A 57,671-nucleotide genomic window follows, 5' to 3' on the forward strand; every position below is an offset into this window, starting at 1 on the left:
GGGTTCAGCGGAGACGGCGGGTCGCCCTGCAGGCGGATGCGCTGGCGGTTGCGCGCCGGCTTCGGATCCGGGATCGGAGCCGCCGAAACAATGCTTGCGTACGGCTCGTCTACAGCCATAACGCGGATCGGCACATGTGTGTGAAGTTGCGCATGCTAACCCGCGCTCAGGCATGAGAGTGCGGGTTAGTTGGTGTTTTAAGAATTCACGAAGAGCTCAGCCGTGAAATACTTTTCCGGTGCCAGCGGATCCTTAACGGTCCCGAAATCCTGGAACATCTTGTTGAAGTCGGTCAGCCATTTATTGACCGTTCCGTCCTTCGTGAACGTGTTCAGTTCCTGACTGGTCAGCATCTTCCGGCTTCTGGCGACCTTCTCCGTCACCTCCTTCGGTGCATTCAAGAACGCGGTGGTCAGCTCGATCGAGTGGTCGAGATTGGCAACCCGGTAGTCCATCGCCTTCTTCATGACGCGGAGGAATTTCTTGACGACATCGGGGTTTTGCTCGACAATTTCATTTCTCGCCACGAACGTATTGATGAACGACGTTTGCGGGTAGAAGTCCTCGTTGGAGGCGAGTTCCTTCATGTCGGGAACGCGGGGCTTGATCGTGTCGATCAACGGGTACCAGATCCCGGCGGCTTCGATCTGCTTTGACGTGAATGCCGCAACGATCGTCGACGGATCCATCGGCACCATCTGAATATCGGAAATCGTCATGCCGTTCTTGGCAAGAGCCATGCGCAGGATCATGTCGCCGGACGTTCCCTGGGGTACGCCGACCTTCTTGCCTTTGAGTTCTGCGATCGAACTGATGGTGGACTGGACGATGACCCGGTCGGAGAAGCCGATGTCGTTGACGCCGACGACCTTTGCCTTGCCGCTTGCCGGAAGCCAAAGGGCACCAGGACCAATGGTACCGAAATTCAGGCTACCGGCGCCCATTGCCTGGATCTGGATCGGACCATTGGTGAAGACTTTGACAGAAGGTTCAAGTCCCTCCGCTTCCCAGAGTTTCTGATCCTTGGCGATGGCCAGGACACTGGCATTCGGGAAGTCGGCAATGTAGCCAATGCTCATATCAGAAGATTGGGCGCTTGCCCGTCCGCCGATTGAGAAGACGCTCGCAGCGGCGATACCGGCCGCCGATTTCAACAAGGTTCGTTTCGTCAGCATGTTCATTCCTCCTTTGACAGCTGATGATGCTTCATTCGATCTACGCGGCGACCGGATGATAGACGGCACGCCAGACCTCGTTTCGCAGTTCCGAAAACTCGGGCGACAATCGCATCTCCTCGGTGCGGGGATAGGGCAGATCGACGTTGACAATCTTGTGCAGGCGACCTGGCCGTGCAGCCATCACCACTACGCGACTTGCCAGGTAGACAGCCTCATCGACGTCATGAGTGATGAACATCACCGTACGCCGTTCCTTGCTCCACATGGTCAACAGCTGATCCTGAAGCTGGACGCGCGTAAGCGCATCCAGGGCACCGAAGGGCTCGTCCATCAGCAGGATCTTCGGATTGACGGCGTAGGCGCGGGCGATTGCGCATCGTTGCTTCATGCCGCCGGACAGCATCTTCGGCAACGCCTCAGCAAAATCCGACAGGCCTACCAGGTCGATGAAGTGATCGGCGATCTGCCGACGCTCGGCCTTCGGATGACCAGCGATTTGAAGTCCGAACTCCACGTTCTTCCGGACGGTGAGCCATGGGAACAAAGCGTACTGCTGGAAGATGACCCCGCGTTCCGGACCAGGGCCTTTGACGGGAATGCCGTCGACCGTCACTTGTCCGCTTGAAGGCATCGTCAGACCGGCGGCGATGTTCATGGCTGTCGATTTGCCACAGCCCGAAGGTCCAACGACTGTGATGAACTCCCCATCCTGGATGTCCAGGGAAAGGCCTTCCAGTGCGGTAAAAGCGGCCTGGCCAGCAATGTCGAAGGTTTTCCTGACATTCTGAAACGAGATTTTCGTTGTCATAACTTCTCCTGCCAGGATGTCAGGACGCTATCGATCGCCATGACGATACGGTCCATGACGAGACCAAGAACGCCGATCGAAATCAGGCTCACGAAGATCGTCGGCAGGTCGTAGTAGAGCTGCGCCTGCTGCATGCGGAAACCGAGCCCGGACTGGGCGGCGATAAGTTCTGCCGCCACAACGGTTGCCCAGGACGAGCCCAGGCCGATGCGCACACCGACCATGATATAGGGTAGGGATGCGGGCACGATGACCCGCCGGAAGATCGTAAAGTCGTTCGCGCCGAGAACCCTGGCAGCATTGATCAGCGTCTTGTCCACGCTGATGACGCCCTGATAGGTGGCAACCACGCTCGACAGGAACGAAGCCAGGAAGATGACGAATATCTTCGGCGTCTCCTCAATGCCAAGCGTCACGATAGCCAGTGGAATGATGGCAAGCGGCGGAATTGTCCGAAAGAACTGGACGTAGGGTTCGATGATGGCACGAGCGATACGATACCAGCCCATCAGGAAGCCGACGGGAATGGCAAGCGCGATGCCAAGGGCAAACCCGGTGAAGACGCGGGCAAGGCTTGCCAGGGCGTCCGACCATAGCAGACCCTGCCGAGCAAGGTTGACGGCCGTAACCGCCACTTGAGCCGGAGTTGGCAATCCGACGACGCCAAAAGCGGTAAATATCCACCAGGCCGCAATGCCGCATACGATACTAATCGCGTTGATCGCGACCATTCCCAGTCGGGATCGGAAAAAAGTCGGTCTTGCCGTCGAGACCGACGGGCTAATAGCCACACTCATTGCGACCTCCTGTCGGTATGCGCAACACAGCGAAAACCCAGATGCGTGGTGGCGCTATCGATCATCTCTGGCTGCCGGGCCGCCGGGCGATAGCGACGGCAATAGGTTGGGGCACAAAGATGAGAGCCGCCCTTCAAGACTTTGCGTGCAATCCTTATCTTCGGCTGCATCGGATCGAAGCTCGCCTCGGCTGGCGAAAAATCTGGGTTTTGCGCCTTGCAGCATGATGGAGTTGATGAATGGCGTTCCGTCCAGTAGTCGGCGGTCCACTCCCAGACGTTTCCGATCATATCGAAAAGGCCATACCCGTTCGCTGGATATGATCTGACCGGTGAGGTTCCCACTTTCTTGCCCGTGGTGTCGGCCATCGGGAAGTTGCCGTTCCAAACGTTGGCCATGGCATGGCCACCCGGCTCGAACTCGTCGCCCCAGCTATAGGGTGCTCCGGACAGGCCACCACGAGCCGCAAACTCCCATTGAGCCTCTGTTGGCAACGTTTTTCCGGCCCAAGCGGCGTAGGCATCGGCGTCAGAGAAAGAGACATGCACAACCGGATGGTCAAGTTGATGTTCCGCAAGCGCGTCAACGCCGTCCGGTCTTCTCCAGCAGGCACCAGAAACATAATGCCACCAGTCACCCCAAAACCGCATGTCTTCCGCCTCGCGCGGTGCTCGAAAGACCAGCGAGCCCGGCACCAGCATTGCCGGATCGGCCCCCGGGTAAGCGGCAGGATCGGGAGCAACCTCGGCGGAAGTTTTGTATCCGGTCTCATCGATAAAGCGCGAGAACTCGCGATTGGTAACAGGCGCGGCGTCAATCCAGAAGTCGCCCACCGTCACCTCGCGGACCGGACCCTCTTCCGGATAAAAGCGAGTGTCGCCCATGGCGAATGTGCCGCCCTGAATATGGATCATGTCTTGAGGCGGCGACGTCCTCGGAGAGGCCGATAGAGTTGACGAAGACGGGTTCATCGGCTCGCCACCGTCAGGTCTCTGGTCTTGAAGTTCGACTCGATCAGCCAATCGCGCATCACGTCCAACAGATCGCGCTTCCGATCTGCATAGGCCGAATTGCTCCACAGGTTGTTGACCTCCTTCGGATCGCTCTGAAGGTCGAACAGCTGGCCGTCATTCGATCCCTTGAAGTGCACCAGTTTCCATCGCTCGTCGCGAACTGCCGTCATGAATTCGACGCCGCCTGCCATAGCGACGTCGCCAATTTGTTCGCAGAAGACGTGTGTACGAGGTTTCCAGTCGTCACCTTCCAGTGCGGATTTCAGGCTTCTGGCTTCGAATGTGGACGGAGGGGTCAGCCCCGCATATTCCAGGATCGTCGGCCCCAGATCGAATAGCTGACACAGTCCCTCGACTGAGCGGCCGCCTTCGAAGCGGCCGGCCGTCGACCAGATGATCGTTGGCACCCTCGTGACGATGTCATACATCGACCATTTCTGGATCAGCCCATGCTCCCCCAAGCACTCTCCATGATCGGAGGTGAAGATGACGATGGCATCTTCCAGATAGCCCCGCTCCTCGAGAGCTTCGAGCAACTCACCGATCTTCTCGTCGATCAGTGTCACGTTTCCAAGGTAGTGGGCCCACAGGCGGTGCATCTGGTCCGGCGTCGGATCGAGGCTCCAGACGACGGAGTCGTGGTCGACCTCCACATCATGTTGTCGCTTGTCCTTCAGTTCCTGATGCAACGTTTCCAGCTCTTCCTTCGTTGGTTTGGGAAGAGGCAGGTCATTTCGCTTGAGGAACGGTTCGGAGTATCGCGCCGGTGGATCGAATGGCGGGTGGGGGCCCGGAAAGCCGACCTGCAGGAATAGCGGTTCGGTCGCAGGATACGTGTTGACCCACCATTTCGCCATGTTGCCGACGAACGCATCCGAATGAAGTTGCTCCGGCAACTCCCAATCGAAACAGCCCAGGCGATCACCGTAATCGTCTCGCTCGCGATAGGTTTCTCGCTGCTGTTTTACCAGGCCGTTCGCGGCCAGCGCCTTGTCCCATTCATCGAAGTACCAACGGCCTTCCATGTATCGGTCCTTGTTTTCCACGACGTAACGCTCGTGAAAGCCGGAATCCGAGTCGTAGGGGATGGTGTGCATCTTTCCGACATTGACGCAGCGATAGCCTGCGTCTCGGAGCTGCTCGACCCAGGTATGCTGCCAGCGCTGGCCGTTCGCCAAGACCCCGGTGGTGTGAGGGTAATATCCCGTGAAAAGGCTGGCTCGGGACGGAACGCAGCTTGGTGCCGTTATATGGCAATTGGTAAAGGCCACCCCCTTTTCGACCAACCGATCGAGGTTGGGGGTGATGGCATATGGAAAACCGAGCGCTGCGATGGAATCGTACCGCTGCTGATCGGTCATGATCAAAATGATGTTGGGCTTGTTCGCCAACGGCGGCCTCCCGTTTTCTCCTGCCAAGTCGACAGACTTTGCCGCCGCCAACTTGTCTCCTGAGCAAAACGATGGCATAAAGTTATCGATAACGCAACGGTATCATTTTGGCGGAGCAAAGTGAAAAAGATGTCAGATCAGCTGGGAAGGACATCTCCGCCAACGCTCGCATCCGTGGCAGCCATGGTCGGTGTGTCGGTAAATACGGTATCGAGAGCTCTTCGAGCACCCAATACCGTCCGCGCCGAACTGCGGCGACAGATCACCAAGGCCATGGATGAGTTGAACTACGTTCCCAATAGATTGGCGGGTGGTCTTTCCGGCACTCGATCCGACATCGTGGGTGTCGTCGTCACCTCGCTCTATCACTCCGAGTTCGCATCGATCCTGGACGCGTTGCAGTCTGCTTTGCTGAAAAGCAACCTTCAGGTGATGTTGGCAAATACCCGGTATGATCCGGATCAGGAGGTGACGCTTGTCCGCTCCATTCTCAGCTGGAGGCCGGCCGCGGTGGCGATCATCGGCGTCGATCATCCGCCAAAAGTGACCGAGCTTCTTCGCGCCTCCGGCGTGCCGATCATCGAGATGTGGGATGTCGGCGGGGATGTCATCGATACCGCGGTTGGCATGGACCACACCGCAATCGGTGCCGCGCAAGCGCGTCATTTGATCGAGCGTGGCTGCAAGAGGTTGGCGTTTCTGGGCAGCATGCGTGACAACGATACGAGAGCGCAGAAACGCGCGAAGGGAGCTGCGGACACAATCGCTGCAGGCAGGTTGGGAGAATTGGTATTCGCCACGAGGCAGGAAGCTGGCAAGCCAGACTTGGGTGATCTTCTCGTCAGGGAACTGCTTAGCAAGCATCCTGATATCGACGGAGTCATTTGCAACAGTGACGTCATCGCATTCGGCGTTCTGCGCGCGCTAAAAGATATGGACAGGCGCGTGCCTGAAGACGTCGCCGTCATTGGCTTCGGCGATAGCGAAGCATCAAGCTGCATGACGCCATCGCTTTCCACCGTCAGGCCCGATCGCCAACGGATTGGCGAGAAAACCGCCGAGGCGATTCTCGCCCGTATCGAGGATGAGCCTCCAAAGACGCTGACCCTTGATTGGGAGCTTGTCGGACGCGACAGCACTCGTTCGATCTGACGACCAACTGATCCATGGGAGGGACGGGTGTGGCCGATACTAGGAAGACCCCAAACATCGTTTTCATTCTGACTGACCAGCAGCGGTTCGATACGATCGCGGCGATGGGATTTGACCATATGGTCACGCCGAACCTCGATAGGATGGTGCGCGAGGGCGTGTGCTTCAGCAACATGTACGTCACCTCGCCTTCCTGTGCGCCGTCGCGAGCAAGCCTGTTCACGGGGCTCTATCCCCACACGAACGGTGTGTTTCGAAACGATGAGCGTTGGACCCATAGCTGGGTGCGTCAGTTGGCTGACGCCGGATACCGATGCATCAATGTCGGCAAGATGCACACGTCCCCTTTCGAAGATTCCTTCGGGTTTCACGAGCGTCATGTTGTCGAAAACAAGGACCGTGCGACGGATCGCCTGCCTTTCTACCTCGACAACTGGGACAAGGCATTCTGGTCCCATGGCGTGGAAAAGCCGAGCCGCGTCACCTACCGCAGGCGCAAAGATTACCGTGAGCGCCTAGGCGCTTTCGTCTGGAATCTGCCAGATCATCTCCATTCGGACAACTTCGTCCCTGAACTCGCAGCCATGTGGTTGGACCGCTATCAGGGAAAGGAACCGTTCTTTCTTCAAGTCGGAATCCCTGGTCCCCATCCGCCTTATGATCCTACGCAGGAGTATCTGGACATCTACGACGGTCGATCCCTTCCCATGCCGATCATCGACCGGGATGCGATCGACCGTCAGCCTTCGGCTCTCAAGAAGCTTCGCGAACAACATCTGTCTGTCGACCATGATGCCGTCGTCCACCTCGAAAACCCGAGTGACGAGCAATTGCGGCGGCAACGCCAGCATTATTTCGCCAACGTCTCGATGATCGACAACCAGGTCGGCAAGCTGGTGGAGGCGCTTGAGAGGCGAGGGGTTCTGGATGACACGATCATCATCTTCACGTCGGATCATGGAGATTGCCTGAACGACCATGGTCACAGCCAGAAATGGACCATGTACGAGCAGAGCGTCAGAGTGCCGGCGGTCGTTTGGTCGCCGACAGGTGTTGCGCGGGGGCGTCGGGTCGATGACCTGGTTTCACTCTTTGATTTCGGGCCAACGATGCTGGAGCTTGCAGGCCTCGCTGCACCGAATTGGATGGAGGCGCGGTCGCTGTTGCCTTATCTGCAGGGGGAAGAGGTCATCCCGCGGCAGTTTGTTTACTCGGAACATGCGGGAGACCGCATTTTGAGCGGCACTGAGTTCATGACCATGATTCGTGACAGCCGCTATAAGCTGGTTCACTTCGTCGAAAGCGACGAGGGGCAGCTGTTTGACCTCCAGGACGACCCGCTGGAGATCAACGATCTATGGGCAGATCAAGGACATCAACGGGTCAAGCAAGGACTGATCACTGAAATCCTCAAATGGCGGATCAGGAGTGACCTGAAAACACAGGGATGGACGCAGGCCATCACCTCCGAGGTCGGAGGCCATACGCCAGCAGGAGCATCACGCAATGCCTGATAGCCCCTTTACACGTGATCGAAGCCTTGAAGGGCGGGTGGTGCTGATCACCGGCGGGAGCCTGTAAGATCTTCTTTGGCGAACATCAGATGCTCTCGCTGAAATCATGAATGCTCAATCCTTCAAGATAAGGTTGGTCGCCCGAGACGTTGCCGCGATGGCACTGTTCCTGGCTTCCGACGATGCACGGGGATGTACGGGCGCTCAGTTTTTAGTAGACGCGGGTATCACTTAGCCTGCAGCAATCCGTTTCGAGACGGCAAAACGGAAGAGGCAGGGAAAAACCTTGGTTTTGGTCGAAAAGCTGACTGAAAGCCGGTATCTAAAGTAGCTATGAAAAGATGGGCGGGCCGAAACGAGCGATGAGGTCGAAGACGAGCAAGGCGTGGCTGGCGAAGCTGCTCGCCGGCGCTGGCGGGCTCCTGGCAGCAACAATTTCACTTGGGTACTCGCTGTATGAGCGCAGGCAGGCCGATGTGGTTCCTCAGGTCGAGGCCGGGACACCGGTGGAGGCCGGACGATGGAAGGTGGCCGTCACCGGAAGCACTGTAGGCAAAGCGATGCCGAATGGAGCAAGAATATCTTCGGGCAAGAAGGCCATCGTCGTCAGCATGATGCTGGAGAATATCTCGGCACAGAGCTCTAATCTCTATGGCGGACTGATCAAACCGGCCAATCTACACGATGTCCAGAAACCGCAATATTATCTGACGCGTGACCAGGCAATCCTGTGGGATTTGCAGCCGCGAATGCCCGAGGCAGTGACTGCTGTATGGGAGGTTCCGGAGAATGTCGCCTTGCCAGATGTTCTGACGCTGCAGGTCGAGAGCGAGTTCTTCAAGCCTAGGGACAATCTCTACAGCGCGCCCGGCTGGTTTCCGGCGGGAACCATTGTAGAAATAGCACTGCCGCTGGATGACGAGACGTCGGAGGGAAAACCATGATGCGCCCGGCCTTTGTGATTCCAGCCGTTCTTGCGGCGGCGGTTCTGCTTGCGGCACTCCAGGCGACGACGCCACCCTATGCGACATTGACCGGGCCGATTAACACCGAGGGTCGCCAGAGCGAGACGGTTTCGAGTGATACCTTCAGCGTGAAGGTCAATCGCATCCTGAAAGCGAAAGCCATTGCCTATGAACAGTTCGGACGGGCAATCGATCTGCGGAGCTCGGGGGTCTGGGTGGTGGTCTCTGCCGAGTTGATGGCGTTCCAGAAAACCATGCCGGTTCGTGCTGCAACGCTGATCGGTGCCTCCGGCCGAATGTACCGCCAGTCGCGGCGGGCAGGGGAGGCACCGAACATTCTCTCGGCGAAAATAGTCCAGCCCGGCCTGCCGACGACGGGTCTGTTCGTCTTCGAGCTGCCGGAGGATGAGATACGGAGCATGAAGCTGCTGCTTTCCGAACAGTATGATCCGCAGCTCAAGGACGAGATCAGCGTGTCGCTAGAACCGGATGACACCGCGCCGCAAACCAGATTGGAGATCCGCAAAGATGGTGTTTGACCGCGCGCGAAGGACATGGTGGCTCTCGCTCGCAAGCCTACCGTTTCTGGTCGCGACAGCCGTTGCGATCAATGCATGGCGGAACATCGAGGATTACAGGCATCGGATAGAAAACGATGTGGTACAGGGATCCGGCCAGCTCGACTACGCTGGCGCCACGTGGCGCCTCGAGAAGGTGAGACTGATTGGCGACGGACGGGACACGCAGTTGCGTCTTCCCGGCGAGATGCGACTTGTCATCGTTCGCATGGTTGCAACTGCCGCCCGCGATATCGGTGACGGCTGGGGCCAATGCGAGGTCAGTCTGGTGGACGGGACGGAGCGCCGTTGGCTGCCGCTCGACGTGAGCCTTTCGAATGACATCAGCCGCGATCTGGAACCTGCCAACGAACCCTTGAAAGGCTGCGGTATCACGTCGCTCGATCCCCCTCGTCAAGATCATGCCGCGTTGATCGAAGAGAAGTTCGTGGTTCCCGCTGCGGCGGTCCCCGCATTGTCAGTCAGGTTGAGCGTCGCGGCCTTGCGGCCGCAGGCGATCAGCTTTCCGCTCGCGCTGAACTGAGAATCACGCCTCGCCGGGACGCAACTCTCGCCCTCTCCATTCCCGACCCTGGGCGAAGCCGATTTCGAGGGTCGCCGCCAGCAGGCAAATCTTTATCGGTGTGATCAGCAGGCCCTCTCCCGGATCGCTGGGCGTGCCAATGAAGGGCGAAATCGTCTGGGCGATGACCTGCCACAGCGGCAGGTCATGCGGACCAATAAACTGTGTTAGCCCGTACCAGGTCCAGGCGGATCCCCAATCCAGCAGCCGGTAGGCGACAATGGCGACGAGAACCGGACCAATACCGGAATTCAGCGCCAGGCCGATCCCCTCGGCAAGTGCGCGATAGCGTTTCAACGTGCCCGAAATGAAGTGCGAAATGAAATCACGCACCGACTTCGGCAGCGCCTTCCAGCGGGACACCGCGCCGGCAAGGCGCCCCTCGCCAGGCGTGCGCTCGTTATCGATGTCATAGCCGTAGACGAGGGCTGCTAGTGTGAGCCAGACGACAGGGTAGAGCGCATAGAAGAACAAACTGAAGAGCTGCGTTGCGATCGGCGGTGAAGCGAATTCGGGTGGAAGTGGCACGTCCTGTTGCGCGGTAGCGTCCGTTACTGGCGCAAGCAGGCTGAGCACAGTGCCGATCGTTTCCGGGATATGGCTGAACCAGGCCGTGATCTCATCCTGCCACTCCGACAGGACGAAAAGACCGATGAACGCCCAGTTGGCTTCGCAGACCACAATGAGGATCGGCCAGATCGGCGCGTGCGAACGCTTGTGCCTAGCCTTTGCGAACTGCCTCACGGCCCAGGCGATGACGACGGGTACGATCAGCCATTTGCCTCCGGAGACGTCGAGCAGGCCGCCGGCAGTCTCGCCTGCCATGAACAGGCTGAGCGACAAGCGGGAATAGTCCCTCACCGTATCGCCGAGAAAACCCCACGCGGTGTAGAAGGCGAAGAAGGGGACAAGGCTGAGCGCCAGAGCGCTGAGAAAATCGCCGGGAGGCGCCTTCGCCTCGATCGGCCTATCCGGATGATCCGTCAAGCGATGTGACGCGGCATTCAGCGCCGGAAGGCCGTGCCGAACCGTCTCGAACAGGGCCACGATGACGACAAGCTTCAACAACACTACCAAGGCGAGGATCGACAGACCCGCAAGCGAATTCCAGCGCCCGATCATTGCAGCAACTTCATTGAGGAGAAGATTGCCGATGAAACCGAGCAGCCAGAGGGCCGCCAATTGCGGCCAGAACCGCCAGAGGAGAGATCCTGTCAATCGCAGCTGATGCATCGCGGTCTGGAAGCCGCCGTCGGAAGTGGTCGGCTGAGCGGAATAGGACATTGTTCCTGATACCATTCCGACGATGAATGGCCAAGAACGTCGTTGAGCGGGCCGGCTCCGCAGCCCTTAGACGACCCACATCCGCTTCGATCTTGACGGTCCGTCGATTGAGGAATTCGAGCTTTTCTCGTCCATCGCGATGGAATGATCGTACTGCGTTCGACGGCCCCGGTCGCCAGACAACGTTGCTCCGCGCCTGAAAAATTGTGCTGCGTCCTGGGCAAGTTCTCCGAACGCGGCGGAAATATTCCATCGCCAGGGATCAATGGCCGCGGACATTCGTTTCGTTCCTGTGGTCAATCATCGCCAATGCTTTTCGGTCAAAGGAGATGTCTTATGCATTTTATCATCAACGGAGAGGCTATCGAGGTCGAGGCGGATATCCGTGTCTCCTTGCTCGATCTCATGCGTAACTATTTGGGTTACACAGGAACCAAGAAGGGATGCGATCAAGGAGCGTGCGGCGCCTGCACCGTGTTGGTGGATGGCGAGCGCATCAATTCCTGCCTGGCGCTGGCGGTTCAGTATCAGGGCCGCAGCATCACCACGGTGGAAGGGCTCGCCGCCAATGGCAATCTCCATCCGCTGCAGCAAGCCTTTATCGAACACGACGGCTTTCAGTGCGGCTACTGCACGCCGGGCCAGCTCTGTTCCGCCATCGGGATGGCGGGTGAAATCGAACGCAACATCCCGAGCGTCGTCACCGGCGATCTCATGGCCGACAATATACCGATCGACGAGCGCGAAATCCGTGAACGCATGAGCGGCAATCTCTGTCGATGTGGAGCTTACAACGGCATCGTCGAGGCGATCTCCGAAACGCTGGCGCACCAGACCGCAGCTCCGACCAAGGAAAGGGCACGGGCATGAACATCTTTTCCTACCAGCAAGCGTCGGACGCCACATCCGCCATCACTTTGAAGAAAGCCGGCCCCGCCGCGAAATATCTTGGCGGCGGCACAAATCTCGTCGATCTCATGCGAGAAACGGTCGAACAGCCTGAAACGCTGGTCGATGTCACCCATCTGCCTGGCGACATCGAGCAGCGTGCCGACGGTAGCCTACTGATCGGTGCGGCCGCGAAAAACACGGCGCTCGCCGCGCATCCGGCAGTGCGGTCCGATTTCCCGCTGTTGTCGCGCTCTATCCTGGCAGGCGCGAGCGCGCAGATCCGCAACGTCGCGACGGTCGGTGGCAATATTCTGCAACGCACCCGCTGTCGCTATTTTTACGACAATGCGGCACGCTGCAACAAGCGCCAGCCGCAAGCCGGATGCGACGCGCTTGAAGGGTTCAATCGCTACCACGCCATTCTCGGCGCATCCGATGCCTGTGTCGCCACCCACCCGTCAGACATGTGCGTCGCTCTGGTCGCGCTTGATGCGATTGTACATCTGCAGGGTCCGACCGGTGGCCGCAGCATGCCCCTGAGCGAACTGCACCGCCTGCCGGGCGATCGTCCCGAGATTGAGACGGAACTGCAGCCCGATGAATTGATCACGGCTATCGAGATCCCATCGCTCGGCTTTGCGCGCCGCTCGACCTACCGAAAGGTTCGTGACCGTGCCAGCTATGCCTTCGCGCTCATATCTGTCGCGGCCGCGCTCGATATCGACGAAGCGGGCACCGTGCGCGACGTGCGTCTTGCGCTCGGTGGCGTTGCCCACAAGCCATGGCGCGCCACGAAGACGGAACTTGCATTGAAGGGGCAGGTGGCCGGCACGGAAAGCTTCCGGGCTGCCGCCGAAGCCGAACTCGCCGATGCCGTCGCTCTCGGCGAGAATGCATTCAAGATCGAACTGGCAAGACGCACGATTGTTGCCGTGCTTGACGAATTGAAGGGAGAAAACGCATGAGTGTCCAGCCTGAAGCCGATAATAACAAGCCTGGCCGCTGGCAACCGGCCGTCACATCCGATCCGATGCTGCGCAAACATGGCGCTCTCGGGCAACCTGTTTCGCGCGTCGACGGTCCCTTGAAGGTCCAGGGAAAGGCCCGGTTTGCCGCCGAGTTTCATTATGAAAACATCAGTTATGCCGCACTCGCTTTCAGCAGTATAGCGCGCGGAAAAATCACGGAGCTCGATGTGGCGGCTGCGGAAGCGGCGCCCGGCGTCATACTCGTCATGACCTATCACAATGCGCCGCGCATGAAGGCGCCGTCGTTGATGATGTCTTCTCCGACAGCCGCTGGCGCCAGCGACCTGCCGGTGATGCAGAATGACGAAATCCACTGGAACGGCCAGCCGATTGCGCTCGTTCTGGCCGAAACGCAGGAGCAAGCCGATTATGGGGCCTCGCTCATCAGGGCGAGTTATGCAAGCCTACCTGCCGTGACCTCGTTCGATGAGGCGAAACGGACGCCGAGGCAGTTGGAAACCCTGCTTGGCCAGCCGCCCGTGCTGGAGATCGGCGATGCGGAAACAGCTCTCGCCAATGCCGAGGTCAAGGTGGATATCATCTACCGGACGCCGCGGCACAACCACAACGCCATCGAACTGCATGCGGCAACGGTTGCGTGGAAAGGCGAAGAACTGCGCGTGCATGATGCCAGCCAGTTGCTTGACCTGACCGCTGGCCAGCTTGGCGATATCTTCGGCCTTGAGCCCGGCAAAGTCCGCGTAACCTCGCCCTATGTCGGTGGCGGCTTCGGCGGGAAGTGTCTGTGGGATCATCAAATCCTTGCTATCGCGGCCTCGAAACTCGCCGAGCGGCCGGTGCGCATCATGCTGTCTCGCGAAGGCGTGTTTCGCGTCGTCGGAGGCCGCACGGTGACGGAACAGCGGGTGGCGCTCGGTGCGCGTGCGGATGGCACGCTGGATGCGCTCATCCATACCGGCACGGCGGCCATGACACTGCACAATTCCTGCCCGGAACAGTTCACCTTCCCCGCTCGCCATCTCTACGCGGCCAAAACATTCAAGCTCGCGCAGGATGTCGCCGATATGGATATGCTCGCCAACACCTTTATGCGCGCACCCGGTGAGTCCGTCGGGACCTTCGCGCTCGAGTGTGCGATCGACGAGCTGGCGGAAAAACTCGGCCTCGATCCCATCGAACTGCGCCGCCGCATCGAGCCAAAATCGGACCCAACCACCGGCAAGCCATTTTCATCACGCTATCTGATCGAAGCCTATGAAAAAGGCGCCGAGCGTTTTGGCTGGCGGAACCGCAGCGGGACGCCGCGGCAGAAACGCGAGGGTGAATGGCTGATCGGCATGGGCTGCGCCACCGCGACTTATCCCTACCATCGCTTCCCTGGTGGCGCGGTGAAGATCAGGCTCACGGCGGAGGGTCACGTAACCGTCTCCACAGCCGTGCACGACATGGGCATGGGTACGGCGACGGCCCAGGCACAGCATATTGCCGCCCGCCTCGGCGTGCCGATGGAAAGCGTCACCTTCGAGTATGGCGACAGCAGCCTTCCGCGCGGGGTGATCGCTGGTGGATCCACCCAAACCGCGTCCATCGGCGGTGCGGTAATCGCGGCGACTGAAGTCTTTGTCGAGGAATTGATCAAGCTCGCCGGCAACGACTCGCCATTGGCCGGCCTGTCGCTCGGCGATGTCGAACCACGCGATGGTGGCCTCGGCCATCTCGATGACGTCGACCGTTTTGAGAGCTATCAGTCCATTCTAAACCGCTCTGGCCGCGAGGAACTGGTCTGCCAGGCCGAGGCGCCGCCGCCGGCGGAAATGGAAGCCTTTTCCATGCACTCATACGGCGCTCAGTTCTGTGAGGTGCGCGTCAGCGCTTTTACGGGTGAAATCCGCGTATCACGTTTTCTCGGCTCCTTCGACGCCGGCCAGATCCTGAACGCCAAGACGGCGACCAGCCAATTCAAGGGCGGCATCGTTATGGGCATCGGCCTGGCGCTGATGGAAGAGACGAATTTCGATGAAAGGAGCGGCCGGATCGTCAATGCTTCGCTGGCCGAGTATCATGTACCGGTGCAGATGGACGTTCCTAACATTGATGTTCTCTACACCGGCACACCCGATCCGCAGGCGCCGATGGGCGCACGCGGCATTGGCGAAATCGGCATTACCGGGGTCGGCGCGGCTGTTGCCAATGCCGTTTACAATGCGACAGGTATCCGGGTTCGTGACCTTCCGATCACTCTGGAAAAGGTGCAACGTACCATGGGCATTTAAGGAGATGGTCCCTCGGAAAATGGGAAGCTTGTCGCAGCGTGTTGCGCTGCGCCGCCATTGTTTGAGCTTGGCAAAGAAGCTCTCGATGCCCCATCAGTGGTGGTAAGCAACACGATCGCAAGCATACTATTATTTGCGATGACGACGCGGCGGTATGACCGTTCGCCGCCTGGGCCAAAATGATCCTAGGCAGGTTGTCGGCGTAGTAGACGCGATCGGACAAAAGGCTTCAGTAACTCCCATTTGCCGTCTCGAAGTATCTCGCCATCTATCGCCAACCTCCAAAAACCAGCGTCAATCTAACTTGAGCTGCGAAGTGGATCCCAGATCGTCATTTGTCACCAGAGCTTAGTGGCTAATCATCCAGGGCCTCGCGGACGGGAATGTTTTCGCGCCGTCTGCACGATATAGCGTTCCGGATTTCTTGCCGCCGCCGCAACAGGAGCAGCCGGACCCGTGGTTGGAAGATTTCAGTGTCCTGGGCTCGTTGGCCGATTTTTCGTTGGTCGTACGGGCCGCCCGCGTCACCGGATCCATCAGTGCAAAGAATGGCGTGGGGAAAAAGGCTCGGGCGGCCGATCTTCCGCAGGTGGGGCAATCGCAGGGTTCGGCCGAAGCCGCCATCGGGCGAAGCTCGGTGAAGGCGCCGCATTCGGCGCAGTCGTAGTCATAGTAGGGCATTGCATCTCCCGGAAACAACTGGTGTCAAAGATGGATGCGGGGCAACCCGCATCCATTGTGAGCGACTTAAAGATCAGGTGCCAAGGGAACGTCGATCTTGCCGTCGAGGAATTTCCTCGGTCCGTCGGCGCCCGGCGTCATGTCGAATTCGAAGATATCGAGCGGTAGCCACAGCGTGGCGCATGCATTCGGTACGTCGACGACACCCGAGATATGGCCCTGCACTGGCGCCGTGCCGAGGATCGCATAGGCCTGGGCGCGACTATAGCCGAACTTGGTCAGGTATTCGATCGCGTTGAGGCAGGCCTGGCGATAGGCAATGTGGACGTCGAGATAATGCTGCTTGCCGCCTTCATCGACGGAAATGCCCTCGAAGATCAGATAGTCGTCGTATTTCGGCGTAATGGGCGATGGCTTGAAGATTGGGTTCTTGATCCCGTATTTCGCCATTCCGTCCTTGATCAGCGATACCTTGATATGCAACCAGCCGGCCATTTCGATGGCACCGCAGAAGGTGATTTCGCCGTCACCCTGGCTGAAGTGAAGGTCGCCCATCGAGAGGCCCGCACCATCGACATAAACAGGGAAATAGACCTTGGAGCCACGCGACAGATCCTTGATGTCGCAGTTGCCGCCGTGTTCGCGCGGCGGCACCGTGCGGGCACCTTCGGCAGCAGCCTTGTCACGAGCCTCGCCCTTCAGTTGGCCCATATGGGCGGTTGGTCCGCCGTTGGGCAGGTTGGCAAGGCCCGGAACACGGCCGGGATCTGTATCGAACAGCGCCTTTTCGCGGCTGTTCCACATATCCAGCATCTTCTGGTCAGGCAGGCAGCCAATCAGACCAGGATGGATGATGCCGGCATATTTGACACCGGGCACATGACGCGACGAGGTGAACATACCATGGAAATCCCAGATGGACTTCTGTGCTTCCGGGAAATGCTCGGTGAGGAAGCCGCCGCCATTCTTCTTTGAAAAGAAGCCGTTGAAGCCCCAGAGGCTGCTGTCGAACGTGCCGATGTCGAGAATGTCGACGACGAGGAGATCTCCCGGCTGGGCGCCCTTGACGCCGATCGGACCGGAGAGGAAATGCACCTGGCTGAGATCGACGTCGCGGACGTCGGCCGCGTCGTCGTCGTTCTTGATCTGGCCGCCGGTCCAGTCATAGGTCTCGATGCGGAAATCGTCGCCCGGCTCGACCCAGCATGCCATAGGGATGTCGGGGTGCCAGCGGTTGTGAATTTTCTCGTTGGTGAAAGGCGACTCGTTGAGATCGACCTTGATCAAGGTATCGGGCATTTCTTGCTCCTTCCTGGATGATGATGCGGGATGAACGGATTGGGTCAGACGGAGAGGAAGGCGGCGACCTTTGCCTCGTCGATGCCTGCCCGCGGGCTTTCGTGGACGATGCTACCCTTCTCGATGACGAGGACCCGATCGGCCATGTCGAGCGCGAAGCTCAGGACCTGTTCGGACACAAGGATCGACAGGCCCATCTCGTCGCGGATACGGCAAAGCGTGCGCGCCATTTCCTTGATGATGGAGGGCTGGATGCCTTCGGTCGGTTCGTCGAGCAGCAGGACCTTTGGCTTGGACGCGAGCGCGCGGGCGATCGCCAGCTGCTGCTGCTGACCGCCGGAAAGATTACCGCCACGGCGCCCCTTCATCTCCAAAAGCACGGGGAAAAGGTCATAGATATGATCCGGCACGGCGCGCTCGCCGGTAACGGTCAGGCCGGTCTCGATGTTTTCCTTCACCGTCATAGCGGAGAAGATCATCCGGCCCTGCGGCACGTAGGCAAGGCCGGCTGCGACGCGGCGGTAGCTCTCAAGGCTCTCTATCTCGGTGCTGCCGATGCGGATTACTCCCCCGGAAGACGGGACGATGCCCATCAGCGACTTCATCAGCGTGGTCTTGCCCATGCCGTTGCGGCCCATGATGGCAACGATCTCGCCGGGAGCGGTCTCGAAATTCAGGCCATGGATCACTTCGCTCTGGCCATAGGCGACGTGAAGGTTATCGACTGCAAGCATGATTTCGCCTCCTAGTGGCCGAGATAGACTTCGATGACCTTGGGATCGTGCTTGACGCGCTCCATCGATCCCTCGGACAGGACCTTGCCCTGGTGCAGGACGGTCACCCGGTGGGCGATGTCCTCGACGAACTTCATGTCGTGCTCGATGACGATGACCGACTGGTTGCGGATGATGGTGTTCAGAAGTTCGGCCGTCTTCAGGCGCTCGGCTACGCTCATGCCGGCAACCGGCTCGTCGAGCATCAGCAGTTTCGGGCTCTGGATCAAAAGCATGCCGATCTCCAGCCATTGCTTCTGTCCGTGGCTGAGGATGGCCGCTTCCGTGGCGAGATGATCTTTCAGGAAGATCAGTTCCGCGACTTCCTCGACGCGCTCGCGCACCTCGGCATCGCGGCGAAAGAAGAGTGCTCCGAAGACGTTGCGGCCGCGCGGGAAGGAAAGCTCGAGGTTCTCGAAGACTGTCAGATCCTCGTAGATCGACGGGTTCTGGAACTTTCGTCCGACGCCGGCATGGACGATTTCGTGCTCGCGCATGCCGGTGAGCTCCTTGCCGGTGAAGCGGATAGAGCCGCCGGTCGGCCGGGTGCGACCGCAGATCAGATCAAGCACGGTGGTCTTGCCTGCGCCGTTCGGGCCGATGATCACCCGGATTTCGTTCTCATCGACATAGAAGGAGAGGTCGTTGACGGCCTTGAACCCATCGAATGAGACAGTGAGGCCTTCCACGGCGAGCAAAAAATCCTTCTGCTCGGTTTCTACGACTTGCATTGTTGTTCTCCGTCTCAGTTCGGTGTGTTGGCGGCGGCGACAGCGCCGGCACGTTCGGCTTGTGAGCGGCTGAAGAAGGGGCGTAGCCTTGGCTCCGCATATTCTTTGTAGAGACCGGCAAGCCCGTTGGGGAAAGCCATGACGACGGCGATGAAAAGGCCGCCCATGGCGACCTGCCAGAGTTCGGGGAAGCTCTCGGAGAGTGACGTCTTGGCGGCGTTGACGATGAGTGCGCCGTAGACCGCGCCGAACAGCGACAGACGCCCGCCGACCGCGCAGAGGATGACCATTTCGATCGACGGCACGATGCCGACGAAGGTGGGCGACATGAAACCGACCTGCAGTGTGAACATCGCGCCGCCGATCGCCGAAAAAGCGGCCGCAAGGCAGAAGATGAAGATCTTGAAGTTCGCGACGTCATAGCCGGAAAAGCGGACCCGATCCTCGCGGTCGCGCATGGCGACGAGGAGAAGACCGAATTTCGAGATCTTGACGCCCTGGGCGAGCAGAACGCAGGCGAGCAGAAGCAGGGCGCAGACGAAATAGAGGATGAGCTTGGCGTCGTCGGTGCGGATGTCCCAGCCGAGCAGCGTGCGCAGATCGGTAATGCCGTTGACGCCGCCGGTGTAGCCTTGTTGGCCAATTATCAGGATGGTCATGATCGCGGCGATCGCCTGGGTGATGATGGCGAAATAGACGCCGCCGACGCGACGCTTGAACATGGCTGCCCCAATCACGAAGGCAAAGATGACCGGTACGGCAACGATGGCGAAAAGCGTGAAGGCCAGCGAGTGAAACGGCTGCCACCAGAAAGGCAGCTCGGTCAGCTGGTTCCAATCCATGAAATCGGGGATGCCGGGCGTCGATTGGATCTTGGTCGCTTCCGGCGTCGAGGCCTCAAGCTTCAGGAACATCGCCATGCAGTAACCGCCCAGGCCGAAGAACATGCCCTGACCGAGCGAAAGAATGCCGCCCATGCCCCAGCACAGGACAAGGCCGAGCGCCACGAACGCATAGGTCAGGTATTTGCCGACGAGGTTGAGGCGGAAGATGTCGACAGAGGTGGGCAGGACGACGAGGATAAGCAGCGCCAGTATAGCGAAGGCGAACCATCCCTGCCTGGAAAAGAAAATGCCGTCGGATTTCATGGCGAAAACTCCCTTAGCGGCGGATGTTGAGCGTGAAGAGGCCCTGCGGACGCAGCATCAGGATGCCGACGACGGTGAGCAGGGTGAGAACCTTGGCCGTCGAGCCGCTCATGAAGAATTCCATGGTCGATTGGGCCTGGGAGATGGTGAATGCCGACGCGATCGTGCCGATCAGGCTGCCCGCGCCGCCGAAGACGACGACAAGGAACGTATCGACAATATAGAGCTGGCCGGCGGTCGGTCCGGTCGAACCGATCATGGTAAAGGCGGAACCGGCGATGCCGGCAATGCCGCACCCGAGCCCGAAGGTCAGCCGGTCGACCCGCTTGGTGTTGATGCCGACGGCGCCCGCCATCACGCGGTTCTGCAGGACGGCACGCACCTGCTTGCCCCAGGAGGAGAGGAAAAGCAGGAAATAGACGGCGCAGGCGACGAGAATGGTGAGTCCCATGACGAACAGGCCGTTGATCGGAATCTCGATGGTATCGGTGAGCGCGATCGAGCCCATCAGCCAGTCCGGCAGGGTGACGCCGACCTCACGGGCGCCGAAGACCGAGCGGTAGACCTGCTGCAGCACAAGCGAAAGGCCCCAGGTGGCGAGCAGCGTGTCGAGAGGTCGTCGGTACAGAAAGCGGATCAACGCGCATTCGACCAGAACGCCGAGCGCGAAAGCCGCGATGAAGGCGACCGCGATGGCGATGAAAAAGTAGATCGGAAACAACGCCGGCAAATATTCGGTGACGATGTGCGAGCAGATATAGGTCATGTAGGCGCCGAGGATCATGAACTCGCCATGCGCCATGTTGATCACGCCCATCTGGCCGAAGATGATTGCCAGACCTAGCGCCATCAGCACGAAGACCGAGAACAGGCTGAGGCCGGCAAAGCCCTGCATGGCAAGGATCGAGGTGAATTCGCCAATCGTATAGTCGCCAATCATCGTGGCCTCGCGCGTTGGAAGCTGTGTCTTCGGGTCGGAAAAAGCTGGAGGCGCCGCCTGGTGCCGAAACGGGAGGCGGCGCCTTGGGGAAGGCTTATTGATAGCCTTGCGGGAACGGGTTGGGTTCCATCAGATCCTTGGTCTCATAGACCAGTTCGTACTGACCGTCCGTCTTGGCGCGGCCGACGCGGGCCTTGGACCAAAGATGGTGGTTCTTGTGGATCTTCACGTAACCTTCCGGTGCAGTGGTTAGCTCGATATCCGGCGATGCCGCCTTGATCTTGTCGATGTCGAACGATCCGGCTTTTTCGACCGCCGCCTTCCACAACCAGGGGCCGAGATAGGCGGCCTGGGTGACGTCGCCTATCACGATGTTGTCGCCCCACATTTTCTTGAAGGCGGTGACGAAGGCCTTGTTGTTGTCGTTGTCCAGGCTTTGGAAATATTTCATCATGGCATAGGCGCCATTGATGTTTTCGCCCCCGATGCCGAGGATTTCGTCTTCCGTAACCGAAATGGTCAGAAGCAGAGGCTTTTCCTTGGTGAGGTCGATGCCGGCCGCCTTCAACTGCTTGTAGAAGGCGACGTTCGAGCCGCCGACGATGATCGCATAGATGACGTCGGGCTTCTTGAGCTTGATCTTGTTGATCACCGAGTTGAACTGGGTATGGCCGAGCGGGTAGTATTCCTCGCCGACGACTTCGAGGCCGAGTTTCTCGATATGCTTGCGGGCGATCTTGTTGGAGGTGCGCGGCCAGATGTAGTCGGAGCCGAGCAGGTAGAAGCTCTTCGCGCCCTTTTCCTTCACCACCCAGTCGATGCCGGCGAGGATCTGCTGCGTCGCTTCCTGGCCGGTATAGATGACGTTCGGGCTTTCTTCGAGGCCTTCGTAGAAAGTCGGATAATAGAGCATGCCGTTATACTGCTCGAAGACCGGCAGAACGGCCTTGCGGGACGCCGATGTCCAGCAGCCGAAGACCGAGGCGACCTTGTCCTGCACGAGAAGCTTCTTCGCCTTCTCGGCGAAGGTCGGCCAGTCGGACGCGCCATCTTCCTGAATGAACTCGATCTTGCGGCCGAGCACGCCGCCGGCCGCGTTGATCTGTTCGATCGCAAGCTTTTCCGCCTGCACCGAGCCGGTTTCGCTGATCGCCATCGTGCCCGTCACGGAATGCAGGATGCCAACCTTGACGGTCGTGTCGTCGACGGCGAGGCCCGTCGTATTGACGGTCGCGGTCGGATAGTCGGCAGCCTGCGCGGCGCCGGCCAGTGAAAGCAACGGCAAGCTCGCAAAGCCGGCCAGCAGTGTCCGTCGGCTGACGGACAAGGTATTTCTCGGAACATCGTCCTTCATGGCTACCCCTCATTATTTGATTGTTTTGAACCCCTACTGGTCGGTTAGTCGCCAGCTGCGTGAATTCGACAGGATTGGTGCAGTGCAGCAATGGAGCATTTGACGTATTTGCCCCCGTGCGTTTTGCCCGTAACATCGGGCCATCAGACGCAAGAAGTTCGATTATTTCATTGAGTAGAAACGATAATCTAGCGCCGGACAAATTACCCGGCAGACGATATGCAATGTGCTTTTTTCTTCGCTTAAGCGAGAATTTTAAACTGGAATGCAACTTGCTTTGCACAAGCGGAACAAGATTATTTCGCGGCGCGTGAAACCGTGTGACCGAGAGGGAAGAGCTTGAATACTGCGCAGCGGATTCCCAGAAACCGGCGGACCTACAACAAGTGGGTGGCGAACCAGACTCTGGAAGACTATGCGCTGCGTTTCACCGCTTACCGGGTAAGGCGGTTTTCGAACTGGCGTATCGCCAATACGGCGATTGGCGCTATCTCGTTCCTGGCGCTGGAGGCGATAGGTGGCGCGATCACCCTCAATTATGGCTTCGCCAACGCCGTCGCGGCGATCGCGCTTTCCTGCGGCATCATCGTGCTAATGGGCATTCCGATCGCCTACAATTCGGTCAAATACGGCGTCGATATCGATCTACTGACCCGCGGGGCCGGTTTCGGCTATATCGGCTCGACGGTGACATCGCTGATCTACGCGACCTTCACCTTTATCTTTTTCGCGATCGAGGCGGCGATCGTTGCAACGGCGATGCAATTATGCACCGGGCTGCCCCTGCCGATCGGTTATATCCTGAGCGCCCTTGTCATCATCCCGCTGGTGACCCACGGCGTCACGTTCATCAGCCGGTTTCAGGCATGGACGCAGCCTTTCTGGGTCGTTCTGCAACTGGCGCCTTTCGTATTCATTGCGGCACAAAGTCATGCCTCGGTGAGGCAGTGGACGGGCTATTCGGGTCTCTGGGGAAACTCCGACGGGCACGTCGATCTCGTCCATTTCGGCGCTGCCTCGGCAGTGATCTTCTCGCTGGTGGCGCAGATCGGAGAACAGGTCGACTTTCTGCGCTTTCTGCCACGCCGGACGCGCGCAAACCGGTTGCACTGGTGGGCGGCGCTACTGGTGGCAGGCCCCGGATGGATGGTGATTGGCGGGCTGAAGATCCTGGCCGGCTCGTTTCTGGCCTTCTACGCGTTTCAGCATGGCGTCGATTTCAAGGATGCGTCCGATCCGACTCGGATGTATCTCAGCGTCTTTCGCGAGATGCTGGGCTCGCCGGAAATGGCGCTTGGCCTTGCCGGCATCTTCGTCATCATCTGCCAGTTGAAGATCAACGTCACCAACAGCTATGCCGGCTCCATCGCATGGTCGAATTTCTTCTCCCGGCTCACCCACAGCCATCCCGGCCGGGTGGTATGGCTGGTTTTCAACGTCATGCTTGGCCTGCTCCTGATGGAATTCGGTGTCTACAAGGCATTGGAGCAGACGCTCGGCCTTTATTCCATCCTTGCCGTGTCCTGGATGGGCGCGATCGTCGCCGATCTGGTCATCAACAAGCCGCTACGGCTGTCGCCGCGCTCGGTCGAATTCAAGCGTGCGCATCTCTACGACATCAACCCGGTCGGTTTCGGTGCGATGCTGATCTCGGCCCTGACCGGCCTTGTCGCCTATTCCGGCTTCTTCGGGCCGACGCTTGCAGCGATCTACATCTATGTCGCTCTCGTCTCGGCTTTTCTTCTTGCGCCTGTTTTGGCGATCGCTACCCGCGGTCGCTACTATGTTGCGCGACAGTCGTCGGCGGACTGGAAGAGCGGTCAGGCGATCGAGTGCTGCATCTGTGAACATCATTTTGACAGCGAGGACATGGCCCGCTGCCCCATCTACTCTGGACCGATCTGCTCGCTCTGCTGCTCCCTTGATGCGCGTTGCGCCGATGCCTGTAAGGCCGATGCTCGCTTCATGCAGCAGTTGCGCGGCTTCACTAGCGCATTTCTTCCGCATCGCTTCGCGGTCTTCTTCGAAAGCCGGCTGGCGCGTTATCTGGCGATGCTGACTGTCGTTACGGCGCTGATCGGTCTCGTCTTCTGGCTCATCTATTTCCAGAGCAGCCTGGATCGCGCTTTGCCCGCATCCCAGATCGCCACGGTTCTCTGGAAGCTGTTCATCATCGTTTTCATAATTGCCGGGATTATCGTCTGGCTCTTCGTCCTCGCACAAGAGAGCCGCAACTTTGCCGAGGACGAGGCGCGCAAGCATACGCGATTGCTGATGGATGAGATCCGGGCCCATGACGAGACCGACCGGCAACTGCAAAAGGCGAAGGAAGTGGCTGAACGGGCCAATATCGCCAAGAGCAAATATGTCGTCGGCCTCAGCCACGAACTGCGCACGCCACTCAGCGCCATCCTCGGCTATGCGCAGCTTCTGGAGCGCCAGAAGGGGCTGCCGGTCTACATTCACAACGCGGCGCGCACGATAAAGCGCAGCGGCGAACATCTGGCGGACATGATCGAGGGCTTGCTCGATATTTCCAAGATCGAGGCGGGAAGGCTGGAGATATTCCGCCACAAGTTCGCGCTGAGACCCTTTCTCGATCAGATCGTCGATATGCTAACGCTGCAGGCACAGTCTCGTGGCATCGAGTTCGAGTTTCGTGCCAGTTCCTCCATGCCGGATTACGTTGTTACCGATGAGAAACGGCTCCGGCAGGTGCTGATCAACCTTCTGTCGAACGCCATCAAGTTCACCGATTTCGGTAAAGTCAGTCTTTCCGTCAGTTATCGTGGCCAGGTCGCGACGTTCGAGATCGAGGACACCGGGATAGGGATTCCCGAAAAGGATATCGAGCGTGTGTTCCGACCGTTTGAAAGAGGTGAGCAGGTCGGTGATGCAATTCGACCACCCGGGACCGGTCTCGGGCTGACGATTACGAAACTGCTGGTCGAGATTATGGGTGGCGAACTTGTTGTGCGCAGCATGGTTGGGAGCGGCACGCGTGCCTCGGTTCGTCTGCATCTTTCAGCGGCGACCGGGACCGAAGATGCTCCGGCCGCGGTCTCCCGTATCAGCGGCTATGAAGGTGCACGGCGGACGGTGCTCGTGGCCGACGACGATCCCAGCCAGCGGACACTTTTGGAAGACGTTCTGCGACCTCTCGGCTTCACGGTAATCGCCGCTGCCGACGGCCGGGCCTGCCTGTCCGCGCTGTCGCTCCATCGGCCGGATATTATCATTCTGGATATCGCCATGCCGGGGATGTCTGGCTGGGATGTGGCACGCGAGATCCGCAGGCGTCTTGGCCGCGAGCTTCCGATCGTCATGCTCTCGGCGGATGCCGGTAACGAGCGGACCCGGCCTGAATACGCCGATCTTTGCAATGCCTATCTGATCAAGCCCTTCAGTTTCGACGAGCTGCTCGATTGGTTCGCGACGCTGATACCGCTCACCTGGATACATGCAGGAGAGACGATGGCGGAGATCGACATGCGGCCCAGTTTCTCGGCGGAGGAACTACCTGAACGGAATAAGCTCAAGCAACTGCGGACCCTCGGCGAGACAGGTTTCACGCGTTCGATCGAGGCCATGCTCAACGATATTCAACTGTCCTCGCCGAAGACGGCGCGGTTCTGTGGCCATATGCGGCTTCTCGTCACGAATTACCGGCTTCGTGACTTTCTGGCTGTGATAGAGGAGGTGAAAAATGTCTGACGTTTCAGGGATGAGCTGCGTGCTCGTCGTCGACGATTCGCCGGATGCGCTGTTCATGCTCTCCGACGCTCTCAAGCTTGAAGGCATGGATGTGATGACCTGCAGCAGCGGTCGCCAGGCGATCTCGATCGCCAACAGCAAATCACCTGATATCGTGCTGATGGATGCGGTCATGCCCGGTCTCGACGGCTTCGAGACCTGCCAGATACTCAAGTCCGATCGCGGCTTCGAGGATATTCCGATCATCTTCATGACGGGCTTCAACGAAAGCGAACACGTCATGCGAGCACTCGCCGCCGGCGGCGTCGATTTCGTCAGCAAACCGATCGAACTGAACGAACTTTTCGCACGCATGCGTGTGCATCTCGGCAATGCTAGACGTACGCGCTCGGCCCGCAGAGCGCTTGACTTCACCGGGCGTTGGATCGTCGCATGTGATCGCAATGGCCGGATTTTCTGGTCAACTCAACAGGCCGCCGAACTGATGCAGCGGGCCGGTATTCGCTCCGACCAGCGCGCCTATCTGCCATGGGAACTGGTCGAATGGCTGGCACAAACGGGAGAAATTAGCTCATCGGCTGTAACGGGTGACACGTTCCGCTATTCGCGCAACGGTCAGGATCTTGAGTTTCGGCTCTTGTCCGGCGACGGGGGCGAGGAAGTGCTGTTGCGCCTGGTTGATCGCCATCACGGCACCGACGAGGAGCGTTTGGCAAAGGCATTCGGGTTGACGTTGCGGGAAGCCGAGGTGCTGCTGTGGATAGCCCATGGCAAGGCGAACAAGGAGATTGCAGACATCCTCGAGATGTCTCCGCGCACCGTTAACAAGCATCTGGAGCAGATATTCAACAAGCTCTTGGTCGAGAAGCGAACCTCCGCCGCCACGATGGCGGTCAAGATTCTATGGCGGGATAGTTGAGAGATGGTAACGGTAGACGGCTGGCTGTGACGCGGATCTGCTCAAGGATCACCAACCATATCCTGCGCGGCTTCCCTTGCTTGCAACGAACAATCGTCGCTTCGGTCGGCTCGAGGCAACTGGCTGGCATAGCGCACCGTTCGCTCCGCGCGCGAGCAGGCTTCCGTGCCTTGGCTTCCCAGCCTGCTATTCACCTTTGAGGCCTTGGCGAAAAACCAGGAAGATAAAGTAAGGGCATCCGATAAATGCCGCCAGAACGCCTGCCGGGATTTCATAGGGAAAGTCGACACTCCGGCCGATCCAGTCCGCGAGCATCATCAGCAGTCCTCCGATAACGCTCGACATCAGCATAAACGATCCGGGTCCTCGTGGACGGGACATGCGAGCCATGTGAGGGGCCATGAGGCCGACAAAGCTCAGTGGCCCGACAATGAGCGTAGCGGCTGCAGTCAACGTTGCGGAAAACAACAAAAGCGTGGCGCGGATGCGAACGGGGCGCATGCCGATTGATCGTGCGAGTGCGTCACCCATCGGCAGGATCTCGATCCAACGGCGAAAAAGAGGTGAAAGCAGAAGCGCCGAGATGGCAATGAGAGCGGCTATGATTGCGACCAAACCCGTTGCGCGAAATGTCGGTCCCATCGTCCATGCGAGGACGTACGTCGCGCGCGGATCACCACTGGCAACGATGACGGAAATGACCGACGTGACCAATGCGCCTACCGCGACACCTGCGAGCATCACTGGGCCGGGCGCGAAACTGTGCCGCCTGGCGACAAAGAGGATAATGGCCAATGCGAGTAGCGCGCCGATGATGCCGCCTGCCAATGGCATGACCGGTGAACTCATGCCGCCAAGGAACAGGGCTGCGATTATGCCCAGACCAGCACCACCGCTGACGCCCAACCCCTCCGGGCTTGCCATCGGGTTTCTCGCCACGGCTTGTAGGACAGCTCCTGACAGTGCCAACATCGCGCCGGCGGAAACAGACGTGAGAACACGCGGCCAACGGCCATGCGCGAGAACGGAAACATCGATGTTTTCAGAAAACACATGCTCGGTCAGCGATAGGCCCGCGACCAGCATCATCAGCACAAGCGATAGCGGCAGCGCAAGGTTTCGCGTGATCGGGGCCATCGGTTGGAGCGCACTGTCTGCGGTCGCTTGAAATGGGGTTGGAGGTATTTCGCGCAGCATAAACAACATTGCGAGCGCGCCGGTGAGCGCGGTGATCGTTCCTGTTGGCACTTCCCCTATGAAGGGCGGGATGACAAGCACGACGCCATCCGCCAACAGCAACAAGGCACCGCCTAACAACCCTCCCCACAGAAGCCGTTGTGGCAGTGTCCGGGCGCCGCAGAGGCGCGCGATGTGAGGAGCAGCCAAGCCAATGAATGCAATCACGCCAATGCGCGCCACAACCATGGCCGACAGCACAGTGGCCAGAAACAGAACGACCACGCGCAACTTCGAAGGAGATATCCCAAGGCTTCGCGCGCCGGCGTCATCAAGTCCGACAATCGCAAGTGGTCTGACGAACAGCAGCAGCGCTGGGATGAGCATCAGCATCCGCAACGAGAGCGCGACAGCGTTGGAAAAGTCGTTCTGAATAAGCGAGCCACTTCCCCAGATAAACACGCTGCGCAGGTATTCGTGATGGAATAGCGCCGTTATCACCGAGGCGGAGCCCGCCGCGAAGCTGACGATCATCCCCGAAAGGAGCAGGGTGACCGGGGCGAAGCCGCTTCGGAATGAAAGTCCACAAACGAGCACGACTGCAGCCAATGCGCCGACCACACCGGCGAGTTCGCGCTGCCCTGCGGAGACGCCTGCAAGTGTGAGGGACACGATGGTGATCGCCAGTTGAGCGCCCGAGAGAATGCCGAGCGTCGATGGTTCCGCCAGTGGATTTTTCAGGATTTGCTGAAAGATCGCACCCGTAAACCCCAGAGCCGTCCCGGCGAGCACGGCAACCGCCATGCGGGGGAGAAGGGAGAAATGGACATAGGCTTCTCCGAAAGAAGTGTTGTCCGGATGCAGAAACGCTTCGACAAGGCGATCCAGTGGGACATATCTCAGTTGTCCCAGGAAGCAAAAGGCAAGCGCGAGGATCATGGCCAGCCAATACACGCGGGCGGACGTCGCGAATTGGTTCCTATCCAAAACCAAGAGCCTTTCGAAGAACTTCGGCAAAGCGCATTGCTGATGGAAAGGCCCCGAATACCCAGGTAGGCGCGATGGTAGCGACATCGCCGCGCTGCACCGCAGGCAGGGACCGCCAGAGCGCGCTTTTCAGGAATGCATCCGGCGGGCCGGGCTCGATGATCAGCACTCGCGCCTCGGGGTGTCGGGCGATGGCGTCGAGGCCGGCGGTCGCAAAGCCCCAATTGTTGGTGGGTTCGTTCCAGGCATTCGTGATGCCGATCCTTGCAAGCACGTCGTCGAACAAGCTTCCGGCTCCGTAGATGTCGATAATGCGGTCATCCGTGAACTTGATGATCAGGAGCGGGCGGCCGTCATAGGCGCCGGTTTCCGCCTTGATCGCGGCGAGCCTCGCGTAACTGCGATCAAGGAAGGCTTCGGCCTCCGCGGAACGGTCAATGCGCTTGCCGATCCCAATCAGGGCCTCGTGGGAGCGCTGCAAGGGTTGCTGCTCGGCTGTATAGAGTGGAAGCGCCATGGTCGGCGCGATGTCCTGCAGTCGCGCTTGAGAGACGCCGTAATTCGCTTGCGACAAGATTAGGTCTGGATGCAGCGATCTCAGTAGTTCCATATTGGGCCATGAGCGCAGGCCGAGATCGATCGTTCCACCCGGAAGCGCCGGCACAACGACGCGTTCACCATAGAGGGGAGCTTCAGCGACCGATTGAGGTGCAACGTCGATCGCAAGAAGGCTTTCGGCCCAGCCCCAGTCCAGGACGGCAATCTTGGGAGAAGGGAGTTCAGCGGAAGCGACACGTGGCATCATGAACGCGCCGAAAGCGGCGGCAAATTGCCGCCGCGTCAGTTGACCGAGATGGGGCTGTCGGGGGGCTGCCACCGTCACCAGCTGTATTTGAGAGTGGCGTAGACGCTGCGTCCCTCGCCCCAATAGCATCCGGTCGCGGCGATGCAGGTCGACACATATTTGCGGTCGAAAAGGTTGCTGACGTTGACCGAAGCCTTCAGGCCTTCAAGCTTCGGGTTGGTCTTGCCGAAGTCGTAACGCACGGCGGCATCGAAGACCGTATAGCTCGGGATGTCTAACGTATTGGCGTTGTCGCCGAATGTCTGGCCGGTATATCGTGCCCCTGCTCCCACGCTCAGGCCGTCCCAGTTGGTCGAACTCTGCAAAGCGTAGTCCAGCCAGATGGACGCCTGGTGGCGGGGAACGAAGGCGAAACGGTTGCCGCGGTTGGTCGTATCCTTGGTGATTTCGCTATCGGTGTATGCGTAGGACGCGATAACGGAAAAGCCGTCAGACAACTCGGCTTTGCCTTCCGCTTCGATGCCCCGCATGGTCACCTGGCCCGTTTGTACGCGTTGGCCGGAGTGATCTGGATCGGGCGTGAGAACGTTGTCCTGAACCAGATGGTATGCCGAAAGCGTAAGGAAACTGTTCATCCCTTCCGGCTGGTACTTCACGCCCACCTCGTATTGTTCACCGAGCGTAGGGCTGAACGGGTTTCCTGCAAAGTCCGTCCCCGTTGCCGGGTTGAACGATGTCGAGTAGCCCGCGTAGGGTGAAATGCCGTTGTCGAAGTTGTAGACGATGCCCGTTTTCCAGGTAAAGCGTCCGTCATTCTGATCGATAGCCTTTATGCCGCCGCTGCTCATCGTCAGGGTTCTGGTATCTGTGTTCGCCCAGTCGTAGCGACCGCCAACGGAAAACGCGAACCGATCCCATTCCACCTGATCTTGCGCGTAGATGCCGAGCTGGCTCCGGTGCTGGTTGGTGCGCGTGTCGATCGGCGGACGCGTAATGGCGCTCGCTCCGTAGACCGGATCGTAGCCATCGAACGGGATGAAGATCGGTGAAAGCGCGGACTCTTCGTAACGGCTGCTCTCATAGGAGTAGTCGAGCCCGAACAACGCAGTGTGCTCGAACTCGCCCGTGGAGAACTTGGCGATGGCCTGATTGTCGACGGTGACAGCGCGTGCGCTTTCCGGGAAAGCCCAGGCATAACGATAGAAAGCCGCTGGGTCACATGCACCAAGGCAATAAGGCTGGACGCGCTGGGTATCAGTTCCGACGTAGGAATAGCGGAGGTTCTGGCGCACGGTCCATGTGTCGTCGAACTCGTGTTCGAACTCATAGCCTACGGATGCCTGGTCGCTCTTGTAGTGATCGTAGCCGGGCTCTCCCGGAAAGGCTCCACGCGGCAGTTCCGGATAGATCCCTGTGTAGAGGGTACCGTTTGCGGTAAGCGCCGGGGCGCCGCCGCCACCGGGCGAGTTGATCTTCTGATAGTCAGCATGGATAGTCAGAGATGTCGCTTCATCCGGCTTGATGGTGAAGGACGGCGCAATATAGGCCTTCCGTTCCTCGACGAAGTCATATTGCGTATCCGTCGCGCGGCCAACGCCCACGATGCGGTAAAGGAAGGCGTCATCGCCATTGACCGAGCCGCCGAGATCAAACGCCGTCTGGATGCGTTTGTCTGTCCCAACTTGCAGCTCAACCTCGTTCTTGGCGGTTGCGCTCGGTCGCTTCGACACCATGTTGATCAAGCCACCCGGCTCGCCTTGGCCATAAAGGACGGACGATGGGCCCTTGAGGACTTCCGCTCGCTCGAGGCTGTAGGGTTCCACGCGTGGCTGCGCATAGCCACGCGAGCCGAACGGCAAGCGAAGGCCGTCGAGATAACGCCCCGGGCGGAAACCGCGGATGGTGAACCAGTCATAGCGCGAGTCATCGCCATACTGGCTGATGACGCCGGGCGTATAGCGCAGAGCCTGCGTCAGTGTCGCGGACCCTTGTGCCGTCATTTGATCCCTGGTGACGACATTGATGGCCTGCGGTGTTTCCTTGAGCGGCGTGTCGGTCTTCGTTCCGGTCGCGCTCTGCCTGGCGACAATGCCATCGACGGGGCCAAATGCCTGTTCGCCGGCCACGGTGATCGGCTGAAGCATAGTCGATCCATCCGAGGGGGAGACACTCGCGCCACCCGCTGGATTGACCAGGACAACTGTATTTGCGGACGAGAAGCGATAGGAAAGCCCCGTTCCCGCCAGAAGCCGTGAGAGGCCGGCTTCCGCGGGCATGCTCCCCGACAGCCCCGATGTGCGCAGATTGCCTGGTAGCGCGCCGTCGAACACGACGTCCACGCCGGTGATCGACGAATATCGGACGAGCGCGGCCGACAGCGACTCTCCTGGAATCGAGAATTGATAGCTTCTGCTGGTGCTTTGGGCATGAAGTGTCGTCGCGGCGGTAAACGGGCATAAGACGACACACGTCGCCAGAAGAACCCCACGCACCATCTTCCGTTTGCTTCGACGATCTCTTCCGAAATAGTTCAACACAGACACTCACGCCCCCTTGGAAACATAGTCAGACCCCGGCGATACGAGGCTTCGAAAGTGGGACGAGCGAGGCTGGAAAAAACCTGAGTAGATTTTGAAGTATTTTATCGCGGGTAGATGAGCGCCAGCCAGGGAGAATAGGTATCCACGCGGATCGGAAGACCGTTCTCCAGTGTCTGAAGGATATTTCCGGCCCGCCTGACATCGACGATCAGCGTGACCGGGCGCTTGGCAAGCGCGCTGGCCATGACGATCATTTTGCCACGACGCCATTTCGACAACGCTCGAACGGCGTCTTCCAGGGGCGTCGAAATGAAGACCAGCTTGCCGTCGCGCCAGGAAAGCCGAGATCCGACATCGATTTCGGACGGCGTGGAGATTCTGTCGTTGGCGAACACCACGGACTGACCCTCCTGCACGTCGAGAGCCTCGAAGGGCGAGGACACGCGGACTGAATGTTCGACGACGGCGACAACGATACGATCGTCTTCCTTCGCAACCGAGAACTGCGTTCCGAGAGCAACGGTGTTGAGTGACCCGGCATTGACGACAAAGGGACGAGAGCTGTCTGTTGCGACGGTGAAAAACGCCTCTCCATCGACGAGAGTGATGGCCCGCATCGTTGCGCTGTAGGCGAGAGAGATTGCAGAAGCCGTGGAGAGCTCTGCGATCGATCCATCCGGCAGAGTGATCGTTCTGGTCTCACCTTTTCCCGTCCTGAAATCTGCGGGAACGGGGCGCAGATAGGCTGCCGTAGCCAAAGCGGACGAGGCGATGACCACGAAAGCGCTACCCGTCTTCAGCAGTTTTCGACGTGACAGTTGCGCCGATTCCGATTTATCCGGCACCATGCCGGCACCGAGCCAAAGTCGTTCAATGTCAGCATAGGCTGCAGCGTTCGACGAGTCCGCTTCCAGCCATGCCCTGAAGTCCGCAAGGTCATTCGGTGTCGCACTGTCATCCAGCAAGAGCGCAAACCACTCGGCAGCGCCTCTCGACGTGTCGACCGATGCTGGGGGTGATGATTTCCCGATGGGATCGTGCATTTCTCTCGCGGTTCCCCAGCTGCCTGTGCGTTGATCCGACCGGCGGTGATCAATCTTCTGACATCATCTCGCTTCGCAGACGTTCAAGCGCCACCACCATATGGCTGAAAACCGTCTTGGGGGAAATCCCGAGCTGAGTTCCAATGTCGGTATAGGTGAGGCCGTCGATGCGCGACATCAGGAACACTTGTCTGGCACGGGGCGGCATGTTGTCGATGATCGCCGAGATGCGACGCAGTTCATTGATGCCGATCGCAATCTGTTCCGCCGATGGCGACGGGTCGCATACAGCCTCCAATCCGTCGATACCGTCGACGAAAGGTGCTATTCTCTTTCGCCGCTGGTGGTCCAGAGCGAGATTTCGACCCGTCGTCATGAAGTAGCCGGCCAGGTCCGCGACCTCGCGCAGCAACCACCGTCGCTCCCAGAAACGAAGGAACGTATCTTGCAGCAGATCTGCGGTCGTCGCCGAGCATCTAACTCGTCGGTAGATCACAGCCGAAAGACGTGTGCGAACGTGGAGAAACGTGTCGAGAATTTCAGGAGGATGAGCGCGGGTCATAAGATGCTGCTAGCATTCGGGAGCAGATGGGTGCAATATTAAAGCTGATTATAAAAATCATATTTTTTGCGCGCGGCTCTTTTGTCACAAGAGCCAGCGCGCCGTGATGTTTATCAAAACAATATCGAGATCACCTTACCTTTTCCGACAGAAACTGTGGTGTGCCGAAGCAAATCCCGCAGGCTATCGAAGCTGCACGGTGAAATCGCACATCGTCTGCGACGGAGATTTGCCACTAGCGGTCAGACAATAGTTCAGTTTTTTCAAATGTCAGCGGTCGACTTTGAATGTCGATCGGCCCTAGCCCGCAACGTTTCTTAACGTGATGACACACGCTTCCGCGCCGTGATCGCTACCGTCCAATCCGCATCATCCGCTCTTTTCGCGGATCAAACGGAAGGTCGTTTCATGGGTCGGATATATTGGTCAGTCTTGTTGCCGGCGCAGCCCGTCGTTGGCGCGCTTTGTTTCTGGCTTACCTTCTTCGCGGCCTGTCAGTCGGCCGAGCAATTGCCTGTTAGCGTGGTGATCGCCAAAGAGGATGCGGTGACGCGGACTATTCCTGTCGTCGGCTCGCTTGTGGCCCGCGAGGAAGTGCAGGTTTATCCGCTCATCGAGGGGCCGGCGATCGAGCAGGTTCTCGTCGAAGTCGGGCAGACGATCCAGAAGGGCGAGCCGCTCGCCCGGTTCGACACCACCCAAGCGCGCATGCTTCTCGAAAAGAATTCGGTGAGCATGTCGCGCGCCCGCGCCGCGGTCGCCGTGGAGGAAAGCAAGCTCGAGGTAGCCGACGTCAAGCTCAAGGAAGCGTTGAAGGTCGTCGAGCGCAACCGGGCTCTTCAGCCCAAGGGAGCCGTATCGACGCAGGTTCTGGAGGAGTATGAGAATGCCTATGCCCGGGCCGTGGCGGAACGCGCGCTCGCGCAGCAATCACTCGTTCTTGCCGGTGCCGATGCGGCACTGATCGGGCGGGAGCGCAAGGAGATCGAGCTAACGATCGAGCGCAGCACCGTGAGAGCACCCGAGAGCGGGCTGGTGCTCCGGCGTGCCGCCCGCGTCGGAGCCATGACAGCCGACACGAGCGGCCCGCTCTTTGTGATCGCTCGGGATGCTTCTATCGAGTTTGTCGCGCAGGTGACGGAGACGAGCTTCGTGCAATTGCGCGAAGGCATGCGCGCCGACATCTCGGTGGCCGGGCATGATGGAACGATTAGCGGTGTATTGCGATTGAACGCGGCCGAACTGGATCCGATGACGCGAAGCGGTGAGGTTCGTATCGCGCTGGACGACGCAGAGGGTCTCAAGCCCGGCATGTTTGCCCGTGGGATCGTGCAGGCGTCGACGCGCCGCAACATCGTTCTGCCCGGCAGCGCGGTCAGGACCGCGAGCGGCGCAAGCAGCGTTTTCATCGTCGAGAACGAAGCCGTCGTCCTGCGTGGGGTCACGCTCGGCGCGCGGCAGGACGGTGTCGTCGAGATCGTCGACGGCATCCGCGACGGCGACATGGTCGTGCTGAAGTCGGGCGGGCTTCTCAAGGTCGACGAGAAGGTCAAGCCAGTCGTCGCGACATCCGGTGACTTGCTCGCCAATCGTCTCGCATCCTCGCTTATGCTCCGATCGATGGAGATAGCCCGATGAATGGCAATATATCCGCCTGGGCGATACGCAATCCGCTCCCGTCGATCCTGCTCTTTGTCATCCTGACGGCAGCGGGCCTTTACAGCTTCGTGAAGTTGCCCGTTACCTATTTCCCGACGATCATCACACCGGCGGTCAAGGTCACCGTTGAGCAATCCGGCGCAACGGCCGCCGAACTGGAGATCGAAGTTACACGGCTGGTGGAGAACGCCATCGCATCGCTCCCCGCCATCAAGGAGTTGCAATCCACGATCGGCGAGGGGCGTTCGGTTACGAATGTTGAATTCGAGCTTGGTCTCGTCTCGCCCGAGCGGGCCATGGCCGATGTTCGCGATGCCGTTGCCCGCATCCGCGGCGACCTACCCGGAACGATCGACGAGCCGGTGATCGAGCGCATCGAGGAAGAGGCCCAGTCCGTCGTTACCTATTCGGTCGCGAGCCGCGGTATGACGGTCGCCGAGCTTTCCTGGTTCGTCGATGACGTTATTACCCGCGAACTGCAGGGCCTTTCCGGCGTTGGGCGTGTCGAACGGATCAGTGGTGCCGATCGGGAAATCCATGTGGCACTCGACCCGGACCGGTTGCAAGCCTTGTCCCTGTCGGCAAGCAAGGTCAACGAGGCGATTGTGGGCAGCCAACTCGATCGCTCGGGCGGTCGCAGCGACATGGAAGGGCGCGAGCAGGTGCTGACAACCTCTGCCGCTGCCAAGACCGTTGCCGCGCTTGCCGAGCAGCGACTGTCCCTCGATGGTGAGACTTCCGTGCGCCTTGCGGATATCGCCAAGGTTCAAGACACCATTGCCGAAGCCCGGACATTCGCAACGTTGAACGGCCAGGATATCGTCGGTTTTTCAATCTATCGATCGCAGGGCGCAAGCGACGTAACCGTTGCGGCGGCGGTCGCAGGCGCCGTGAAAGGGCTCGCTGCAGGCCATCCCGACCTGCGTTTCACCCTCGCCGACGATGGTGTCGCCTATACGGCTGGAAACTATCGCTCGGCAATGAACACCCTGTTCGAAGGAGCGGCCCTTTCAATCGTCGTTGTCTTTCTTTTTCTGCGGGATTGGAGAGCAACGCTGGTGGCCGCAGTGGCGTTGCCACTGTCGATCATTCCGACATTCCTTGCGATGGACCTCCTTGGTTTTTCGCTTAACATCCTCAGCCTTCTCGCCATCACGCTCGTGACGGGGATTCTGGTCGATGACGCGATCGTCGAGATCGAAAATGTCGTGCGCCACCGCAACAGCGGCAAGTCGGCCTACAGGGCGGCGCTCGATGCCTCCGACGAGATCGGCCTTGCAGTCATCGCCATCTCGGCGACGATCATCGCCGTGTTCGCGCCGGTCGGACTGATGGGCGGCGTGATCGGGCTCTATTTTCGGGAATTCGGCCTTACGGTCGCCGTCGCCGTATTCTTTTCCCTGCTGGTCGCGCGATTGATCACGCCGATCATGGCGGCGTATGTGATGACAGCCTCGCCACCCGTCGGGGAAAAAAGGGGGCGGCTGTCTGTCGCCTATGACACCATTTTGCGCGCGACATTGCGATGGAAATGGGCAACGGCCGGCTCCGCGCTCGGCCTTTTCATACTCGCCATGTTTTCGCTTGCCTCGATGCCGACAGCCTTCTTGCCCGCTGAAGACATCGGTCGCTTGACGCTGACGGTCGAATTGCCGCCCGGGGCGACGCTCGATGAAACACGCGCCGTAACGGATCGCATTTCGGTGATGGCTGGCAGGATGCCGGAGGTCGAGGGCGTATTGGCCCGCGCAGGGGTGAGCATGACTGGCCAGGAGGATGTGCGTTACGGCATCATATCCATCGACCTCACGCCAAAGGAAAGCCGTGACCGTTCGTCCTTCGCCATCGAGGCCGAATTGGAGACGCTGCTCTCGGGGATCGAGGATGCCCGTCTTCGGTTTCTCAATGACCGCGGCGGGCGTGATGTCACTTTCTCCGTGCTGGGTGGCGACGGCGATGCGGTCCAGTCCGCAGCCAACAGGATCATGGCGGAGATGGCCAGGGAGGGCAGCTTTGTCGATCCGGCCGGCGATAGCGTTGCCACGCGGCCGGAACTTCGTATGATTGTCGATGGTGACAGGGCGACGACGCTCGGCGTCTCGACCGCTGCGATTGCCAGCACCATGCGAATATCGACGATTGGCGACGTGGATCCGCAACTAGCCAACTATATCGACGGTGCCCGCCAGATCCCGATTCGGGTCCTTCTGGAGCGATCCGCGCGCAGCCGTTTGCCGATCTTTCAGACGCTCAGCGTTCCCGCCGCCAGCGGTCGGCAGGTTCCTCTTTCCGCGGTCGCGGCAATCAGTTTCGACGAGACAGTCGCCATGATCGAACGTTTCGACCGACAGCGGCGCATCGAGATTGGCGCCGATATGGCGGCGGGGCTGACTTCCGGCCAGGGGCTTCAACGTCTGCTTCGACTTGATAGTGTCAAGGCACTCCCCAAGGGTGTACGGGTCCAGGCAAGCGGCGAATCCGACACCGAAGGCGAGATATTCGAGAGCTTTGCCGTCGCCATGAGTGCGGGCATCATGCTGGTGCTGATCGTCCTGATTCTGCTTTTCCGCAGCATCTTGTCGCCCCTCACGATCCTGGCATCCCTGCCATTGTCGATCGGCGGCGTTGCGGCGGCGCTTCTTGCTTCCGGCAATGCCATTTCGCTGCCGGTCGTGATTGGTATCCTGATGCTGATGGGCATCGTGACCAAGAATGCCATCATGCTGGTGGATTTCGCTATCGAGCGGGAGGCGCACGGCCTCAACCGGATCGAGGCCGTGGTCGAGGCATGCCGCGAGCGTGCGCGCCCGATCATCATGACGACGCTCGCAATGGCCGGCGGGATGCTGCCGTCGGCATTCGGCTTGGGGGATGGCGGTGCATTCAGGGCGCCGATGGCTCTATCGGTGATCGGTGGTCTTCTTGCCTCCACCGTCCTTTCATTGATCGTCATTCCCAGCTTGCACATGATCGTTTCGGGGCTCGCCGATCGCGTGAGCCGCGCCTTTAGACGCCTTGTGCAGGCGCCCGAAGCGGAGGCTGTCCGCCCCGACATTTTTCCCAGCGGTTCGTAACACAGGACAACACATCATCACGCCAAGGCCGCCTCGATCGTGGAAAAAAAACGACCATGTCCACCAGTCGAGGTTCTGAAAACAATATGCAAGATGTCCGTGTGCCTTTTCTCCAGATCTATCGCATCAACGCGTTGCGCGTCCTTGGCGCCGCCGCATTCGGCCTGCTCGCAGTCACCTCGCCACCCGTGATGCCCCTCTTCATCCGGACCATTCTCGAGGCCATGGGAACGCTGGCGATTTTTGTCGCCATTGTCGGCCGTTGCTGGTCGCTTTTCTATATCGGCGGCCGCAAGAATTCCGAACTCGTTGACTTCGGTCCCTATTCGATCTGCCGCAATCCTCTCTATTTTTTCAGCTTGATCGGCATCGCCGGCATAGGCGCGCAGACGGGCAGCCTCGTGTGCATGGCCGTATTCGTGGTCGCGACCTATCTCGCCTTCGACACGGCCATGCGTGGGGAGGAAGCCTATCTCGGCAGTCGGTATGGCGAGGCTTTCGACGACTACAAGCGGTCGGTGCCGCGGCTCCTTCCTGATCCCTCGCTGTGGCGGGAATGCGAGGACATCCCGCTTCGCTCCGTGCGCGCGGTCGGCAGCCTAAGGGACGGGATCGTGTTTCTCGGCGCTTGGCTGGCTATCGAGGTCGTACGCCTCGCTCAAGCATCGGGGCTGTTGCCCGTTTTTTGGACATTGCCTCTGTGACTTTCGTCTTCGCATCTTCTCAAGCCTCGCAACAAAATTTAATAAAGCGACACATCTTCCATCCGGGTGGCATGCGACATGCGTGTCTTCACGCGAGCGAGCGAGACTGTCGTGCAATCAAATTCCGCCAATGCGAAAATCCTGATCGTCGAGGACGATTCCGAGATCGGCAGGCTGCTTGCGCTTGCCGTACAGGAAAACGGCATGATCCCGACTGTTGCCGAAGACGGGCATGTGATGAATGCGCTGTTGCGCAGCAACGAGTTCGATCTGATCATTCTGGATGTGATGCTGCCCGGCGAAGACGGATTGAGCATATGTCGGCGAATCCGCTCGGAAAAAACGACGCCGATCATCCTCCTGACCGCGCTTGGCGAGGAAGTAGATCGCATCGTGGGGCTGGAGGTCGGTGCCGATGACTACGTCACGAAGCCCTTCAGTCCGCGAGAGGTCGTGGCTCGCATCAGAAGCCTGCTGCGGCGCGCCTCTTATGGGCTGGCGCATACGACGGTCCAGCGGACTCTGCGTTTTGAAGGCTGGCAGATCGATCCCCTACGGCGGCAGCTTCACGATCCGAGCAATGCCCGGGTCGCGCTGACGACGACGGAATTCGATCTCCTGCTTGCCTTCTGCCGCAATCCCGGCCGTGTAATCACACGCGAGGAACTCCTTTCGCTCACCCATACCGGGTTGGCGGGACCGATCGAACGCAGTGTCGACGTCCACATCAGCCGCCTGCGCCAGAAGATCGAAACGGATCCCAAGAACCCGGTCCTGCTACAGACCGTCAGGCTAGGCGGCTACATGTTCACCGCCAGCGTCGAACAGGCCTGAACGACCGCGTGACGAAAAAAGGCCCGGTGCGAGCCGGGCCCTTTCTCGAAGTTTGCTGGGTTTTAGAACTTGTAGCCAACGAAGAGCGAGGTCGAGGGCTGAACCTTTTCCTCAACGATCGGGCTATCGGCGGCATCACCGGTAAGAAATCCGACCCCGGCTTCGCCACGCACCAACCAGTTCTCGCTCAGCATGTAGATCGCCGAAGCGGAGACATCGACACGCTTCAGGCCGGCTTCCGCTTTGTATTGCGCTAGGCCTGACCGGGCGGATTGGGCTGCATCGACGCCGAAATAGCTCTCCATGTGCTTGTCGTTGGCGACAACCGCTTCGACGCTTGCGCCAAGGATGAGGCGCTCGGTTACCGGCGCCTGATATTCGGCACCGAACGTTCCGATCAAGCTTTCGCTACCGCCGATCGTTTGGTCGATGGCGGCATAGACTTCAAGACCGTTCCAGTTGTAGGACGCCTTGGCGCCCACCGTGGCGGCAAAGTCTATATTGCCAAGGCCTTTCAGGCGGTCGGCATCGTCTTCGTCGCGGCCGCCTTCATATCCGACGTTACCCGAGAGCGCGAAGCCGTCATGCCGGAATGGCGTGATTGTGATGCCACGCGGATCAATCTCCAGCCAATCGCCATAGGTGAACACGGCGAAGGGGACAGGGGAAATTTCGAACTTGTCACCGCCTTCATATTCCGGTTCGTAGATCGCACCGGCGCCGACGATCAAGCTCCAGTCCCGCTGGTCCTTCTCATTGGTGAACCGCTTCTGATCGAAGGCTGGTTCCGGCGGTTGTTCCGAAAGGCTTGCATCGGCGGCAAGCGCGGACGCGCCTGCGTCCGCGAGAAGCAATGAGACCGATAAGGCGCTTGCAAGAAGGCGCCGGTCAGTCCGTTGGGTAAAAGACATGGGTGCTCCAGTGATTTGACACGGACGCTCAGAGATGGCGCACCGTGCATGCGACATGTCTCTCCTGTCACGAACGGAGCTTGCTCCGCGTGTTGTTGTGTTACGCTTTGTTGCGGGCTAAGCCGCGGCGCCGTTGCCGGACAGGAAAAGACGCGCCGCAACAAATCTTAATGTCCATTTCCCGCCATCGTCATTATTGTCCGGCGATTGCCGATTGCCGGTTATGGAAGGTTTGCAGGTTTCGCGTGATGCAGAAGACGAAAGCCCTGAAGAGCTATTCCAGCGGTTCGACGATTTCCCGGCTGCTGCGGTGGGGTGCGACGATTCACGGCCAGATCACGGGCGTCATCCTTGCCTGCCTCGTCATCGCTTTCGTCATCGGCTCCACATTGGAACGGCGAGTGCGGGAGGAATACAGCGCGCCGGATCTCGAGGGGATGTCGGCGCGGATTTCGGCGATCGCGCTGGTGCTTGCGAAAGCAACGCCGCAGGAGCGGGACATCATCGTTGCGGCGGCCAATCGCAACGACCAAAACCTTGTCCTGCAACCGATCTCGTATTTCGCCGATTTCGCAACGTGGTCGCCGGACGAACCTTTCATCCAGCGGCTCATCGACCGACTATTGCCGCCGGAAGACTATCCTGTCCCTTATGGTGGCTGGCGCACCTTCGTCGACGGGAAACGCGTGCTTGCGGCCCAGGTTGATGACCAGACGCTGATTGTCACGGAACTGCTGCCGGAAAGCTTCCTGCGCAACGATGCCTTAAGGTTCGGCTCAAACTATCTCGTCGCGACCGTCACCCTGATCATCCTCTTCTCCGTCTTCGCCGTGTGGGCCATCACCAGTCCGTTGAGACGCATCTCGGCTGCGGCCATGAAGGCGGATATCTCGCTGGGGCCGGCCGTCTTCGAGGAACGCGGCAGTGTCGAGATCGTAGCGCTCGCGCGCGCTCTGAACAGCATGCAACAGCGCATCTCAACCATGGTCGAGGCGCGCACGCGGATGTTGCGCGGCATCAGCCATGATCTGCGCACGCCACTGACTCGTCTGCGGCTGCGTGCGGAGCGGGTTGGCGAAAGCGAGGTACGGGATGCGCTCCTGATCGATATCGAACGGATCGATCGCCTCCTCAAGGAAAGCCTGGGCTATCTGCGTGACAACCACCAGCGCGAGGCGGGGCAGCGCGCGGACATTGCCTCGGTATTGCAAACCGTTTGCGATGAGTTTTCCGACATGGGGCATGCCGTCCAGTATTGGGGACCGTCGCGCATGGTGGCCAGCTTCAAGCCTCTGGCGCTGACACGTGCCATCACCAATCTCTGCGAGAACGCGGTCAAGTTCGGCACAAATGTCGAAGTCGAACTACTGGCGGCCGACGACCTCGTGATCATAGAGGTAAAGGATGATGGTCCCGGCATTCCAGAGGAATATCGCAGCCGGGTAATGGAGCCTTTCTTCAAGGTCGATGCCGCGCGCCGAGGCACCAATGCGGGCTTTGGCCTCGGTCTGTCCATTGTGGCCGAGATTATTCAGGCACATCACGGGAAACTTGAACTGCTTGAGCGTTATCCCAAGGGCCTGATTGTCAGATTGACCTTTCAGAGCAATGAGATGGCCGGGTGAGATTAGCCTGTAGAACAGTCACGCCATCAATGTGCAAAGGTCGGCGCCAACGATACTTCAGCTGTCGCACGCGCTTTCGATGAACGCGGCGAATTGTCGTGATGGTCGACGCCATCCCGCCCGCTCCTCGCCTACGCCCACGAAGGCTCTTCCAAGCGAATAGGAGCGTCGACATTGCTGTAAAAATAACAGATTTATCATTTCTGTTAAATTCAATAAAATATAGTAAAAACAATAGTTTGGATCAATCAATCCCTTCCTCTCGTGACTGACTTGTCCTTTTTTCTCGTTGACATAACAGGATTTGTAACATACCAAGTCCGCTAATCGGCCAATGGTCGTGGCAATGGAGGAGCCCAATGAATTCGATTAGTCGCAGAAGTTTGCTTAAGACGGCAGCCGGTGGCGCCGCCACGGTCGCCGCGTCAACTCTTTTTAATATCAGGCCTTCGATTGCTGCCGCACCAGTTCAATTCGTGTCGCAGCGCTATCCTGCGGTCGAACTCTTCGCTGAAAAGCTGAAGGCGGCAGCCGGCGATACGGCGATCAATATCCAGTTGATGCCATACTCGAAGATGATCGAACTTGTATCGATCGCGCTGTCCTCCGGCGCGGATACGATCGATGTGATGTACACCAACGAGGTCACGACGGTGAACTATGCCAAGAGTGGCTGGTTGCGACCGTTGAATGATCTATGGGATCGCTTCAAGACTGAATTCGATCTCGACGACTTCGATCCGAAGGTCGTCGATAACCTCTCGGTCGATGGAAACATCTACGCGATTCCGCTCTCGGCGATGGGCAATTTCCTCTTCTATCGGAAGGACTTGATGGAAGAGAAAGGACTGAAGGCGCCTGCCACGATCGCCGATTATGTGCAGGCTGCAGCCAACCTGAAGAAGGGACCTGTCGCGGGAACTACGCTGACGCTACGTCCCGCGGACTATATGCTCAACGAGGCGCACTGGTATCTGCATGCGTTGGCCGACGGTTGGTTCGACGACAAATACAATCCGGTTTTCAACTCCGACAAAGCCGTTGCCGCCATCGAACTCCTTCGCGACGCGGCCAAGAGCGCACAGCCGAGCTACACATCGGCGTCCAACGACGAGGCGAACCTTGCGCTGCAGATCGGCGCGGCCGCGATGGGGCCGCTGTGGCCGACGCGTGCGCCATCGATGGACGACCCCAAGCGCTCGCGCGTGGTCGGAAAAATCGACTTTGCGCCGCTGCCATCGGGACATGGTCGGATCGTGCAGGACGGATTTTCGATTTCGAAGTTCAGCAAGCAGGACCCGGAAGTCATGTTCCGGATGCTGGCGGCAGCGCTCAACAAGTCGAACGCTACCGAGATCGCATCTCTTGTCACGCCGGCAAGGATCAGCCTCAGAAATGACGCGTCGCTGAAGGCAAAGTTCCGCTATTACCCGGCCGCCATCGAAGCGCTTCAGACGGCAACCTCCTATCCGCGTATCCCGGAATGGTATGCGCTGGGCGACGGCTTGAGCCGCCATCTTCTGCGCGCCGTCACGGGCGAGGCGCCCGTCAAGGACGCGCTCGACCAGGCCGCGTCCGAAACGACGTCTTTCCTCAAGGATCGCGGATACTATCGCGGATGAATATGTCCAGTACCGAACTCGCCACACGTCACACGCCGCGTGTGGATGCGCGGCAAAAGGGATCGAAGGCGCCAGCCTTCGATCCTCACTATCTGTTTCTGATCCCGAGCGCGCTCACGCTGATCGCGGTTCTGCTCTTTCCGATCTGTTACACCGTTTACCTCAGCTTCTTTGATCACAACCTCAACACCGGTTCAAACACCTTTATCGGCTTCGGCAACTACATCGCCTTGCTGTCGGAAGGACGCGTCTGGTCGTCGCTTGCGAGAACGATCCTGATTGCGGGAACGGCTGTTGTCATCGAAATCGTGCTTGGACTTTTTGTCGCCTATGGGTTCTACAACCTCGTACGTGGCGCCAAAACGCTCAACCTCCTTTTCTTCGTGCCGCAGGTCATCACGCCTGTGGTGGCCGCGGTGTTCTTCCGCTGGGTCTTTATCGGTCAGTTCGGCTTGATTGCTGCAACCCTTGCGGGCTACGGCATCGAAGCGCCCGACTTTCTGGGCACGGCATTCTGGGCGCCGATCACCGTCATTTGGGCTGATGTCTGGCAGTTCACGCCACTGGTTGTCCTGATCCTGTATTCCGCGATGCTTGGCGTCGACGAAAGCCAGCTTGAAGCGGCGCGCATCGACGGGGCGGGCGCGATCATGCTGCTGCGTCGTATCGTCGTTCCTGCGATCAAGCCGTTCATCATGTTTGCGTTCTTGATCCGCATGATGGACGCTTTCCGGTATTTCGACTCGATCTATGTACTGACGGCCGGCGGACCAGGCACGGCGACCGAAACAATCACGATGTATACCTATGTCCTGGCATTCAGGCTGCTCGATTCCGGCAAGGCATCGGCGCTCGGCGTGCTGACGTTGCTTTTCCTTTGCGCTGTGACAGCAATCGTCTTTGCCTTCAATCGCTTCTTCTCAAGGAGGTCGTCGTGAAACGCGCGTCCCTGCGTTACCAACTCCCGCTATTCGTCGCTTTGGCGGGGCTGACGGTCGTCAATCTCATTCCTGTCATCTGGGCGCTTCTGATCTCGCTCAAGCAGCCGGTGGACGCGTTCGCTGTTCCGCCGAGCCTCATCTTTGAACCCACACTGGAATTCCACTACGAGATCTGGTTTGAGCGGGGTCTCCTCGGCTACCTCGTAAACTCACTGATCATATCGGCGGGCACGGTTGTTGTTTCCGTAACTTGCGGGACGCTTGCAGCCTATGGATTGACGCGTATCCGGGCAGGACGTGTTCAGGCCATCCTGATAGGCCTTATGGCGGTGCGCATGATCCCGCACCTTTTGCTGGCGATTCCATTCTTTGTGCTCGCACGATACTTCGGCCTAATCGACACGCATTTTGTCATGATCCTTGCGCTGGTCGCGATCAATCAGCCGTTTACGATCTGGCTGATGAAGGGCTTTTTCGATGACGTGCCGAAGGAGCTTTACGAGGCGGCGACCGTCGATGGCTGCAGCATCTGGCAGGCCTTCTACAAGGTCGCGCTTCCGGTGGTGCGCCCGGGCATCTGGGTCGCCGCACTCTTCAGCTTCCTTTTGTCCTACAACGAGTTCCTTCTGGCGCTCGTCCTCACCGGTCCGAACTCCAAGACCTTGCCGGTGGCAATCTCCGAATACGGCGCGGAAGACATCACCTACTGGTCGTTGTCGGCAGCCGGATCGATTGGAATCATCCTTCCCGTGCTGTTGTTCATGGGCGTCCTCCAGCGACAACTCGTCCGCGGCTTTGCTGCAGGTGCCGTCAAGGGATAACGGCAGAGGCGGTTCGCCGCGCAGGATTGGCAATGAAAGCCTCCGGCCTCAAGCCGGAGGTTTCTTGCCTGAAGGGACCCTGTGTTTGCGGAGCGATAGTTCGGCCCCGACGACGATGGGCGAGGCTGAAGTGAGCCACCAATAGATGGAGCGTTTTACCTCAAACCGAGAAAGGACAGCCGAAAATGAGAAAGCCGCCTGGCACGGTTTGCCTAAAGTGCCGTGGTCGCCGTCTCGACTCTCGTCAAAGAGGTGGGTTCTGTTCCCAAAATGCGGCGCCGGAAGTGCCCTCTCCGAAGAATAGTCGGGCTTGCGCACTTTTGATGTGATACTGCATGCGGTCACGGGCCAGTTCGGAATTGCCGGCGCGGATCGCATCGACGATTGCAGCATGGTCCGCCTGAACGCGTTCGATATTCTTGGCGGGCTGGGACATAAGAAGATTACGCGCAAGCTGAACGATGAATCTCAGGTCATTCGTCAGGCGCTCGAAAGCCTCGATAAAGAAGGCGTTGTCCGTCGCCGTCGCGATTGCCCGATGGAAACGAATATCTTCCTCTGTACCATCGGACACCCGAGCATTTATGTTGCCGAGTTCATCGGCCGCATGCTCGATGGCTGCGAGCTGGATCGCCGTTCTCGTGCGCGCTGCGACGAAGGCGATTTCGCCCTCAAGCGCGACACGAAACTGATAGAGCTTCTGAACATCGGCGATGCTGGCGATCCTGCGGTCGTTCGACATAGCTGCAGGCTTGTGGCCATTGATCGTCGGAACGACGAAGCTTCCGGAGCCTTTTCGCGACTGTACAATGCCTTCGTCACGAAGCCTGCTGAGCGCTGTGCGCACAATTGGTCTGGAAACGCCGAACTGGGTGCAGATCTCCGCCTCGGAAGGCAGGCGGGCACCTGCACCCCATTTCCCCGAATTGATTTCCCGCATCATGTCCGCATAGAGGACATCGCTCAGTCTCGGCCGGTTTCCTGCACCTCTAGCCATGTTTGATGCTCCACAGAGGACGTTTGGGGCGTCGCAAGCTAATTCGATGGTGAGATGTCATTTTCTCTCTCCGACCCGAATCATCGGCCACGTTCGGTTGACTTTCCAACTATCTTATTGCTTGCGCTGAAGAATTTCTACAAGCAAGCCATTCGGATCCGCAGCATATACACCGGTATATCCGGCCAAGGCGCCCTCGGTGATGGTTGCGAGGCTACCTATGGCTCGCCCGCCGGCAGCTTCGACCCGGGCAAGGCAAGCAACGGGGTCATCCACTCTGATGCACACGTGGCCGGTGCAATTGGCTGCGCTGTTGACCGGTGTAGCCTCCGACGGATCCCGATCGAGAAGTTCGAGAAACTCCAGATGCACATCCTTACCGAAAAGATGAGCGATGCGCAGCTTGGCGCCAGCGATGCCGGTCATTTGTTCGACCCAGGGCGCAGTGCGCTCGACAACAGGGGTGGCTTCCAGGCCGATCTGCTTGGTCCAAAAATCCAGCGTGCGGTCAAGATCGCGCGTTATGAAACCAACGTGATCGAAATCGTTGTCTATCAATTCGACTCTCCATGTCTTAATAATCACAAATCTGTAATTATAAATGCCACAGTCGGCACGATAAATCAAACTTGTTTCCGGCGCCGACCGGATCAGTGCCCCGTGGTTCGCCCCATTAAGTCACCGTTTTCGCGACCGTCTCGCCGTCTTCTCCTGTTTTGAGGCGCAGGTTGATAAACAGCAAAAAATTACAACTTGACCAAATCTGTAATTTCTCCTAGTCCTTTTCACCGTGACATTAGGGAAGAGGCAGGATGAGACTGGGTGGAATTGCGGTTGGACCGCAGACGATTGAGGAGATCGGTCCCTTTTGCGAAAAAGCCGATCGCTACGGCATTTCCGCAATCGTTGCTCCGAAGGCAATCGGGGAGATGAGTCTCGACGATGCAAGCCGGTTCGGCGAGCGCGCACGCGAAGCCGGCCTCGTCATCGGCGAGACCGGCTTCTGGGAAAATATCATAACGACCGACGTTGATGTGAGAGCCGACCGTCTTCGGCGGCTGCGCAAGGTGTTGGCAAACGCCGATGCCATGCAGTGCAGGTCGGTTGCCGTTCTTGCGGGGACCCGAGACAGTTCCGACAAGGCATTCGCTGCGCATGCCTACATGTTCACCGAGGAATGCAAGCAGGAACTGCGCGGCGTCATCCTGCAGGCGCTTGAGGGGTTCGACAGCCCTCGCACCCGGCTCGGCCTCGAGCCGTACGCGCACAGCTTCTTCTATGGCCCACAAAGTGCCGCTGATTTCATTGCGAGCGTAGGGCATCCGCAATTCGGGATACATCTCGACCTGGCGAACATGATCGAGCCGGGCAACTTCTTCCAGACAGGCGAGCTGGCAAGGGATGCCTTCGCGCTGCTTGAGCCTCACATCGTCAGCGTTCACCTCAAGGATCTCGTCTGGCCCGTTTCGCCCCTCGGCCTGCGCTTCGAGGAGGTCAATCTCGGCGATGGGCATATGGATTTCGATGCCTACTTCAAGCATATCGCACGGCTTGACCGCGACATCACATGCTTCTGCGAGCATTTCAAAGACGAGGAGGAATACGCCTTGAACTTTGAAAAAGCGCACCAACTGGCCAGCCGTGCTGGCTTTCAATTCATTACACGAAACTAGACGCTGGAGACTAAATTGACCGTCAAGTTGGGCCTCATCGGCTGCGGCCGGATTTCGCACGCGCATGGCATAGCCGTATCGCGCATTGGAGCAGACAAGGTAAGGATCGTCGCATGTAGCGACGTGCGTGAGGAGGCGGCAAAGTCATTCGCAGACGCCTACGGATGCGATCGTTACTACGGCGATGCCGCAGCCATGCTAGCCGCCGAGAAGCTGGACGCGGTCGTGCTCGCGACCTGGCCTGCGCAGCACCTCGAACAGATCGAGATGTGCCTGGCTGCCGGCCACAAGATGATACTCTGCGAAAAGGCGCTTGCAACGACAGGAGAAGACGCCGTCAAGATCTGGGATCTGGTCGAGAAGCATGGTGCGACAGTCGTCGAAGGGTTCATGTATCTCCACCATCCGCTGATCGCCAAGTTGGACGAGGTTATCGCCAAGGGTGACATCGGCGAGATCGATTGGGTGCGCAGCTGCTCGTCTTACTATTTCCCGGAAGTGGCTTCGGCCGACGACGCGTCGCGGAGCTGGCGGTTCAAGAAGGAAACCGGCGGTGGCGTTCCCTGGGATCTTGCCTGCTATACCGTCAACGCGGTCGCAACCTATGCGGCGCAGTTGCCGCAGAAGGTCTCGGCGACGGGCTCCTTCAGTGCGAACTACGGCACCATCAATCGGATATTCGGCACCATCGCCTTCGAGGGCGGTCGAACCGGCGTCATCGAAAGCAGCGCGGGAGCAACGTTCAACCAGGCTCTCGAGATCCACTCGACGAAGCGCACGCTTCACGTCGAGACCGTGTTTACGCCGCCGGGTGATACCATCGTGCGCGAACTGGCGACGGTCAAACCATCCCACATTCATGTCAAGGAGCACGAGGTGGAGAGCCCGCTCACGCTTCAGGACGATCTGCCGACATTCTATTGCTACCAGGCACAGATGGAGAGCTTCCTGAAGGTGCTGGCCGGAGCGGCAAAGCCGAAGCCGGCACTCTCGCAGTCCGTCGTCAACGTGATCACGATCGAGACGCTGATCAACGCCATGATCGAAGAAAAAGTCCTGCCCGTCGACGTACCGCAGCGCGTGCGAGACGCCTGGCTCCGCGATCAGCAGGCTTGAACCAGATAGATGAAGCAACGAGAGGGGCCGCCGGAAACAACCGGCGGCCCTTTGTGCTTGATCCTGCCACAGGTGGAAGATTGATTGCGCTATCGCGCGACGCGCGCGGAAATGACGCTCGCGACGAGCGCCATCGGGTGACGGGTTGGCCGCTGCGCATAGCGCTTGGTTTGGCATCTGCACGAGAAGCCGGTCGCGTAGACGGTCTCCTGGGCGCTGGCGATGTTGCGCCAGGACATGTCGAATAACCGCTTCGACCAGTCCTGATGGCGGGTTTCATGGCCGAACACGCCTGACATGCCACAACAGCCCGTGTCTGCGACCGACACCTTGGCACCCAGGCGCTCGAACAGCTCCTGCCAGTCTTTCCCCGTTTTCGCGCGCATCGATTTCTCGGTGCAATGGAGGAAAATAGTCGCCTCTATGCCCGCGGTACTGGTGGATGACGGCAGCTTGAAACGGTCCTGCGATCTGAGAAGATATTCCTCGATGGAGAGGACCTCCGGCAGGTCCCTGAGGCCCAGCTTGAGAAACTCGCTGCGGAACATGTAGACCACCGCAGGATCCATCCCCACGATCGGCAAGCCGGCTTCGGCCGCCTGCACCACCATCTCCGCAAGTGATCGTGCCTGGCTGCCGAACGAGCGACGATCACCCTTCACATGCGCGGCCTTGCCGGCCGGGCGAAGCGGAAGCAGCGCCGGCCGCAAGCCGAGCGCCTTTAGGCCCGTCACGACATCCGCAACGCAATCAATGTCAAAGAGGCTGGTGAACGGGTCCTGAAGCAGCAACAGGTCCGCATCTGCCGGGATGCCGCGGCCGGGCCGGTAATGGCTCACGTCGAGGCGGCCAAGCGACCGTGCAGAGAGACGTGGGGCATCGACGATGCCGGCCCATGCGGCAACCCTGTCGTAGACCACGTTCGGGACGAAGCGCGAGAGCAGCGGCGCGACCGGCTGAACTAACGGCGACAAACGCTCCAGGAGGACGACCAAACGGTCCGACAGCCGTTTGGTGTTCCGGCGGTAGTAGTCTTCGAGAAAACGCGACTTCATCTCGGGAATGTCGACATGTGTCGGGCAACTTCCCGCACATGATTTGCAGCCCAGGCAGCCGTCAAGGGCAGCAAAGACATCCTGGTCCAATTCAGCGGTGTCCGTGCCATCCTGGCGTGCCTGCCGCCACGCCCGCAGCGCCTCGGCCCGTCCTTTCGGGGAATGTCGAAGCTCACCGGTGACCTTGAAGGAGGGACACATCGGCGTCGTTGCGGCATAGTTCAGGCAGAGCGCGTTGCCATTGCATTCGAAGGCATCCTTGAATGGATCGATGCCCGCGGGCTTGGTGACGCGCATCGGAGATGTGCCGATGCCATAGAGAGTGCCGCTCGCGGATACGAGCTTTCCGGGATTGAATATCCCCGCCGGATCGAAAGCCCGCTTGATGCGCTTGAACGCTGCGAAAGCCTGTGGGCCGACGAACTTCTCGAGATACTCACCCCGGATGCCCTTGCCGTGCTCTCCCCAGAAGATGCCGCCGTGCCGGCATGCGGCCTCATAGACCTCGTCGGATATCTGCTGGTAGAGTTGGCGGTCACCACGATCAGCCATATCGAGTGCCGGCCGCGTATGGAGGCAGCCTACATCCGCATGTCCGTAGATGCCGTACCTGATGCTATGCTTGGACATGATCTGTTTGAAGTCATCGACGAACGCCGACAGCCGATCCGGCGGCACGACACAATCTTCCACGAAGGAAATAGGGCGCCGCTCGCCTGTCGCCGCGCCGAGGAGACCGACGCTCGCGGCCCTGACCGACCAGAGCGAGGCGATTTCGGCGCGCTCTGTCGACAGATAGGAGCCCCGGTATCCGTCTAGAGTGCTCGCGAGTTCGAGGCACGATCGCGCCGATCGCGCAAGCGTCTCCGGATTGTCGCCCGCAAACTCCACGAAAGCATAGACCGGGTTGTCATCGCCGCCGCCGCGCAGAGACGGAGGCAAGACGTCGAGGAGCCCCGCCTTTTGGGCAAGCCCCTGAACCCATTCGTCCATGACTTCGATCGCCAGCGGTGCCATTGGAAGCAGCGCTTGCGTGGCGTTCAAAACGCTGGCGAAACTGTCGAAGCCGATAACGAGAAGAACATTCGCGCGCGTCAGAGGCGTCAGCTTGAGACGAGCCTTTGTCACCAGACCCAAGACGCCTTCTGCGCCGATTGCCAGTCGCCACCACTCCAGTTCCGTGTCCGACGGGCGCGCGCGCTCCAGGTCAAGGCCCGAGAATCGACGGGATAGCTTCGGAACCGTGGCAAGCAGCGGCGCGCGGCCATGATCACAGGCAGCGGCGACCTCCGACATCATTGGTCCAGCCCAGTCGGGGAGCGGCGCCTGGCTGTCGAGCACGCGGCCACCGGCAAGCATCAGCTTGAGCCCAAGGACATTGTCGGCTGTCTTGCCGAAGATACGCGAGCCTTTTCCCGAGGCATCGGTGCCGATCATTCCGCCGATCGTGCAGCGATTCGATGTCGAGGTGTTCGGCCCGAAGAACAAGCCCAATGGGGCGAGCTGGCGGTTGAGATCGTCCAGAACGATCCCCGGCTCGACATCGACAAAGCCGTTGTCGACATCGATGTGGATGACCCGGTTCATATGCCGCCGAAAGTCGACGATCACGCCTTGGTTCAGGGACTGACCGTTGGTTCCAGTGCCGCCGCCGCGCGCCGTAATCGGGATGGAGGCGAATTCGATCTCGTCGAGAACCTCCAGGAGCCGGCGCACGTCGTCACTGTCGCGCGGTGCAATCACGGCTTCGGGAATAATCTGATAGACGCTGTTGTCGGTAGAGTTTGCGGCACGAGAGGCCGCGTCCGTGTGCACGGTTCCGCTAAAACCAAATTCTGCGAGGCGTGCCGCCAACCGCGTGAAGATGTCGGCGTCGAGCTTGGCCGGTTCGGGCATCCGCTCATGCGCGGTCAGACCGGCGCGACGATCAGTCGGACGCATTTTGAAAACCTTGATAGCAATGTTGATCGATGGGCCGCGCCATTGCGCGCGGCCCGTCTGCCGCCTTGGGAGGTCAGGGCAGAGTAATCTGCTTGAAACGTGCGGTCACGTCTTTGACGGCCGGCTCGACCGGAATCCGTTCGATGCTGGATGCGCCGACAAAGCCGACGGCACCGGTCCGCTGCGCGATCTGGGCGGCGTCTTCCGGGGTGATGATCGGACCGCCATGCGACAGCAAGACCGTCCTGTCGTTTTCGGTGCGGATCGCCTCGAACATTGCCTGAAGGTCCTCCGCGGCCTTGTCCATTCCGATCGCCGCCGTCGCGCCGACGTCGCCGCCGGCCGTCAGACCGACGTGGCCGGCAATCATGTCGACGCCGGCCTTTGCCATCATGGCCGCCTCGTGCGGTGTATAGACATAGGCAACGGTGTAGAGGTCGTTGTCGATCGCTCGCGCCATCAGATCGACTTCCCGCTGGAATGTAATGCCAACCGACTCCAGGTCGCGTCGATAGGTTCCATCGATGCGGCCGATGGTCGGCACGTTGATGATGCCGGAGCAGCCCGCGCCTTTGACTTGTTCGATCGACGTCTGATGGTCGCGGGTGGGGTCATGCGCATAGATGCCGCCGATCAGCGGCACTTCCTTGACAACGGGGACGATTTGACGCGCCAGATCAAGCACGGTGTCGTTGGCGTTGCCGACCGGCAATGTCCCATAAATGCTTGCCCAGCCGTTCATGCGGTAGAAGCCGGTATTGTAGACCGCGATAAGATCGACACCCGCCTTCTCGACGAGGCGTGCGATAAGGCCAATGCCCGCCCCCTGCATGAGCACGAATTTCTTCTGGTCGATCTGGCCCTGAATGCGGCCGATGACCTCGTTGCGGGTATACTGCTTAGCCATTGGTCTTTTCCTGCTGTTTTGCTGTCTGCAAATAGGTCTGCATTCGCTCGCACGCGCTCAGAACGAAGCGCGGATCGTTGATGTGGAGATCGAGAACCTGGATCTCGATATCCGGCCGTTGCTTCAGGCCACCGGTCAGTCCTTCGACGAAAGCCGCGCTCGCGGCCTCGTCTCGATAGATGGAGCCGGGGCGATCATATGACGAGAACCCGAGAGCGGGCACGAACACCGAGACCGGGGCGCGCGCGGCCACGAGCTTGCGGGCCATCCACGCCCCTACCTGCCTGGATTCGTCCGAGGATATCCGTAGGAGTGTGCTGGCGGGCGTATGGGTGATGAGTTGGCGGTTCCGATATCTGTCCGGGACTGTCTCGATGCCGCCAAAGTTGACGAGATCGACAGCGCCCGGGATCACGACCTGCGGGATGCCGGCCTTGATGGCAGCCTCCAACCGCGTCGGTCCTGCGCTGCGCAGGCCGCCCAGGACCTCATCGGAGATTTCCGTGGTGGCCAGATCGAAGGCTCCCGTGATCCGCCCTTGCCCGATCAGTTCCTCGAACGCGATGCCGCCGGGCCCACGGGCGTGGAAGACATATGTGCCGTAGCCATGACCGCGAAAGAAGCCCTCGGCGGCCTCGGCTGCGGCCGTCGTCGCTCCCACGGCCGTAATGCCAACGATCGTGAGGTCCTCGTCGCCCTTCCAGAACGAGATGGGGAGCATCGACACCATCGTTGCCGCAGCCCGCGTCAGGCTTGCTCTCAGTGGGGCATTCAGACCGATGAAGTCGACCACCGGATGGATGAGAACGGCGTCATTCCCCTCGATAAACGGCTTCGTATCTCCAGATGCCGCCGTCGATACTAGGATCTTGGGGAGCCCATAGGGCAACACGCGAAAAGCGCGCCCGGCAAGCGCGGCATTGGTGCCGCCGCCGATGCCGATGAAACCGGTTATCAATCCTTGACCAAGCAAAGTACGAACGCAATGCTCAAGACCGTCGAGCATTTGCGCCAGGGCTGGAGCGCGCTCGGGCCAAGACCTGACCGACTGGATGTCGGAACCCGCGAACTGTGCGACAAGATCGGCCGGGATTTCGATCCGATGATCTGCGGCCGGGCGGATGCCGCAGTCCACCACGGTGACGATGACACCGCGCGCCTCCAGTTCGGCTCGTAGAAAATCAACCTGCTCGCCCTTGGTATCCATTGTTGCGGCGATGACGATGCCTGGACGCAGGCCTGATGGAAGAGCAATGGCGCCGGATAATCCTAGCCCGAATTCCGATCCGATGATGTTGTCATCGGTGGCAGTCCTCGCCTGATTGCGATCGTTCACACGCATCTCCCCTGGCGAGCTTGCGTCGAGCAAGCCGTGCGTATCATTTGAACCCGGTATATTTTTACACATCTGTTAGTCTGACCCGGTGCGTAAGCATCATGCGGCGCGATCCAGTTCATGTGCGCCGATCCGATGACCAGTCTCGGCGTCGAAGACATGAACCCGCTCAATGTTCGCCAGCAGCGTAAGCTCGTCTCCAGGCTTCAATGTCGGACCGTCCCGTAGCGCCGCAACGATCGTCTGTGAGCCCAGACGGAGCGAGAGGTGAACCTCAGCTCCGGTAGGCTCAACGGTAATCACATTGGTGGATGCGCCCGTCGCGTCGATCACCAAATGCTCCGGCCTGATGCCATAGATCACCTTGCCGGTGATATGCGAATGGCTGGCCGGAAGTGGAAGACTGACGCCGTCGTTGGTCGAAAACCGGCCATCCTTGATCGTCCCCTCAATGAAGTTCATTCCGGGCGAACCAATGAAGCCAGCAACGAAAAGGTTGCATGGGCTGTTGTACAATTCCAACGGTGTGCCGATCTGTTCGATCGCTCCGTCACGCATCACGACAATGCGATCGGCCATGGTCATTGCTTCGATCTGGTCGTGTGTAACATAGATAGTCGTCGTCTTAAGCCTTTGATGAAGCTCCTTGATCTCGGACCGCATCTGAACACGCAGCTTGGCATCAAGGTTCGATAAAGGCTCATCGAACAGAAAGACTGCAGGGTTGCGGACGATTGCGCGCCCCATCGCGACGCGCTGTCGCTGGCCGCCTGACAGCTGCTTGGGCAGGCGTTGGAGAAGAGGCTCGAGGCTGAGGATTTCAGCTGCCTTGGCGACTCGCTTGGCAATTTCCGTCTTGTCTGTCTTCTGCAGGGTCAACGCAAAAGCCATGTTCTCGGCGACGGTCATATGAGGATAGAGAGCGTAGCTCTGGAAAACCATCGCGATGTTGCGTGATTTCGGCTCGATATCATTGACGACTGTCTTGTCGATGAGGATCTCGCCGGACGAAATGTCCTCCAGGCCAGCAATCATCCGCAAGAGGGTGGATTTTCCGCAGCCGGAAGGCCCGACTAGAATGAGAAATTCGCCATCCCTGATGTCGATGTCAACGCCATGCAGCACGGTGTGCGCGCCGAAAGTCTTGCGGACCTTGTCGATGGTGACTGAAGCCATCATGAACCCTTTTCATCTCCGGCCGATAGTGGCTGGTGCTATTTCGTGATCTGCAGAATAGCTAACAGGTCCTGCCTTTATGTCAATAAAAATAACAAATCTGTAAATAAATCTGTACGTTTCATGCCTGCCAGAGCGCTGCAATCAATCGATGCTCCTCGAGCACCGCGGGAAATCGCGAATTTTGCCATGGTGATGACGATTGTCTGAGCAGCAGACGTGACTCGGGCCTGTCGTGGTGAGATGGGTGGCCACACACGGCCGCCACCAAGATAGGGCAGTCAGACATTGGCGGCCTTGCTGCTATCGGTTCGTCGCCGACTTTGAAAGCTCGTGGCTGGCGCGGATACGGCGAGAATTCGCCGATCCCGTCGCGACCATGCTGGCCGCCAGATGGCTCGATCCAGCGGATCGTGAATGTAGTAGTACAACATGCCACAGCCATCGACCTTGTTGGCAACGGCGTTGGTATATTTTCGCGGCAGGGCAAGTGGCGCGGTTCATCAATAGACGCTGCTCGGCGGGATGAGCTTGAGTGAGCTTATCTTTCTCGCTGCTTCACCTTAGAACCGAGGAGAGGAATTCGCGTGTCCGCTCTTGTTGAGGCGTGGCGAATATCTCTTCCGGCTTTCCCTGCTCGCAGATGCGGCCCTTGTCAAAAAAGCAGACGCGGTCCGACACCTCTCGGGCAAAACGCATCTCATGGGTGACGAGCAGCATTGTCAGGTCATGCTCGTGTGCCAGATCCCGGATGACGGAGAGAACTTCCCCGACAAGCTGCGGATCGAGCGCCGATGTCGGTTCATCGAAAAGCAGAACTCGGGGACGCATTGCAAGCGCGCGGGCAATCGCGACGCGTTGCTGCTGGCCGCCGGAAAGCTGCACCGGGTATTGATCCTTCTTGTCCGCAAGACCTACCATCTGCAGGAGTTCGATCGCACGGGCTTCCGCTTCCGCCCGGGCCATGCCCAGCACCCGGACAGGCGCCTCGACAACATTTCGCAGAACCGTCATATGCGGAAAGAGATTGAAGCTCTGGAAGACCATGCCGACATGATTGCGGATTTGACGGAGGTGTTTTTCCGAAGCATGGAAGGGGCCCTTGCCGACCTTCTCATGATAGGACATATCGCCGAGCGTGAGCTTGCCCTCCTGGAACGGCTCCAGCGTCATCAGGATACGCAGGACTGTCGATTTGCCTGAGCCCGACGG

General features: G+C 59.2%; 46 protein-coding genes and 4 pseudogenes (2 of these 50 cut by a window edge). 22 read left to right on the top strand and 28 right to left on the bottom strand.

Features of this window, described 5'->3' with window-relative positions; genetic code table 11:
• The 6 genes and pseudogenes from QTL95_RS04940 to QTL95_RS04965 form a co-directional block, all read right to left on the bottom strand.
• Nucleotides 1–89: pseudogene (locus QTL95_RS04940) on the bottom strand (ABC transporter ATP-binding protein); its annotated part reaches 22 nt to the left of the window's first position; the annotation flags it as partial.
• Between the two features lie 108 nt (nt 90–197).
• The gene (locus QTL95_RS04945) at nt 198–1,172 is read right to left on the bottom strand and encodes an aliphatic sulfonate ABC transporter substrate-binding protein (protein ID WP_442981262.1); all 975 of its coding nucleotides are present in this window, start codon (nt 1,170–1,172) and stop codon (nt 198–200) included.
• A gap of 43 nt (nt 1,173–1,215) precedes the next feature.
• Complete coding sequence (locus QTL95_RS04950) at nt 1,216–1,986, bottom strand: ABC transporter ATP-binding protein (protein ID WP_289718864.1); 771 nt, start codon at nt 1,984–1,986, stop codon at nt 1,216–1,218.
• Nucleotides 1,983–2,783: an ABC transporter permease gene (locus QTL95_RS04955; protein WP_289718865.1), complete on the bottom strand. Its 801-nt coding sequence runs from the start codon at nt 2,781–2,783 to the stop codon at nt 1,983–1,985. The genes QTL95_RS04950 and QTL95_RS04955 overlap by 4 nt, the downstream gene beginning before the upstream one ends.
• Nucleotides 2,780–3,697 carry a formylglycine-generating enzyme family protein gene (locus tag QTL95_RS04960; protein ID WP_289718866.1) on the bottom strand — a complete coding sequence of 306 codons (918 nt, stop codon included), beginning with the start codon at nt 3,695–3,697 and terminating at the stop codon, nt 2,780–2,782. The genes QTL95_RS04955 and QTL95_RS04960 overlap by 4 nt, the downstream gene beginning before the upstream one ends.
• Nucleotides 3,698–3,750: 53 nt before the next feature.
• Nucleotides 3,751–5,238: a sulfatase family protein gene (locus tag QTL95_RS04965; protein ID WP_289718867.1), complete on the bottom strand. Its 1,488-nt coding sequence runs from the start codon at nt 5,236–5,238 to the stop codon at nt 3,751–3,753.
• 78 nt (nt 5,239–5,316) lie between these two features.
• Here QTL95_RS04965 and QTL95_RS04970 point away from each other — a divergent pair.
• The 7 genes and pseudogenes from QTL95_RS04970 to QTL95_RS05000 form a co-directional block, all read left to right on the top strand.
• Nucleotides 5,317–5,475: pseudogene (locus tag QTL95_RS04970) on the top strand (LacI family DNA-binding transcriptional regulator); the annotation flags it as partial.
• Between the two features lie 51 nt (nt 5,476–5,526).
• Nucleotides 5,527–6,339: a substrate-binding domain-containing protein gene (locus QTL95_RS04975; protein WP_289719187.1), complete on the top strand. Its 813-nt coding sequence runs from the start codon at nt 5,527–5,529 to the stop codon at nt 6,337–6,339.
• 29 nt (nt 6,340–6,368) lie between these two features.
• Entirely contained in the window at nt 6,369–7,853 is a 1,485-nt protein-coding gene (locus QTL95_RS04980; RefSeq protein ID WP_289718868.1) for a sulfatase family protein, read from the top strand.
• Nucleotides 7,854–7,953: 100 nt separating this feature from the next.
• Nucleotides 7,954–8,088: pseudogene (locus QTL95_RS04985) on the top strand (SDR family oxidoreductase); the annotation flags it as partial.
• A 127-nt stretch (nt 8,089–8,215) separates the two neighbouring features.
• Complete coding sequence (locus tag QTL95_RS04990) at nt 8,216–8,797, top strand: hypothetical protein (RefSeq protein ID WP_289718869.1); 582 nt, start codon at nt 8,216–8,218, stop codon at nt 8,795–8,797.
• Entirely contained in the window at nt 8,794–9,357 is a 564-nt protein-coding gene (locus tag QTL95_RS04995; RefSeq protein ID WP_289718870.1) for a hypothetical protein, read from the top strand. Before QTL95_RS04990 ends, QTL95_RS04995 begins: the two co-directional genes overlap by 4 nt.
• Nucleotides 9,347–9,919, top strand: a complete 573-nt coding sequence (locus tag QTL95_RS05000) for a hypothetical protein (RefSeq protein ID WP_289718871.1) — start codon at nt 9,347–9,349, stop codon at nt 9,917–9,919. Before QTL95_RS04995 ends, QTL95_RS05000 begins: the two co-directional genes overlap by 11 nt.
• Before the next feature lie 3 nt (nt 9,920–9,922).
• Here the strand turns inward: QTL95_RS05000 and QTL95_RS05005 are convergent, their stop codons facing one another.
• Nucleotides 9,923–11,242: a hypothetical protein gene (locus QTL95_RS05005; protein WP_289718872.1), complete on the bottom strand. Its 1,320-nt coding sequence runs from the start codon at nt 11,240–11,242 to the stop codon at nt 9,923–9,925.
• Nucleotides 11,243–11,578: 336 nt separating this feature from the next.
• Here QTL95_RS05005 and QTL95_RS05010 point away from each other — a divergent pair, with 336 nt between their 5' ends.
• The 3 genes from QTL95_RS05010 to QTL95_RS05020 are packed head-to-tail and all read left to right on the top strand — an operon-like array spanning nt 11,579 to nt 15,395.
• Entirely contained in the window at nt 11,579–12,112 is a 534-nt protein-coding gene (locus QTL95_RS05010; RefSeq protein ID WP_289718873.1) for a 2Fe-2S iron-sulfur cluster-binding protein, read from the top strand.
• Nucleotides 12,109–13,098: an FAD binding domain-containing protein gene (locus tag QTL95_RS05015; protein ID WP_289718874.1), complete on the top strand. Its 990-nt coding sequence runs from the start codon at nt 12,109–12,111 to the stop codon at nt 13,096–13,098. Before QTL95_RS05010 ends, QTL95_RS05015 begins: the two co-directional genes overlap by 4 nt.
• Nucleotides 13,095–15,395, top strand: coding sequence for a xanthine dehydrogenase family protein molybdopterin-binding subunit (locus QTL95_RS05020; RefSeq protein ID WP_442981254.1), 2,301 nt, complete (start codon nt 13,095–13,097; stop codon nt 15,393–15,395). The genes QTL95_RS05015 and QTL95_RS05020 overlap by 4 nt, the downstream gene beginning before the upstream one ends.
• On the opposite strand, the pseudogene QTL95_RS05025 reads toward QTL95_RS05020, so the two are convergent.
• From QTL95_RS05025 to urtA, 8 genes and pseudogenes are all read right to left on the bottom strand, one after another.
• A pseudogene (locus QTL95_RS05025) lies at nt 15,387–15,621 on the bottom strand (IS5/IS1182 family transposase); the annotation flags it as partial. The gene QTL95_RS05020 and the pseudogene QTL95_RS05025 overlap by 9 nt on opposite strands.
• Nucleotides 15,622–15,743: 122 nt before the next feature.
• Complete coding sequence (locus QTL95_RS05030; RefSeq protein WP_289718875.1) at nt 15,744–16,076, bottom strand: FmdB family zinc ribbon protein; 333 nt, start codon at nt 16,074–16,076, stop codon at nt 15,744–15,746.
• Nucleotides 16,077–16,142: 66 nt separating this feature from the next.
• Entirely contained in the window at nt 16,143–17,375 is a 1,233-nt protein-coding gene (fmdA, locus tag QTL95_RS05035) for a formamidase (RefSeq protein WP_289718876.1), read from the bottom strand.
• A gap of 44 nt (nt 17,376–17,419) precedes the next feature.
• Entirely contained in the window at nt 17,420–18,109 is a 690-nt protein-coding gene (gene urtE / locus QTL95_RS05040; RefSeq protein WP_289718877.1) for an urea ABC transporter ATP-binding subunit UrtE, read from the bottom strand.
• An 11-nt stretch (nt 18,110–18,120) separates the two neighbouring features.
• Nucleotides 18,121–18,879, bottom strand: coding sequence for an urea ABC transporter ATP-binding protein UrtD (gene urtD / locus QTL95_RS05045; RefSeq protein WP_289718878.1), 759 nt, complete (start codon nt 18,877–18,879; stop codon nt 18,121–18,123).
• Between the two features lie 14 nt (nt 18,880–18,893).
• Nucleotides 18,894–20,027 (bottom strand): urea ABC transporter permease subunit UrtC, encoded by a 1,134-nt coding sequence (gene urtC, locus QTL95_RS05050; protein WP_289718879.1) that lies wholly within the window; start codon nt 20,025–20,027, stop codon nt 18,894–18,896.
• A 13-nt stretch (nt 20,028–20,040) separates the two neighbouring features.
• A complete protein-coding gene (urtB, locus tag QTL95_RS05055; RefSeq protein WP_289718880.1) occupies nt 20,041–20,967 on the bottom strand; it encodes an urea ABC transporter permease subunit UrtB in 927 nt (308 codons plus the stop codon).
• A 94-nt stretch (nt 20,968–21,061) separates the two neighbouring features.
• The gene (urtA, locus tag QTL95_RS05060) at nt 21,062–22,321 is read right to left on the bottom strand and encodes an urea ABC transporter substrate-binding protein (RefSeq protein WP_289718881.1); all 1,260 of its coding nucleotides are present in this window, start codon (nt 22,319–22,321) and stop codon (nt 21,062–21,064) included.
• A gap of 339 nt (nt 22,322–22,660) precedes the next feature.
• Between urtA and QTL95_RS05065 the strand changes: the two genes are divergently transcribed.
• Together QTL95_RS05065 and QTL95_RS05070 are read left to right on the top strand one after the other, a co-directional pair.
• Nucleotides 22,661–26,035 (top strand): hybrid sensor histidine kinase/response regulator, encoded by a 3,375-nt coding sequence (locus tag QTL95_RS05065; protein ID WP_289718882.1) that lies wholly within the window; start codon nt 22,661–22,663, stop codon nt 26,033–26,035.
• The gene (locus tag QTL95_RS05070) at nt 26,028–26,954 is read left to right on the top strand and encodes a DNA-binding response regulator (protein ID WP_289718883.1); all 927 of its coding nucleotides are present in this window, start codon (nt 26,028–26,030) and stop codon (nt 26,952–26,954) included. Before QTL95_RS05065 ends, QTL95_RS05070 begins: the two co-directional genes overlap by 8 nt.
• A 186-nt stretch (nt 26,955–27,140) precedes the next feature.
• Here QTL95_RS05070 and fhuB read toward each other — a convergent pair whose 3' ends face one another.
• From fhuB to QTL95_RS05095, 5 genes are all read right to left on the bottom strand, one after another.
• Nucleotides 27,141–29,147 carry a Fe(3+)-hydroxamate ABC transporter permease FhuB gene (gene fhuB, locus QTL95_RS05075; RefSeq protein ID WP_289718884.1) on the bottom strand — a complete coding sequence of 669 codons (2,007 nt, stop codon included), beginning with the start codon at nt 29,145–29,147 and terminating at the stop codon, nt 27,141–27,143.
• Nucleotides 29,110–29,922 carry an ABC transporter substrate-binding protein gene (locus QTL95_RS05080; protein WP_289718885.1) on the bottom strand — a complete coding sequence of 271 codons (813 nt, stop codon included), beginning with the start codon at nt 29,920–29,922 and terminating at the stop codon, nt 29,110–29,112. The genes fhuB and QTL95_RS05080 overlap by 38 nt, the downstream gene beginning before the upstream one ends.
• A gap of 74 nt (nt 29,923–29,996) precedes the next feature.
• Nucleotides 29,997–32,261: a TonB-dependent siderophore receptor gene (locus QTL95_RS05085; RefSeq protein ID WP_289718886.1), complete on the bottom strand. Its 2,265-nt coding sequence runs from the start codon at nt 32,259–32,261 to the stop codon at nt 29,997–29,999.
• Nucleotides 32,262–32,563: 302 nt separating this feature from the next.
• A complete protein-coding gene (locus QTL95_RS05090; RefSeq protein WP_289718888.1) occupies nt 32,564–33,505 on the bottom strand; it encodes a FecR family protein in 942 nt (313 codons plus the stop codon).
• Nucleotides 33,506–33,554: 49 nt separating this feature from the next.
• A complete protein-coding gene (locus QTL95_RS05095; RefSeq protein ID WP_289718889.1) occupies nt 33,555–34,067 on the bottom strand; it encodes an RNA polymerase sigma factor in 513 nt (170 codons plus the stop codon).
• 408 nt (nt 34,068–34,475) lie between these two features.
• Here QTL95_RS05095 and QTL95_RS05100 point away from each other — a divergent pair, with 408 nt between their 5' ends.
• The 4 genes from QTL95_RS05100 (at nt 34,476) to QTL95_RS05115 (ending at nt 40,338) form a co-directional block, all read left to right on the top strand.
• Complete coding sequence (locus tag QTL95_RS05100; RefSeq protein WP_289718890.1) at nt 34,476–35,705, top strand: efflux RND transporter periplasmic adaptor subunit; 1,230 nt, start codon at nt 34,476–34,478, stop codon at nt 35,703–35,705.
• On the top strand, nt 35,702–38,800 hold the full coding sequence (locus tag QTL95_RS05105; RefSeq protein ID WP_289718891.1) for an efflux RND transporter permease subunit: 3,099 nt from the start codon (nt 35,702–35,704) through the stop codon (nt 38,798–38,800). The genes QTL95_RS05100 and QTL95_RS05105 overlap by 4 nt, the downstream gene beginning before the upstream one ends.
• An 86-nt stretch (nt 38,801–38,886) precedes the next feature.
• The gene (locus QTL95_RS05110) at nt 38,887–39,504 is read left to right on the top strand and encodes a methyltransferase family protein (RefSeq protein WP_289718892.1); all 618 of its coding nucleotides are present in this window, start codon (nt 38,887–38,889) and stop codon (nt 39,502–39,504) included.
• A gap of 78 nt (nt 39,505–39,582) precedes the next feature.
• A complete protein-coding gene (locus QTL95_RS05115; protein ID WP_442981255.1) occupies nt 39,583–40,338 on the top strand; it encodes a response regulator in 756 nt (251 codons plus the stop codon).
• A gap of 62 nt (nt 40,339–40,400) precedes the next feature.
• Here QTL95_RS05115 and QTL95_RS05120 read toward each other — a convergent pair whose 3' ends face one another.
• Nucleotides 40,401–41,249 (bottom strand): MipA/OmpV family protein, encoded by an 849-nt coding sequence (locus QTL95_RS05120; protein ID WP_289718894.1) that lies wholly within the window; start codon nt 41,247–41,249, stop codon nt 40,401–40,403.
• Nucleotides 41,250–41,338: 89 nt separating this feature from the next.
• On the opposite strand from QTL95_RS05120, the gene QTL95_RS05125 reads away from it, so the two are divergent.
• The 4 genes from QTL95_RS05125 (at nt 41,339) to QTL95_RS05140 (ending at nt 46,258) form a co-directional block, all read left to right on the top strand.
• Complete coding sequence (locus QTL95_RS05125) at nt 41,339–42,874, top strand: ATP-binding protein (protein WP_336622274.1); 1,536 nt, start codon at nt 41,339–41,341, stop codon at nt 42,872–42,874.
• A 476-nt stretch (nt 42,875–43,350) separates the two neighbouring features.
• Nucleotides 43,351–44,496 carry an extracellular solute-binding protein gene (locus tag QTL95_RS05130; protein ID WP_289718895.1) on the top strand — a complete coding sequence of 382 codons (1,146 nt, stop codon included), beginning with the start codon at nt 43,351–43,353 and terminating at the stop codon, nt 44,494–44,496.
• Nucleotides 44,493–45,434 (top strand): carbohydrate ABC transporter permease, encoded by a 942-nt coding sequence (locus QTL95_RS05135; RefSeq protein ID WP_289718896.1) that lies wholly within the window; start codon nt 44,493–44,495, stop codon nt 45,432–45,434. The genes QTL95_RS05130 and QTL95_RS05135 overlap by 4 nt, the downstream gene beginning before the upstream one ends.
• A complete protein-coding gene (locus tag QTL95_RS05140) occupies nt 45,431–46,258 on the top strand; it encodes a carbohydrate ABC transporter permease (protein ID WP_289718897.1) in 828 nt (275 codons plus the stop codon). The genes QTL95_RS05135 and QTL95_RS05140 overlap by 4 nt, the downstream gene beginning before the upstream one ends.
• A gap of 244 nt (nt 46,259–46,502) precedes the next feature.
• On the opposite strand, the gene QTL95_RS28625 is transcribed toward QTL95_RS05140, so the two are convergent.
• Nucleotides 46,503–47,255: a FadR/GntR family transcriptional regulator gene (locus QTL95_RS28625; RefSeq protein WP_442981256.1), complete on the bottom strand. Its 753-nt coding sequence runs from the start codon at nt 47,253–47,255 to the stop codon at nt 46,503–46,505.
• A gap of 114 nt (nt 47,256–47,369) precedes the next feature.
• Nucleotides 47,370–47,813 (bottom strand): VOC family protein, encoded by a 444-nt coding sequence (locus QTL95_RS05150; protein ID WP_289718899.1) that lies wholly within the window; start codon nt 47,811–47,813, stop codon nt 47,370–47,372.
• A 254-nt stretch (nt 47,814–48,067) separates the two neighbouring features.
• On the opposite strand from QTL95_RS05150, the gene QTL95_RS05155 reads away from it, so the two are divergent.
• Both QTL95_RS05155 and QTL95_RS05160 read left to right on the top strand, forming a co-directional pair.
• The gene (locus tag QTL95_RS05155; RefSeq protein ID WP_289718900.1) at nt 48,068–48,928 is read left to right on the top strand and encodes a sugar phosphate isomerase/epimerase family protein; all 861 of its coding nucleotides are present in this window, start codon (nt 48,068–48,070) and stop codon (nt 48,926–48,928) included.
• Between the two features lie 15 nt (nt 48,929–48,943).
• On the top strand, nt 48,944–50,044 hold the full coding sequence (locus tag QTL95_RS05160) for a Gfo/Idh/MocA family protein (RefSeq protein WP_289718901.1): 1,101 nt from the start codon (nt 48,944–48,946) through the stop codon (nt 50,042–50,044).
• An 89-nt stretch (nt 50,045–50,133) separates the two neighbouring features.
• Here the strand turns inward: QTL95_RS05160 and QTL95_RS05165 are convergent, their stop codons facing one another.
• From QTL95_RS05165 to ehuA, 5 genes are all read right to left on the bottom strand, one after another.
• Nucleotides 50,134–53,040: an FAD-binding and (Fe-S)-binding domain-containing protein gene (locus QTL95_RS05165; protein ID WP_289718902.1), complete on the bottom strand. Its 2,907-nt coding sequence runs from the start codon at nt 53,038–53,040 to the stop codon at nt 50,134–50,136.
• Between the two features lie 73 nt (nt 53,041–53,113).
• Nucleotides 53,114–53,947 carry a phosphoenolpyruvate hydrolase family protein gene (locus tag QTL95_RS05170; protein WP_289718903.1) on the bottom strand — a complete coding sequence of 278 codons (834 nt, stop codon included), beginning with the start codon at nt 53,945–53,947 and terminating at the stop codon, nt 53,114–53,116.
• Entirely contained in the window at nt 53,940–55,283 is a 1,344-nt protein-coding gene (locus QTL95_RS05175) for a Tm-1-like ATP-binding domain-containing protein (protein ID WP_289718904.1), read from the bottom strand. Before QTL95_RS05175 ends, QTL95_RS05170 begins: the two co-directional genes overlap by 8 nt.
• A gap of 99 nt (nt 55,284–55,382) precedes the next feature.
• Nucleotides 55,383–56,459 (bottom strand): ABC transporter ATP-binding protein, encoded by a 1,077-nt coding sequence (locus QTL95_RS05180; RefSeq protein ID WP_289719190.1) that lies wholly within the window; start codon nt 56,457–56,459, stop codon nt 55,383–55,385.
• A gap of 558 nt (nt 56,460–57,017) precedes the next feature.
• On the bottom strand, nt 57,018–57,671 hold the 3' portion of the coding sequence (gene ehuA, locus QTL95_RS05185) for an ectoine/hydroxyectoine ABC transporter ATP-binding protein EhuA (protein WP_289718905.1). It continues 126 nt past the right edge of the window; only the last 654 of its 780 coding nucleotides appear in the window; its start codon lies beyond the right edge, outside the window — the gene reads right to left on this strand; the stop codon is at nt 57,018–57,020.

Origin of the sequence: Rhizobium sp. S152 (assembly GCF_030380735.1) — a bacterium.
Taxonomy (GTDB): Bacteria; Pseudomonadota; Alphaproteobacteria; order Rhizobiales; family Rhizobiaceae; genus Rhizobium.

Excerpts from the sequence above, each read along its gene's own strand:
- QTL95_RS05100 (WP_289718890.1), top strand. The coding sequence starts at position 34,476 with ATGGGTCGGATATATTGGTCAGTCTTGTTGCCGGCGCAGCCCGTCGTT.
- QTL95_RS05180 (WP_289719190.1), bottom strand. The coding sequence starts at position 56,459 with ATGGCTTCAGTCACCATCGACAAGGTCCGCAAGACTTTCGGCGCGCAC.
- QTL95_RS05070 (WP_289718883.1), top strand. The coding sequence starts at position 26,028 with ATGTCTGACGTTTCAGGGATGAGCTGCGTGCTCGTCGTCGACGATTCG.
- QTL95_RS05120 (WP_289718894.1), bottom strand. The coding sequence starts at position 41,249 with ATGTCTTTTACCCAACGGACTGACCGGCGCCTTCTTGCAAGCGCCTTA.
- fmdA (WP_289718876.1), bottom strand. The coding sequence starts at position 17,375 with ATGCCCGATACCTTGATCAAGGTCGATCTCAACGAGTCGCCTTTCACC.
- QTL95_RS05030 (WP_289718875.1), bottom strand. The coding sequence starts at position 16,076 with ATGCCCTACTATGACTACGACTGCGCCGAATGCGGCGCCTTCACCGAG.
- urtC (WP_289718879.1), bottom strand. The coding sequence starts at position 20,027 with ATGAAATCCGACGGCATTTTCTTTTCCAGGCAGGGATGGTTCGCCTTC.
- QTL95_RS05135 (WP_289718896.1), top strand. The coding sequence starts at position 44,493 with ATGAATATGTCCAGTACCGAACTCGCCACACGTCACACGCCGCGTGTG.
- QTL95_RS05080 (WP_289718885.1), bottom strand. The coding sequence starts at position 29,922 with ATGATGCCACGTGTCGCTTCCGCTGAACTCCCTTCTCCCAAGATTGCC.
- QTL95_RS05165 (WP_289718902.1), bottom strand. The coding sequence starts at position 53,040 with ATGCGTCCGACTGATCGTCGCGCCGGTCTGACCGCGCATGAGCGGATG.
- QTL95_RS05090 (WP_289718888.1), bottom strand. The coding sequence starts at position 33,505 with ATGCACGATCCCATCGGGAAATCATCACCCCCAGCATCGGTCGACACG.
- QTL95_RS05020 (WP_442981254.1), top strand. The coding sequence starts at position 13,095 with ATGAGTGTCCAGCCTGAAGCCGATAATAACAAGCCTGGCCGCTGGCAA.
- QTL95_RS04950 (WP_289718864.1), bottom strand. The coding sequence starts at position 1,986 with ATGACAACGAAAATCTCGTTTCAGAATGTCAGGAAAACCTTCGACATT.
- QTL95_RS04955 (WP_289718865.1), bottom strand. The coding sequence starts at position 2,783 with ATGAGTGTGGCTATTAGCCCGTCGGTCTCGACGGCAAGACCGACTTTT.
- QTL95_RS04960 (WP_289718866.1), bottom strand. The coding sequence starts at position 3,697 with ATGATCCATATTCAGGGCGGCACATTCGCCATGGGCGACACTCGCTTT.
- QTL95_RS05105 (WP_289718891.1), top strand. The coding sequence starts at position 35,702 with ATGAATGGCAATATATCCGCCTGGGCGATACGCAATCCGCTCCCGTCG.
- QTL95_RS05110 (WP_289718892.1), top strand. The coding sequence starts at position 38,887 with ATGCAAGATGTCCGTGTGCCTTTTCTCCAGATCTATCGCATCAACGCG.
- QTL95_RS05115 (WP_442981255.1), top strand. The coding sequence starts at position 39,583 with ATGCGTGTCTTCACGCGAGCGAGCGAGACTGTCGTGCAATCAAATTCC.
- QTL95_RS04990 (WP_289718869.1), top strand. The coding sequence starts at position 8,216 with ATGAGGTCGAAGACGAGCAAGGCGTGGCTGGCGAAGCTGCTCGCCGGC.
- urtE (WP_289718877.1), bottom strand. The coding sequence starts at position 18,109 with ATGCTTGCAGTCGATAACCTTCACGTCGCCTATGGCCAGAGCGAAGTG.
- QTL95_RS28625 (WP_442981256.1), bottom strand. The coding sequence starts at position 47,255 with ATGGCTAGAGGTGCAGGAAACCGGCCGAGACTGAGCGATGTCCTCTAT.
- QTL95_RS05015 (WP_289718874.1), top strand. The coding sequence starts at position 12,109 with ATGAACATCTTTTCCTACCAGCAAGCGTCGGACGCCACATCCGCCATC.
- urtB (WP_289718880.1), bottom strand. The coding sequence starts at position 20,967 with ATGATTGGCGACTATACGATTGGCGAATTCACCTCGATCCTTGCCATG.
- QTL95_RS05095 (WP_289718889.1), bottom strand. The coding sequence starts at position 34,067 with ATGACCCGCGCTCATCCTCCTGAAATTCTCGACACGTTTCTCCACGTT.
- QTL95_RS04995 (WP_289718870.1), top strand. The coding sequence starts at position 8,794 with ATGATGCGCCCGGCCTTTGTGATTCCAGCCGTTCTTGCGGCGGCGGTT.
- urtA (WP_289718881.1), bottom strand. The coding sequence starts at position 22,321 with ATGAAGGACGATGTTCCGAGAAATACCTTGTCCGTCAGCCGACGGACA.
- QTL95_RS05005 (WP_289718872.1), bottom strand. The coding sequence starts at position 11,242 with ATGTCCTATTCCGCTCAGCCGACCACTTCCGACGGCGGCTTCCAGACC.
- QTL95_RS05010 (WP_289718873.1), top strand. The coding sequence starts at position 11,579 with ATGCATTTTATCATCAACGGAGAGGCTATCGAGGTCGAGGCGGATATC.
- QTL95_RS05000 (WP_289718871.1), top strand. The coding sequence starts at position 9,347 with ATGGTGTTTGACCGCGCGCGAAGGACATGGTGGCTCTCGCTCGCAAGC.
- QTL95_RS05170 (WP_289718903.1), bottom strand. The coding sequence starts at position 53,947 with ATGGCTAAGCAGTATACCCGCAACGAGGTCATCGGCCGCATTCAGGGC.
- urtD (WP_289718878.1), bottom strand. The coding sequence starts at position 18,879 with ATGCAAGTCGTAGAAACCGAGCAGAAGGATTTTTTGCTCGCCGTGGAA.
- QTL95_RS05155 (WP_289718900.1), top strand. The coding sequence starts at position 48,068 with ATGAGACTGGGTGGAATTGCGGTTGGACCGCAGACGATTGAGGAGATC.